The organism is Stenotrophomonas sp. RG-453 (assembly GCF_033843685.1).
Lineage (GTDB): Bacteria > Pseudomonadota > Gammaproteobacteria > Xanthomonadales > Xanthomonadaceae > Stenotrophomonas > Stenotrophomonas bentonitica_A.
In genome coordinates, this window is the sequence record NZ_JAMYED010000001.1 from 343196 (window position 1) to 400866 (window position 57671).

At 67.7% G+C, this 57671-nt stretch carries 43 protein-coding genes and 1 riboswitch (2 of these 44 running past the window's edge); of the genes, 20 read left to right on the top strand and 23 right to left on the bottom strand.

Annotation, left to right across the window (positions count from 1 at the left end; genetic code table 11):
• A protein-coding gene (locus tag NJD74_RS01465) for a choline dehydrogenase (RefSeq protein ID WP_070471325.1) crosses the window boundary here: on the bottom strand, window positions 1–717 show its beginning. 873 nt of this gene lie to the left of the window's left edge; 717 of the gene's 1590 nt are visible here — the first part of the coding sequence; the start codon lies at window positions 715–717; its stop codon lies off the left edge, out of view.
• Between the two features lie 200 nt (window positions 718–917).
• Between NJD74_RS01465 and NJD74_RS01470 the strand changes: the two genes are divergently transcribed.
• Both NJD74_RS01470 and NJD74_RS01475 read left to right on the top strand, forming a co-directional pair.
• Window positions 918–2252 (top strand): MFS transporter, encoded by a 1335-nt coding sequence (locus tag NJD74_RS01470; RefSeq protein ID WP_070471327.1) that lies wholly within the window; start codon window positions 918–920, stop codon window positions 2250–2252.
• 31 nt (window positions 2253–2283) lie between these two features.
• Complete coding sequence (locus tag NJD74_RS01475) at window positions 2284–2640, top strand: DUF1304 domain-containing protein (protein WP_102788141.1); 357 nt, start codon at window positions 2284–2286, stop codon at window positions 2638–2640.
• Window positions 2641–2725: 85 nt separating this feature from the next.
• On the opposite strand, the gene NJD74_RS01480 is transcribed toward NJD74_RS01475, so the two are convergent.
• From NJD74_RS01480 to NJD74_RS01490, 3 genes are all read right to left on the bottom strand, one after another.
• On the bottom strand, window positions 2726–3196 hold the full coding sequence (locus tag NJD74_RS01480) for a hotdog fold domain-containing protein (protein ID WP_319623510.1): 471 nt from the start codon (window positions 3194–3196) through the stop codon (window positions 2726–2728).
• A gap of 63 nt (window positions 3197–3259) precedes the next feature.
• Entirely contained in the window at window positions 3260–5737 is a 2478-nt protein-coding gene (locus NJD74_RS01485) for an acyl-CoA dehydrogenase (protein ID WP_019185115.1), read from the bottom strand.
• The gene (locus NJD74_RS01490; protein ID WP_319623511.1) at window positions 5734–6657 is read right to left on the bottom strand and encodes an alpha/beta hydrolase; all 924 of its coding nucleotides are present in this window, start codon (window positions 6655–6657) and stop codon (window positions 5734–5736) included. Before NJD74_RS01490 ends, NJD74_RS01485 begins: the two co-directional genes overlap by 4 nt.
• A gap of 139 nt (window positions 6658–6796) precedes the next feature.
• On the opposite strand from NJD74_RS01490, the gene NJD74_RS01495 reads away from it, so the two are divergent.
• Entirely contained in the window at window positions 6797–7399 is a 603-nt protein-coding gene (locus NJD74_RS01495; RefSeq protein WP_019185113.1) for a TetR/AcrR family transcriptional regulator, read from the top strand.
• Between the two features lie 139 nt (window positions 7400–7538).
• On the opposite strand, the gene NJD74_RS01500 is transcribed toward NJD74_RS01495, so the two are convergent.
• From NJD74_RS01500 to NJD74_RS01510, 3 genes are all read right to left on the bottom strand, one after another.
• Window positions 7539–10364, bottom strand: a complete 2826-nt coding sequence (locus NJD74_RS01500) for a TonB-dependent receptor (protein WP_319623512.1) — start codon at window positions 10362–10364, stop codon at window positions 7539–7541.
• Window positions 10365–10715: 351 nt separating this feature from the next.
• Window positions 10716–11540: a hypothetical protein gene (locus tag NJD74_RS01505; protein WP_172838071.1), complete on the bottom strand. Its 825-nt coding sequence runs from the start codon at window positions 11538–11540 to the stop codon at window positions 10716–10718.
• Window positions 11541–11692: 152 nt separating this feature from the next.
• A complete protein-coding gene (locus NJD74_RS01510; protein ID WP_070425730.1) occupies window positions 11693–12589 on the bottom strand; it encodes an Hsp33 family molecular chaperone HslO in 897 nt (298 codons plus the stop codon).
• Window positions 12590–12668: 79 nt separating this feature from the next.
• On the opposite strand from NJD74_RS01510, the gene mtgA reads away from it, so the two are divergent.
• From mtgA to NJD74_RS01525, 3 genes are read left to right on the top strand one after another with little or no spacing between them, the layout of a single operon-like run.
• Window positions 12669–13418 carry a monofunctional biosynthetic peptidoglycan transglycosylase gene (gene mtgA, locus NJD74_RS01515; RefSeq protein WP_019185108.1) on the top strand — a complete coding sequence of 250 codons (750 nt, stop codon included), beginning with the start codon at window positions 12669–12671 and terminating at the stop codon, window positions 13416–13418.
• Between the two features lie 39 nt (window positions 13419–13457).
• On the top strand, window positions 13458–14477 hold the full coding sequence (locus NJD74_RS01520; protein WP_319623513.1) for a glycosyltransferase family 2 protein: 1020 nt from the start codon (window positions 13458–13460) through the stop codon (window positions 14475–14477).
• Complete coding sequence (locus NJD74_RS01525; protein ID WP_019185106.1) at window positions 14437–14868, top strand: CBS domain-containing protein; 432 nt, start codon at window positions 14437–14439, stop codon at window positions 14866–14868. The genes NJD74_RS01520 and NJD74_RS01525 overlap by 41 nt, the downstream gene beginning before the upstream one ends.
• A 63-nt stretch (window positions 14869–14931) precedes the next feature.
• On the opposite strand, the gene NJD74_RS01530 is transcribed toward NJD74_RS01525, so the two are convergent.
• The 4 genes from NJD74_RS01530 to NJD74_RS01545 form a co-directional block, all read right to left on the bottom strand.
• Window positions 14932–16812, bottom strand: a complete 1881-nt coding sequence (locus NJD74_RS01530; RefSeq protein WP_319623514.1) for an AsmA family protein — start codon at window positions 16810–16812, stop codon at window positions 14932–14934.
• Window positions 16813–17351: 539 nt separating this feature from the next.
• Window positions 17352–17990, bottom strand: coding sequence for a hemolysin III family protein (locus NJD74_RS01535; RefSeq protein ID WP_026070085.1), 639 nt, complete (start codon window positions 17988–17990; stop codon window positions 17352–17354).
• A 100-nt stretch (window positions 17991–18090) separates the two neighbouring features.
• Window positions 18091–19695, bottom strand: coding sequence for a peptide chain release factor 3 (locus NJD74_RS01540; RefSeq protein ID WP_070471339.1), 1605 nt, complete (start codon window positions 19693–19695; stop codon window positions 18091–18093).
• A 75-nt stretch (window positions 19696–19770) separates the two neighbouring features.
• A complete protein-coding gene (locus NJD74_RS01545) occupies window positions 19771–20673 on the bottom strand; it encodes a M23 family metallopeptidase (RefSeq protein WP_319623515.1) in 903 nt (300 codons plus the stop codon).
• Between the two features lie 117 nt (window positions 20674–20790).
• Window positions 20791–20911, top strand: a riboswitch (SAM riboswitch).
• 78 nt (window positions 20912–20989) lie between these two features.
• Here NJD74_RS01545 and NJD74_RS01550 point away from each other — a divergent pair.
• The 3 genes from NJD74_RS01550 to NJD74_RS01560 are packed head-to-tail and all read left to right on the top strand — an operon-like array spanning window position 20990 to window position 24326.
• Window positions 20990–22021 (top strand): homoserine O-succinyltransferase, encoded by a 1032-nt coding sequence (locus NJD74_RS01550; protein WP_319623516.1) that lies wholly within the window; start codon window positions 20990–20992, stop codon window positions 22019–22021.
• Window positions 22018–23262 carry an O-succinylhomoserine (thiol)-lyase gene (locus NJD74_RS01555; protein ID WP_319623517.1) on the top strand — a complete coding sequence of 415 codons (1245 nt, stop codon included), beginning with the start codon at window positions 22018–22020 and terminating at the stop codon, window positions 23260–23262. Before NJD74_RS01550 ends, NJD74_RS01555 begins: the two co-directional genes overlap by 4 nt.
• Complete coding sequence (locus NJD74_RS01560) at window positions 23259–24326, top strand: homoserine dehydrogenase (protein ID WP_319623518.1); 1068 nt, start codon at window positions 23259–23261, stop codon at window positions 24324–24326. The genes NJD74_RS01555 and NJD74_RS01560 overlap by 4 nt, the downstream gene beginning before the upstream one ends.
• Window positions 24327–24444: 118 nt before the next feature.
• On the opposite strand, the gene NJD74_RS01565 is transcribed toward NJD74_RS01560, so the two are convergent.
• Together NJD74_RS01565 and NJD74_RS01570 are read right to left on the bottom strand one after the other, a co-directional pair.
• Window positions 24445–25446, bottom strand: a complete 1002-nt coding sequence (locus NJD74_RS01565; protein ID WP_070471414.1) for an alpha/beta hydrolase — start codon at window positions 25444–25446, stop codon at window positions 24445–24447.
• A 206-nt stretch (window positions 25447–25652) separates the two neighbouring features.
• Window positions 25653–27035, bottom strand: a complete 1383-nt coding sequence (locus NJD74_RS01570; RefSeq protein ID WP_019185097.1) for an L-serine ammonia-lyase — start codon at window positions 27033–27035, stop codon at window positions 25653–25655.
• A 97-nt stretch (window positions 27036–27132) separates the two neighbouring features.
• On the opposite strand from NJD74_RS01570, the gene NJD74_RS01575 reads away from it, so the two are divergent.
• Entirely contained in the window at window positions 27133–27351 is a 219-nt protein-coding gene (locus NJD74_RS01575; protein ID WP_319623617.1) for a glutaredoxin family protein, read from the top strand.
• Window positions 27352–27500: 149 nt separating this feature from the next.
• Here NJD74_RS01575 and NJD74_RS01580 read toward each other — a convergent pair whose 3' ends face one another.
• Genes NJD74_RS01580 through NJD74_RS01590 form a run of 3 tightly spaced genes read right to left on the bottom strand, consistent with a single transcriptional unit; the run spans window position 27501 to window position 29352 of the window.
• Window positions 27501–28067, bottom strand: coding sequence for a YceI family protein (locus tag NJD74_RS01580; protein WP_019186059.1), 567 nt, complete (start codon window positions 28065–28067; stop codon window positions 27501–27503).
• A 2-nt stretch (window positions 28068–28069) separates the two neighbouring features.
• On the bottom strand, window positions 28070–28642 hold the full coding sequence (locus NJD74_RS01585; RefSeq protein ID WP_019186060.1) for a cytochrome b: 573 nt from the start codon (window positions 28640–28642) through the stop codon (window positions 28070–28072).
• Complete coding sequence (locus tag NJD74_RS01590) at window positions 28639–29352, bottom strand: YceI family protein (RefSeq protein WP_070471349.1); 714 nt, start codon at window positions 29350–29352, stop codon at window positions 28639–28641. The genes NJD74_RS01585 and NJD74_RS01590 overlap by 4 nt, the downstream gene beginning before the upstream one ends.
• A 195-nt stretch (window positions 29353–29547) precedes the next feature.
• On the opposite strand from NJD74_RS01590, the gene NJD74_RS01595 reads away from it, so the two are divergent.
• The 4 genes from NJD74_RS01595 (at window position 29548) to NJD74_RS01610 (ending at window position 43908) form a co-directional block, all read left to right on the top strand.
• Window positions 29548–33096, top strand: coding sequence for an ATP-binding protein (locus NJD74_RS01595; RefSeq protein WP_319623519.1), 3549 nt, complete (start codon window positions 29548–29550; stop codon window positions 33094–33096).
• A gap of 194 nt (window positions 33097–33290) precedes the next feature.
• The gene (locus NJD74_RS01600; RefSeq protein ID WP_319623520.1) at window positions 33291–36797 is read left to right on the top strand and encodes an ATP-binding protein; all 3507 of its coding nucleotides are present in this window, start codon (window positions 33291–33293) and stop codon (window positions 36795–36797) included.
• Window positions 36779–40303: a response regulator gene (locus tag NJD74_RS01605; protein ID WP_319623521.1), complete on the top strand. Its 3525-nt coding sequence runs from the start codon at window positions 36779–36781 to the stop codon at window positions 40301–40303. Before NJD74_RS01600 ends, NJD74_RS01605 begins: the two co-directional genes overlap by 19 nt.
• A 53-nt stretch (window positions 40304–40356) precedes the next feature.
• On the top strand, window positions 40357–43908 hold the full coding sequence (locus NJD74_RS01610; protein ID WP_319623522.1) for an ATP-binding protein: 3552 nt from the start codon (window positions 40357–40359) through the stop codon (window positions 43906–43908).
• A gap of 51 nt (window positions 43909–43959) precedes the next feature.
• On the opposite strand, the gene mdtD is transcribed toward NJD74_RS01610, so the two are convergent.
• From mdtD to NJD74_RS01635, 5 genes are all read right to left on the bottom strand, one after another.
• A complete protein-coding gene (gene mdtD / locus NJD74_RS01615) occupies window positions 43960–45363 on the bottom strand; it encodes a multidrug transporter subunit MdtD (protein WP_070425714.1) in 1404 nt (467 codons plus the stop codon).
• Between the two features lie 184 nt (window positions 45364–45547).
• Window positions 45548–46621, bottom strand: coding sequence for a uroporphyrinogen decarboxylase (gene hemE, locus NJD74_RS01620; RefSeq protein WP_319623523.1), 1074 nt, complete (start codon window positions 46619–46621; stop codon window positions 45548–45550).
• Between the two features lie 61 nt (window positions 46622–46682).
• Complete coding sequence (locus tag NJD74_RS01625; RefSeq protein WP_319623524.1) at window positions 46683–46934, bottom strand: WGR domain-containing protein; 252 nt, start codon at window positions 46932–46934, stop codon at window positions 46683–46685.
• Window positions 46935–47005: 71 nt separating this feature from the next.
• Window positions 47006–48115 carry a 3-dehydroquinate synthase gene (gene aroB, locus NJD74_RS01630; protein ID WP_319623525.1) on the bottom strand — a complete coding sequence of 370 codons (1110 nt, stop codon included), beginning with the start codon at window positions 48113–48115 and terminating at the stop codon, window positions 47006–47008.
• Window positions 48112–48654 (bottom strand): shikimate kinase, encoded by a 543-nt coding sequence (locus NJD74_RS01635; protein WP_313210952.1) that lies wholly within the window; start codon window positions 48652–48654, stop codon window positions 48112–48114. Before NJD74_RS01635 ends, aroB begins: the two co-directional genes overlap by 4 nt.
• A gap of 95 nt (window positions 48655–48749) precedes the next feature.
• Here NJD74_RS01635 and NJD74_RS01640 point away from each other — a divergent pair, with 95 nt between their 5' ends.
• Window positions 48750–48953 (top strand): dodecin family protein, encoded by a 204-nt coding sequence (locus tag NJD74_RS01640; RefSeq protein ID WP_019186071.1) that lies wholly within the window; start codon window positions 48750–48752, stop codon window positions 48951–48953.
• A 27-nt stretch (window positions 48954–48980) separates the two neighbouring features.
• Here the strand turns inward: NJD74_RS01640 and NJD74_RS01645 are convergent, their stop codons facing one another.
• Window positions 48981–49808: a kinase gene (locus tag NJD74_RS01645; protein ID WP_319623526.1), complete on the bottom strand. Its 828-nt coding sequence runs from the start codon at window positions 49806–49808 to the stop codon at window positions 48981–48983.
• A gap of 41 nt (window positions 49809–49849) precedes the next feature.
• Here NJD74_RS01645 and pdxH point away from each other — a divergent pair, with 41 nt between their 5' ends.
• Window positions 49850–50449: a pyridoxamine 5'-phosphate oxidase gene (gene pdxH / locus NJD74_RS01650; RefSeq protein ID WP_046272701.1), complete on the top strand. Its 600-nt coding sequence runs from the start codon at window positions 49850–49852 to the stop codon at window positions 50447–50449.
• On the opposite strand, the gene prpR is transcribed toward pdxH, so the two are convergent.
• The gene (gene prpR, locus NJD74_RS01655; RefSeq protein WP_319623527.1) at window positions 50450–52072 is read right to left on the bottom strand and encodes a propionate catabolism operon regulatory protein PrpR; all 1623 of its coding nucleotides are present in this window, start codon (window positions 52070–52072) and stop codon (window positions 50450–50452) included.
• Between the two features lie 157 nt (window positions 52073–52229).
• Here prpR and prpB point away from each other — a divergent pair, with 157 nt between their 5' ends.
• The 4 genes from prpB to NJD74_RS01675 all read left to right on the top strand — a co-directional run.
• Entirely contained in the window at window positions 52230–53120 is an 891-nt protein-coding gene (gene prpB / locus NJD74_RS01660; protein WP_070425708.1) for a methylisocitrate lyase, read from the top strand.
• 28 nt (window positions 53121–53148) lie between these two features.
• Window positions 53149–54306: a 2-methylcitrate synthase gene (gene prpC, locus NJD74_RS01665; RefSeq protein WP_319623528.1), complete on the top strand. Its 1158-nt coding sequence runs from the start codon at window positions 53149–53151 to the stop codon at window positions 54304–54306.
• Between the two features lie 139 nt (window positions 54307–54445).
• Entirely contained in the window at window positions 54446–57061 is a 2616-nt protein-coding gene (gene acnD / locus NJD74_RS01670) for a Fe/S-dependent 2-methylisocitrate dehydratase AcnD (RefSeq protein WP_319623529.1), read from the top strand.
• A 97-nt stretch (window positions 57062–57158) separates the two neighbouring features.
• Window positions 57159–57671, top strand: partial view of a hypothetical protein gene (locus NJD74_RS01675; RefSeq protein ID WP_319623530.1) — the 5' portion only. The gene runs 204 nt beyond the window's last position; 513 of the gene's 717 nt are visible here — the first part of the coding sequence; the start codon lies at window positions 57159–57161; its stop codon lies beyond the right edge, outside the window.

Sequence of the window (57671 nt, forward strand, 5' to 3'; positions counted from 1 at the left end):
ATGCAGGTGCTGCCCGCCACGCCGATAGTGCACGCCGGTGGCGGTGGTGCCGTCGAAGCTCAGCGCGACGGCGTGGGCGCCGGTCAGCACCGTCAGGTTGCGCCGGTGGCGCGCCGGGCGCAGGTAGGCGTCCGCGCTCGAGCAGCGCGCGCCTTCGCGCTGGGTGACCTGGTACAGCCCCACACCGAGCTGCTGGTGGCCATTGAAGTCGGGGTTATGGGCGTGGCCGGCCTGCTGCGCGGCCGCGATGAAGGCAGCCGAGAGAGGGTTGTGGTGGCGCAGGTCGGACACCGACAGCGGACCGGCATCGCCGTGCAGCGCGCTGGCACCGCGGCTGTTGCGCTCGCCCTGCACGAACCAGGGCAGCACCTGCTCCCAGCCCCAGCCGGTGGCACCGGCGGCCTCCCAGCCATCGTAGTCGGCTGGTACGCCACGCACGTAGCACATCGCATTGATCGAGCTGGAGCCGCCCAGCACCTTGCCGCGTGGCCACCACAGGCGACGGCCGCCGAGCGCGGGCTCGGCCTCGGTGTCCAGGTTCCAGTTGATGCGGCGGTTGTTGACCAGCCGCGCCAACCCGGCCGGCATGTGGATGAACGGGTTGGTGTCGCGCGGGCCGGCTTCCAGCAGCAGCACCCGGCAGGCAGGGTCTACGCTGAGCCGGTTGGCCAGCACGCAGCCGGCCGAGCCGGCACCAATGACGATGTAGTCGTACATGCCGCTCCTGGACGGGGTGCCCGCCGAGCATAAGGCAGGTTGCCCCGCGCAGGGGCTGCAGCATCGGCCACGCAGCGTTGCGCAGGTGGCCGCGCCCAACGCTGGCGATGTTGCGGTGCATCGTTTACCTTGCGCGCTTCCCTGCCCGGAGTTTCCACGATGCCGCCGTTGTCACGCCGCCCAAGCCGGGAGTGGGTGCGATGAGTGCTGTCGCAACAGCACCGGTGCAATCGGGCCTGCGCGGGGCGCTGCGCCAGTCGCCGCCCCTGATCTGGGCGTGCCTGTACTTCTTCTGCCTGCTGAGCGGCTACTACGTACTGCGCCCGGTGCGCGAGGCAATGGCTGCCTCGGCCGACGCCAAGGCGGTGTTCCCGCCCGTGCTGATCGACTGGTTCAGCGCGCATGGCATTGCGGTGCAGGACTTCGTGCTGCAGTTTCTGTTCACCGGGGTGTTCTTCATCATGCTGGTGTTGCAGCCGCTGTACGGCGCGCTGGTCAGCCGCTATGCGCGGCGGGTATTCCTGCCCGCGGTGTATGTCTTCTTCATCATCTCCCTGCTGGGTTTCTACCTGCTGTTCGACAGTGGCGTGCCTGGGCGCGGCATGGCGTTCTTCTTCTGGGCCGCCGTGTTCAACCTCTTTGCGGTGGCGGTGTTCTGGAGCTTCATGGCGGACGTGTTCTCCAACGCCCAGGCACGCGAGGTATACGGCTACATCGGCGCGGCAGGCACGCTCGGTGCGTTCCTGGGGCCGATCATCACGGCGGCGCTGGTGGAGCGGGTGGGTATTGCCAACCTGATGCTGGTCTCGGCCGGCTTTCTGAGTGCCTGCCTGGTCTGCATCTGGCGGCTGCGGTTGTGGGCGGTGGCACGGGAGCAGGAGCAGAAGTTGGTGTCGGGTGAAACCCCGATGGGCGGCAGCGTGCTCGACGGCCTGAAGCTGATCGTGCGTGAGCCGCTGTTGCGCTGGCTGGCTGTGCTGGTGCTGTTCGGCGTGGGCGTGGGCACGATGCTCTACAACGAGCAGGCCTCGATCGTGCGCCGCCTGTATCCCGACGCCGCGGCCAGCACGGCCTTCTTCTCGCGGGTGGACCTGGCGGTGAACACGCTGACCCTGATCGTGCAGCTCGGCTTCACCCGCTGGTTGCTGTCGCGGTACGGCATCGCCCCGGCGCTGCTGATCCCGGGTGTTGCCATCATCATCGGGTTTTCGATACTGGCCGCATCGCCGCTGCCGCTGATGGTGGCGATGGTGCAGGTGATGACCCGCGCCAGCGAATTCTCGCTGGCCAAGCCCGCGCGCGAGACCATCTACACCCGTGTGGACCGCCAGTGGCGCTACAAGGCCGGCGCGGCGATCGACACCGTGGTCTACCGTGGCGGCGACCTGACGTTCGCCTGGGTGCACAAGGGGCTGTCCCTGTTCGGTTCGCACATTGTCTTCGTCGGTGGGCTGGTGGTGGCCGGGGCGATGACGATTGCCGCGCTGGGCCTGCTGCGCGAAGAAAAGAAGCTGCCCGGCGAGCGACCGGAGTAAGCTCTCCGGAGTCTTCCAGGAACCTTGGCCCATGTATTGGATCGCGCTGTCATTGACCTTGCTGGTCGCCCTGCTGCACGTGTACTTCCTGGTCCTGGAAATGTTCCTGTGGACCCGGCCGCTGGGCCTGAAGACCTTCCGCAACACGCCGGAGAAGGCCGAGACCACGCGCGTGCTGGCGGCCAACCAGGGCCTGTACAACGGCTTCCTCGCTGCCGGCCTGTTGTGGGGGCTGTTCGACCACCTGCCGATGCTGGTGAACTTCATGCTCGGCTGCGTGATCGTGGCCGGCTGCTACGGCGCCTACAGCGTCAACAAGCGGATCTTCTTCATCCAGGCCGTGCCGGCGATCCTGGCCGTGGCCGCGTGGTGGAGTGTTCCCGCCTGATCTGCGGCAGCCACGCACGGCGTGGCGCTACCCTGCGACAGACGGATCGAACGTAGAGCCACCCCGTGGGTGGCTGCGCCAATGCTCATCGCCTGACCGGCGACACCCACATCGCGATCCGCGCCTGGAACACCACCGTGCCGGCGTCATCGCGAACCTGCACCTTCACCGGGAGCGCGTAACCCGCCTCGGCCGCCACGATCGGCTGCTCCGGGGTGGCGATGGCGTGCTGGGTGCCGGTCGCCTTGGCCAGGTACTGCACCTCCATGCCCTTCGGGATCCAGCGCATGCCCTTGGGCAGCGAAGCGTCCACCATCAGCCCCGCAGTGAGTTCGGCCAGGTTGCACAGCGCGATCGCATGCACCGTGCCGAGGTGGTTGGTGACCTTGCGCCGGTGCGCGATGCGCCCTTCGCAGCGGCCCGGCTCGAGCGCGGTGATGCGCGGGGCGATGCTGGCGAAGTAGGGCGCCTTGACGCACACCGCGCGCGAGAACAGCCAGCCGCCGGCGGGCCAGCGCTGCATGCGGCGGTAAAGCGTGAGCAGGGGAGCGGACATCGGGAGTCTCCTGAAAAAACGGCGGACCGAAGTCCGCCGTTGTCGTTTACCTGGTGGCCGGGATCACGCGGCCTGGGACTGTGCGTCCGTCTGCTGGCGCTTGTAGTAGCCCGCCGAGCGCAGTTCTTCCGGATCGAAGTCGTCCACCGTGATGGTTTCCAGGGTGAGCGTGCGCAGCTCTTCGAGCAGGGTGCGCTCATCCTGGGTGATCACGCCTTCGGCCACGGCCTCGTCCAGCTGGGTGGCGAAGTCCAGCGCTTCGATGCCCTTGGTCTTGAGCGCCTTGATGAACTTGCGCTCGACCGGCTCGGCCATGATCGCCTTGGACAGGTAGCTGTTGATGCGGCCACCCGGGTTGTTCTCGCACGGCGTCAGGAACACGCCACTGGCCAGGCGGTCACGGGCTTCGTTGGGCGCCATCAGCAGCGCGGCCACGCGGTGGCCCAGGCGGTCGCCCGGCGCCTCGGCACGGCGGCCGAACGGGAAGATCAGCGCCCACATCAGCCAACCGATCGGACGGATCGGGAAGTTGCGCAGCGCCGCCGACAGCGATTCTTCGATCTTGTGCACGCTGTCATGGAAAGCCCAGGCCAGCAGCGGCTGGTCGGCCGCCGGCGCGCCCTCGTCGTGGTAACGCTTGAGCATGGCGCTGGTCATGTAGATGTGGCTCAGCACATCGCCCAGGCGGCCGGACAGCGATTCCTTGAACTTCAGCTTGCCGCCGAGGGTCATCATCGAGATGTCGGCCATCAGCGCCAGGTTGGCCGAGTAGCGGTCCAGCTTGCGGAAGTAGCGGCGGGTGTAGGCATCGCCCGGGGCGGCACCGAAACGGGCACCGGTCAGGCCGAACCAGAACGAACGCACGGCGTTGGAGATGCCGTAGCGGATGTGGCCGAACAGGCTGCGATCGAATTCCTGCAGGCCGGCGCGGGTGTCCGGATCCTGCGCGGCCTTCATTTCCTTCAGCACCCACGGGTGGCACAGGATCGCACCTTGGCCGAAGATCAGCAGGCTGCGGGTCATGATGTTGGCGCCTTCCACCGTGATCGCGATCGGCGCGGCCTGCCAGCTGCGGCCGGCGAAGTTGCGCGGCCCCAGGATGATGCCCTTGCCGCCGATCACATCCATCACGTCCGAGATCACTTCACGGCTCATGGTGGTGCAGTGGTACTTGGCGATGGCCGACGGCACCGACGGCACGTCGCCGCGGTCCACCGCCGCCGCCGTGGCCTGGCACAGCGCGCTGATCGCGTACGCCTTGCCACCGATGCGGGCCAGCGCTTCTTCCACGCCCTCGAAGCGGCCGACCGACAGGCCGAACTGCTTGCGGATGCGGGCATAGGCACCGGTCACCACCGCACCGGCCTTGGCACCGCCACTGGCGGTGGAGGGCAGGGTGATGGAGCGGCCGACGGCCAGGCACTCGTTGAGCATGTTCCAGCCCTTGCCGGCCTTCTCGGCGCCGCCGATCAGCTGGGTCAGCGGGATGAAGACATCCTTGCCGCGGATCGGGCCGTTCTGGAAGGTCGAGTTGAGCGGGAAGTGGCGACGGCCGATTTCCACGCCGGCGGTATCACGCGGCAGCAGCGCCAAGGTGATGCCGATGTCGCGGGTGCTGCCGATCAGGCCATCCGGGTCGTACATGCGGAAGGCCAGGCCGATCAGCGTGGCCACCGGGGCCAGGGTGATGTAGCGCTTGTCGAAGGTGAGCTTGACGCCGAGCACCTGCTCGCCGTTCCACTCGCCCTTGCACACGATGCCGTAATCAGGAATCGAGGTGGCGTCCGAGCCGGCGAACGGACCGGTCAGGCCGAAGCAGGGCACTTCACGGCCATCGGCCAGGCGCGGCAGGTACTGGTCCTTCTGTTCCTGGGTGCCGTAATGGTTGAGCAGTTCACCCGGGCCCAGCGAGTTGGGCACGCCGACGGTGGAGCTGACCACGCTCGACACCGAGGCCAGCTTCTGGATCACCTTGTGGTGGGCCAGCGCGCTGAAGCCCAGGCCGCCGTATTCCTTCGGAATGATCATGCCGAAGAACTTGTTCTTCTTGATGAAGCTCCACAGTTCCGGCGGCAGGTCGGCGTAGACGTGGGTGATTTCCCAGTCGTTGACCATCCTGCACAGCTCTTCGACCGGGCCGTCCAGGAACGCCTGTTCCTCGGCGGTGAGCTGCGGCTTGGGGTAGTTGAGCAGGATGTTCCAGTCCGGGTCACCGGTGAACAGCTCCCCTTCGAAACCGACCGAGCCGGTTTCCAGCGCGATGCGCTCGGTCTGCGACAGCGGCGGCAGCACCTTGCGGAACACTTTCATCATCGGTGCGGTCAGCAGCGGCTTGCGGATGAAAGGCAGCAGCAGCGGCACGGCGATCACGGCGACGATGGCCGCAGCCACGATCGTGGCGGTCTGGTTGACGTACGGGATGAACCAGCAGGCGGCCAGCAGCACCACACTGATGATCGTCCAGGTGATCAGGCGCATCCGGTGGTAGGCGACGAACGCACCTGCCAACAGGACGACGAGGAAGGGAACGACAATGCTCATGAGCGTGCTCCGGTGACGTGCTCGGTAATGGCGGACGATGCGACGGCGGAGGCCGAGGGCAACACGTCCAGATAGTCCAACACAGTAGCGGTAAAGGCGTTGTTGTCATCACCGGCGACCATATGCGTGGCCTCCGGCAGCTGCACGTGGCGTGCATGTGGCACCAACGCCAGGAACTCGGCCACCGTCTGCGGGGTGACCAGGGTGCTGCGGCCACCGCTGACCAGCAGCAGGGGGCATTTCACCTGGCGCGCCGCATCGGCAAGCGCGTCCTGGTGTTGTTCGCTGTCACGCGCCAGCTCGGCGACCAGGCGCGGATCCCAGTGCCAGCGCCAACGGCCGTGGCCATCCTCGCGCAGCAATGCGCGCAGGGAATCTTCGGACTTGCGCGGACGGTGCGGCACGTAGGCGGAAATCACATCGGCCGCCTGCGACAGCGAGGCGAAGCCGTCCGGGTGCGCGGTCATGAACATCAGGATCTTGTCGACCCCGGCGGTATCCCAGCGCGGGGTGATATCGACCAGCACCATCGCCGAGAACAGGCCGGGCCAGCGCGACTCGGCGAGCAGGCCGAACAGGCCGCCCATCGACGCGGCGATCAGGATCGGCGGCTGTGGCTGTTCGCCGGCCAGCACGATCAGATCATCGGCGAACTGTTCGCCGTGGTAGGCAAGGTCGGCCGGGTTCCAGTCCGAATCGCCGTGGCCGCGTGCGTCGTAGGCCAGGGTCTGGTAACCGGCCTCGACCAGAGCGCTCGCGGTGGCATTCCAGGCGTGCCGGGTCTGGCCGAAGCCGTGGGCGAACATCACGGTGCCGCGACGTCCCGGGGGTGAGCGGGTCGCGGCGAGCACGGTGTCATGTGCGCCGGTCAGTCGCTCATCGTCAAAACGCGGCAGGGTAGAAGAAGAAGGAGTGACCATACTCGCTAGTATGGACCTGCCCTGTGCGATGTCAATACTTAGGAGTATGGTGTGTGTATCCCTTGTGCCAGCAGGCGTGAAGCGGCGTTTAACCGATTCACATACTGCAACCAACCCCGGCGTATGGTTAAATCCACCTATGAATGAACCCGAAGCTTCCGCCGGCGAGCCACGTGCCGGCCGCAACAGCCGCCTCAGTGCCGAAGACTGGGCCCAGGCCGCACTGGATCTGATTGCCGAACAAGGCGTGGGCGCGGTCGCGGTGGAGCCGCTGGCGCGGCGTCTCGGCGTCACCAAGGGCAGCTTTTACTGGCACTTCCCCTCGCGCGACGCGTTGCTGCAGGCGGCGCTGGAGCGCTGGGAGCTGTTCGAGCAGGAGCAGGTCTTCGGCAGCCTGGCCGATGTCACCGATCCGCGCGTGCGCCTGCGCCAGCTGTTCCAGGTGGTCGCGCATGAAGTGCAGCCGCACATCATCTACAGCGAACTGCTCAAGGCGCTCGATCACCCGATGGTGCGCCCGGTCATCGACCGTGTTTCGCACCGGCGCCTGGAGTATCTGGTCGCCTCGTTCCGCCAGGCGGGCCTGAGCCGTACCGATGCGCAGCACCGTGCGCGGTTGGCCTACGCGGCCTATGTGGGTTTCCTGCAGCTGTCGCTGCAGCTGCAGCAGCCCAAGCAGGCCCGCGAGGATTTCGAAGCCTATGTGGAGCACGTGATCGAGACGTTGATTCCGCTCGGTTGACCGGTCCGTGACAGGCATGCAGAAGGCCGCGGAAACGCGGCCTTTTCTGTGCGCGCCGTTTGCCGGACGCGGGCACCACCACAAAAACAACGGCCCCTTTCGGGGCCGTTGGATCAGACGTTGTTGATCAGTGGATCGATCAGAACTTCTGCGAGTACTTCATGTACAGGAAGCGACCGATGTCGTAGCCGCCGTAGTACGAGAAGTTCGAGCTCGGCTGCGAGGTCATCATCGGGCCGACCTTGTTGAACACGTTGTTGGCACCCACGGCGACGGTGGCGTTCCACGGGGTGGCATAGGACACCTGCACGTCGTGGAAGGTCACTGCGCCCAGCTCGGTCTGCGGCGAGATCACGCCCAGGGTGTCCGGTGCGCTGTAGTTGGGCAGCGTGCAACGGGTGGTGAAGCGGCAGCTTTCCTTGGTGCCGGAGTAGTAACGCAGGTTCCAGTTCACCGACAGGTCGTTCATGCTCCAGCCCAGGCCCAGGTTCGAGCGCACGCGGAAGTACGCGCCGAAGCCATTGTTCTGGGACGGCACGGCGTCGGCATCGTCCGTGGACTTCTCTTCGTACTTGCCCACGTACGTGGTCGACGACTTGGCCGAGAAGCGGCCGAAATCGGTATCACGGCTGTAGCTGATGTCGAAGTCGAAGCCTTCGGTTTCGGTGTAGCCGGCGTTGCGGTTGCCGTAGTTCAGCGTGCCCACGATGTTGCCGTTGGCCGGGTCACGGGTGAACATCGAGCAGCGCGATTCGATCAGGCGGACATAGCAGTCTTCCATGATCAGGTTCGGGCTGTCGGTGACGATCGTGTTGTCGATGCGGATGCTCCACCAATCCACACCCACGCTCAGGCCGGTGACGTAGCTCGGGCTGTACACGAAGCCGACCGTCTTGGACTCGGAGGTTTCCGGGGTCAGGTTCGGGTTCGAGCCGGAGTTGAACGGCACCGGGCTCTGCGCGGCACGGCCGGTGGTCGGGACGAAGCCCTGCTGCAGCTGACGGTAGCCCTGGCCGACATCCTGGACGCAGCGTGCGCTGCCGCGGACGTCGCCGTAGACGCTGTCGCACGGATCGACGAAGTTGGTCGGGAAGGTCTGCGAGGTGCCGCCGTACAGGTCACCGATGGTCGGGGCGCGGAAGCCCTCGGCATAGGTGGCACGCACCAGCAGGTCGTCGATCGGACGCCACTTCAGGCCGAACTTGTTGTTGGTGGTATCACCGAAGCTGGTGAAGTCCGAGTAACGGGTGGCCAGGTCCAGGGTCAGTTCCTTGGCGAACGCCAGATCCGCCAGGATCGGGATGTTCAATTCCAGGTAGAACTCATCCAGGGCGTAGGAACCCTTGGTCGGGCCGGACGCCAGGTTGGTCGAGTCACCCGACTGGGCGATCGCATCCGGGTTGAAGGCGCCGCTTTCCTTGCGGTATTCGTAACCGATCGCGAAGCCCAGGTCGCCGGCCGGCAGCGGCACGATGGTGCCCGACAGGTTGGCGAAGTAGTTGTGGGTGCTGGTCTTGCCGGTGGCGTGCTCTTCGCGGAACAGGTAGTTGCGCACGTTCGGGTCATCGAGCGAGTTGGCAACCGCGCCGGTACCGAAACCTGCGAACGGATTCCAGGGCACGCAGCCGGCGATTTCATTGCCCGGAGTGCCGCAGACGATCTGGCCGGCAGCATTCTGGAACGACGGACCCACGGCATCGGCCACGGCCGGGATGTAGAAGTTGCCGTTGTTGATCAGCAGGCTGTCATTTTCGTTGTACAGCGAGCCGACGTCCCAGCTGAAGAACCGGTCGCCGATTTCGAAGGAACCTTCCAGGGCCGCTGCGAAACGCCAGGTGGTCAGGGTGCTGTCGGTGGTGCGCGGCACTTCCCAGCCACGACGACGCCAGTTGACGTCGGCGACGCCGCCGGTCGGGTTGAAGTAGCTGTCAGCCGACATCGGCACGCCGAATGCAGTGGACTGCAGCGGGTAACCGGCGATCTGGCGCTGCGACTCACGCTTGGTGTAGGACAGGTCCGTGGTGAAGCGGACGTTGTCGGTGATGTCGTAGTTGCCGCTGACGAACAGCGAACGACGTTCCAGCGGGGTCAGCAGGTGCATCTGGTCGGACGAGCGGCTGGTATCGGCCGACGTCTGGCTGTGGAACTGACCCGGGCCCAGGGCGGTGCCGCCACGGTTGGGAGCCTGCCAGTTGCCTGCGTTGCCGACGCGCCAGTTGCCCCACTGGCCAACGGTCGTCAGCGATGCTGCCGGATCCCAATCCGGGTAGGTGTCGGCCGTGAACGGACGATCCTTGGCCCACACGCCTTCTTCCTTGTGGTACTCGGCGCCGACGGTCAGCGAGCCGCGGTCACCAGAGAAGCCCATGACGAAGTCGTAGGTTTCCTTCTCGCCGTCGCCCTGGCTGTACTGGCCCTTGTAGACGTTGGCTTCCAGACCATCGAAGTTCTTGCGGGTGATGATGTTGATCACGCCGGCCATTGCGTCCGAGCCGTAGATCGACGAGGCGCCGTCCTTCAGCACGTCGATGCGCTCGACCATCGAGGTCGGGATGATCGAGATGTCCTGGTAACCATCCGGGCTGATGCCCAGGCGCTTGCCATTGACCAGCACCAGCGTGCGCTGTGCGCCGAGGTTGCGCAGGTCGATGTACTGACCACCGGCTTCCTGGTTGGAGGTCAGCGGCGAGGCGCGGCTGAAGTTCGGGCTACCGGCGGCGGAGATGTTCTGCAGGATATCGCCGACCGAGCTGAAGCCCTGGTTCTGGATATCCGCACGCGAGATGGTCAGCACCGGCTGGGCGGTTTCCACGTCAACCTGGCGGATGCGCGAACCGGTGACCGAGATGCGGTCCAGATTGGTGGTGCCAGTGGCTTCCTGAGCGACGGCGCTGCCGGTGCCGGCAGCGCTGGCGATCAGCGCGAGGACGACGGCGTCGCGCAGTTTGTTGCTGTTGCGGTTCATTGGGCTCTCTCTCCAAGTTGACTTGGGTGCAACGTGTTGGGATGGGCTTCAGCGCGGGGACGAAAGGCGTTCCCAATCCGTGAAGCTGACTCGATAGTAACCACGTGCAACTAAAAATTAAAGAGCCGTTAATGTTCCATGTGATTTAGGTGAAATTCGGCAAAGCCTTTGCGATACAAGGCTTTAAGCGATACCTGCAGTCTAAAACGTCTCATTTGTTAAGATCTTTGTTAAAAAAAATTCACCCTGAATGGGCTGTGCGCGCCCTTGACACCCAGCCCAAACGAAAAAGGGCGCCTCATGGAGGCGCCCTTCGGGTGACGTGTATTGACGGGTCGTCGCAAAGACAGGTCAGAGATCCTGCTCGTACCGGACGTAGGGCACGGTGCCCTCGTCAGTGCTCTCGTTGCGGGGGGCGAACGGGTTCTTGCCGCGGGTGACCACGTTCTCGGCGCCCACGGTGAGCTGACCGCTCCACGGCGTGCGCCAGGTCAGGCCCACCCCCAGGCCTTCCCACTTGCCCGGCTGGCCGGGAACATCGACCACGCGGCCAATGATGTTGCCGCTGAAGTTGCCATAGCCGGCACCGATGGTGAGGCTCTTGCTGTCCCAGCGGTCGACGATCGCCGGCGAAGCGTCCGCGATGGGCACCAGACGCGCCTTGGCATAGGTGCCACCGATGGAGACGAAGCCTTCGCGGCCGATGTTCTTCTGCCCGAAGACGGTCAGATCGTTCTGTTCGGCGCGCAGCGAGGGCGATTTGTTCGGGCCGGCCAGCCAGGCCGGCAGGGTGTCACGGCCGCTGCCGGCGGTGATGCCCACGCGGCCGCCGGGGCGGTTGAACGCGGCGGTGCCGCTGACCCGACGGCTGAGCGTGTTGTCTTCTTCATCGCCCAAGGTGGCCAGCATGCAATGGCTGGCCAATCCGCTGATGCTGGTGCCGCGGCTGCTGTTGCACAGCAGGCCCAGCGAGTCACCCGAGGACAGGCCGAAGGCCGCGTCCAGCGAACTGCGGCCGAAATGCCAGCGGGCCCCTGCGGCCTGCTCGCCGGTCGGTTCCAGGTAGAGCAACGCTTCGACCTTGCCACTGCCTTTGTTCCAGACCGGCAGCACCGTGCCGTCCTGCTTGCCCTTGGCCTGCGCATGCGCGCCCGGGATCGCGCCTAGGGCGATCATCAGGGCCAGCGGTAGACGCAGAAGGGGATGCATGGGAACTCTCAGACAAGCGCAGTGAACACAAGTTCCCGCCGAAGCGGGACATTGATCCTAGGGCGTTTATGATTTCTTAACAAGTCTTGGTTCTCCCCAGAACAAAACGCTTGCCAAGTTTACTGAAGCCGTTCAGGTGCCGGCGAGGATACATCCATCTCGCGGAACAGTATGTCGAATTCCGTCAACGGGAAGTGATACTCCTGCCCACAGAATTCGCAACGCACTTCCACCGCGCCAGTGGGCTCGGCGGCGGCGCGGGCCTCCTCTTCGCCAATGGACTGCAGCATGCCTGCCACCCGCTCACGCGAGCAGGAGCACGCAAAGCGCAGGGCCTTGTCGCCCAGCAGTTCCGGCGTCTCTTCGTGGAAGAGGCGGTGCAGCAGATCGTGGCCGGGCACCTCGAGCAGTTCCTGCTTGCCCAGGGTCTCGAACAGTGCGCTGGCCCGCGACCAGCCGTCCTGGTCGCCTTCATCGCCGGGCAGCTTCTGCAGCAGCAGGCCGGCGGCGCGGGTGCCATCGGCGGCCAGCAGCAGACGGGTCGGCAACTGCTCGGACTGGCGGAAATAGTCTTCGAAGGCTTCGTCCAGGCCGGCTGCGGTCAAGCCGACCAGGCTCTGGTAGCGCTGCGGTTCGCGCGGATCCAGGCCGGGGTTTTCGATGGTGATCGCCAGCAGCGCATCCTCGCCCAGCGCGGTCAGATCACGCGGGGCATCGCCACCGCCCTCGGCCAGCTGGACGATGCCGCGCAGGGTGCCGGCCGCGGTGCACTCGGCGAACAGCGTGCGCATCGCGGTGTTGCTGCGCAGCTGGATCGACAGGCGGCCATCGACCTTGGTGTGGCCGGTGAACAGCGCCGAGGCCACGCTGGCCTCGCCGAGCAGCTCGGCGGCGCCCGGCGGGTAGACCGCATGCGAGAGGATCTCCCGCCAGGTGTCATCGAGGTGCACATGCACGCCGCGGACGCCGGCATCGGGGAGCAGGAAACGGACAAGGGAGTCGGATTGGGCGGTCATCGGTTCGGTGGCTGCGCGAAAGGAGTGCCGGTTGCCGGATAATGCGCCGACAACCGTGCAAGTAAAGGATGCACCAGTAATGGGGGCAGAGCGCAGCAACCTCAAGGTCGAACCGGATCTGGAACCGTCACCGCGGCGCCGCTGGCGCTGGCGCCGCCTGCTGTGGCTGCCGGTGCTGTTCGTCGGGTTCAGTGTGCTGCAGGTGCTGGTCCTGCGTTTCATCGACCCGCCCGTTTCCAGCGTGATGCTGTGGCGCTACGGCGAGGCGCTGGGGGAGGGTGACTGGAGCTATCGGTTGCATTACCACTGGCGCGATCTGGACCAGATGGCGCCAAGCCTGCCGATTTCGCTGGTGGCTGCCGAGGATCAGCGTTTCCCGGAGCACAATGGTTTCGACCTGCAGGCCATCGAAAAGGCGCGTGACCACAACGCGCGCGGCGGGCGGCTGCGCGGGGCCAGCACGATCAGCCAGCAGGTCGCCAAGAATCTGTTCCTGTGGCAGGGCCGCAGCTGGATCCGCAAGGGGCTGGAGGTCTGGTACACGGTCCTGATCGAAGCGCTGTGGCCGAAGTCGCGGATCCTGGAGATGTACGCCAACATCGCCGAGTTCGGCGATGGGATCTATGGCGCGCAGGCCGCGTCGCAGCAGTATTGGAACAAGGACGCGTCCCGGCTGAGCCCCGCCGAAAGTGCGCGGCTCGCGGCGGTGCTGCCGTCGCCCCGCCGTTACAGCGCGGCCAAGCCCGGCCCGTACGTGCAGCGCCGCGCCGCCTGGATCCAGCGGCAGGCCCGGCAGCTCGGGGGAGGGGCGTACCTCGGCGAGGAGTGAGCATTCATGCATGTAATTGGCTGACGCTACAATCGCCGCATGACCAGCCCTCTCCTGACCGTCGTCGTCGCCGCCCACAACGAAGCGCTCGCCTTGCCGATGCTGCACCCGCGCCTGCGCGCAGTGCTGGCTGGGCTGGAGGGCATCGACGGCCGCGTGCTGTATGTGGATGACGGCAGCACGGACACCACCTGGGCCGTCATGCAGGCATTGGCCGCCGCGGATTCGTGCGTCGGCGTACTGCGGTTGTCGCGCAACTTCGGCAAAGAGGCCGCGCTGACGGCGGGGCTGGATTTCGTCGACGACGGCGCGGTGATGATCCTCGACGCCGATGGCCAGGATCCGCCGGAACTGATTCCCGAGTTCGTCGCGCTGTGGCAGCAGGGCTATGACAACGTCTATGGCACGCGCCTGGCGCGCGATGGCGAGAGCTGGCTCAAGCGCTCCACTGCCAAGGCGTTCTATCGGGTGATCGGGCGGTTGTCCAAAACGCCGATCCCGGCCGACACCGGTGATTTCCGGCTGCTGTCGCCGCGCGCTGTGCAGGCACTGGGCCAGCTGCGTGAGCGCCACCGGTTCATGAAAGGGCTGTTCGGCTGGGTGGGTTTCCGCCGCAAGGCCTTGCCCTACCATCGGCATGCGCGGCTGGTGGGCGAGAGCAAATTCGGGTTCTGGCGGCTATGGAATTTCGCCCTGGAAGGGATCACCGGATTCTCCACCGCGCCGCTGCGGGTGACCACCTATCTGGGCCTGGCCGCAGCGACGTTCGCGTTCGTGTTCGCGCTGGTGGTGGTGTCCAAGGCAGCGCTGTACGGCGACCGCGTTGCGGGCTGGCCGACCATGATGGCGGTGATCCTGTTCCTGGGCGGCATACAGCTGATCGCCCTGGGCCTGATTGGTGAATACCTGGGCCGGCTGTACGAGGAATCCAAGCAGCGCCCGCTGTACCTGATTGACACCTGGCAGGCCCCGTTCGTGGCAGACTCGGCCGTGCATCCCATCGGTGGAGAGCAGCGAGATGACCACGGTACGGCAGCTGTTGGAAGGCAAGTCCCCTGAGGTATTCGCCGTCACCCCGAGCTCGGCGGTGATCGACGCCATCCGGTTGATGGCCCAGAAGGGCATCGGCGCGGTGCTGGTGATGGAGGGCCGGCAACTGGTCGGCATCCTTTCCGAGCGCGACTACGCACGCAAGATCGTGCTGCACGAACGCTCGTCCCGGACGACCGAAGTCCGCGAGATCATGACCCCCAAGGTGGTGACCGTCGCCCCTGGCGAGCAGGTCGAGCACTGCCTGCAGCTGGTGACCGATTACCGCATCCGCCACCTTCCGGTGGTCGATGGCACGGGTGTGCTCGGGGTGATCTCGATCGGTGATCTGGTCAAGGCGGTCATCGACGAGCAGGCGCAGAAACTGGATCAACTGCAGCAGTACATCGTTGCCGGTTGAGCGTGGCCGCGCGCGGCGGGGCAGGCCGACGCAGCGTCGGTCCCTGCCCGGATGGCCCCGCGCTTACTTGGCGTAACGGCCGCCGCAGTTGCTGTCCTCGCCCGGGCCGGTCTCGATGGTGGCCAGCAGCGCGGCGGGCGGGGCGATGCTGCCCAGCGCCAGCGCGATCGCCCCGCGGATGCCCAGCGCCTTGAAGTCCGGGCGGAACGAGGGATCCTTGAAGGTGCCGCCGATGCGCAGCGGCGAGCGCAGCGCCAGGATGCTCATGTCCTTCGGGCGCGGGCGCAGCAGCAGGTCCAGCTGCTCCTGTTTCAGATCGACCTTGCCTTCGCCGAGGATCAACGTATCGGTGGTATCGAAGGCCAGCGAGCGCGACTGCATCACGCCGTTGTCGACACCGAAGTCGCCCCACGCGCAGCGCAGCGGAATCTGCTTGTCGCCGGTGAACAGGAACTTCAGTGATTCGGCGACATCCAGGCCGGCCAGTTCCATGATCAGATTGCCGACATGGCCGCGGCCGATCCCGACCGCCACGGTGCCATCGGAGCTGCCCAGCATCGCCGCGACGGAGTTGCCCTGGCCGGTCAGTTTGACGTCGCCACTGATGCCGCCGGAGGCTTGTTCGGCCAGCTTCGCATCAGGGAACAGCTTGCCCAGCTGCACCTTGCGGATGGTGGCCTGCAACTGCGTGGAGATCGCCTGCTTGCGCGCATCCATGCGGATCGTACTGCGGATGTCGCCGCCGGCCACGCCGAAGTTCAACGGCTCCAGCCGCAGCAGCCCGTCATTGAGCTTGAGGTGGGCATCCATGTCATCCAGCGGCAGCGTCGGCGAATTGATGCGCTGCGCCTTCCAGCGCACGTCGGCGTCCATCGCACGCAGCTTGGACAGGTTGTACGGCGTGTCCGGCAGCACCTTGGCACTGGCCGCCAGCGCGGCCGCCTTGGCCTTCTGCTCGGCATTGGCCGACTCGCCGGCACCGGTCTTCGGCGGTGCCCCGATGAAGCCGGCCAGATCGTCGAAGTCCAGCCGCTTGGAGACCAGATCCGCGGTCAGGAATGGGCGCTCGCCACTGACATCGATCTGCGCGGTCCCGCCCAGGTCGCTGTCGCCGGCGGTGCCGGTGAACGACTCATAGCGCCAGACCGCGTTGTTGCGCTTCAAGCGGCCCTTGAGCTTGTACGGCGGCGTGGACGGCATTGCCACGCCGATCAGCGGGAACAGATCCTCCATGTCCTGCCCGCTCAGCATCAGCTCCAGATCGAATACCCGCAGCTGGAAGGGATTGGTGAGCGTGCCGCTGGCGATCGCATGCGTGTTCCCCGCGCGCCCATCCAGATGGATGCGGAACGGATGCCCCGTATTGGTCAGCTCCAGCGGCGACTCGGTATTGCCATTCAGCGAGAACGGATTGCCCTGCCAGCGTCCCTTGCCCTTGACCAGCAATGGCGGACCACTGTCCTTGTCCCGCGGCTTGCCGCTGTTGAGCGAGACCAGCACATCCGTCCTGCCGGCCGTGTCCTGGAACTGCAGGCGCCCATCCTCGATCAGCAACCGTTGCAGCACCGGCGGGTCACCGTCGCTCGGGCCCAGGAAATCCCAGTTGCCCGGCTGATTCTTCTCCGGCGCGGTTTCCAGCAGCAGATCCGGTCGCGTCAAGCGGATCTCCGGAATCCGCACCTGCCCACGCAGCAGCGGCCACACCCGCAGATCGATCTCCACCCGATCGGCCGTCGCCATCTGCGGCTGCTTGGCCCACGTCGCATTGGCAAAGGTCAGCCCATCACCGCGCACCGTCGTCACCCGACCCAGATCGACATCCAGATTCCCATTGATATGGAACTCACGCCCGGTCTTGGCCTGCACCGCCCGCTCCACCGGTCCCTTGAACCAGTTCCAATCCCACAATGCGATCAGGATCAACAGCGCAGCGAACAGAAACACCAGGATCGCCAACCACCGCTGCCCCCGCTTGCCAGGACGACGCCAGCGCCAGCGGGAACGGGAAGAGGCATCGGACGGAACAGGGGAGGGCACAGTATTCACATCCCCATGGTTGCCCTTGCATCGTGCAGGCAGCGCGAAGCATTGGTAAGGGTACTGTCAGGGTGAGGCGTGTCGACCGTCGGCGCCGCCGTTGTCGATGACTGCTCCAAGCGCGGTGCGTCGGCCATGCTTGGCATCCGGTCCAACCAGGATTCTGACCTTCTCAGGCCACCGGCCAAGGGTGAGCGGGGCGGTGCGGGTGGGTTGGCGGGACCATGAGCGCCATGGATGGCGCGACATGAGCCTCCAGGGACGGATTCACGGCGTGTCCCGCCGACCCACCCGTGCCGACCCCGCCTGGCGCATTCCTGACGCCCGAGTCGCTCTTGGTCTTGCTCTTGCCGTTGCTGTTGCCGTTGCCGTTGCCATTGCTAGTCCTAGTGCTAGTGCTCTCGCTGGTCCGGGTGCCGTCGCACTTGCCTGGCAGAAAACAGCACTCAGAGAATCTGCGCCGTCACCGCAACGAAGTGGCACACACTCCCGCCGATCACGAACAGATGCCAGATCGCATGCGAATACGGCACCGACTCCCGGTGATAGAACACCGTCCCCAACGTATAGAACACCCCGCCGGCCAGCAGCCATCCCAGCGTCCACGCATCCAGCGAGTTCCACATCGGCTTGATCGCCACCATCACCATCCAGCCCATCGCGATATAGATGATCGTCGACAGCAGCTTGAACCGCCCCGTATAGAACAACTTGAAGACCACCCCGAACAGCGCCAGCGCCCAGATCGCGGTGAACATTCCCCAGCCCCAGGGGCCGCGCAGGCCGATCAGCGTGAACGGCGTATACGTGCCGGCGATCAGCAGGTAGATCGCACAGTGATCGAACACCTTCAGCCGGCCCTTCGCGATCGGATGCTGGATCGCGTGGTAGAGCGTCGAGGCCGTGTACAACAGCAGCAATGCCACCCCGAACACGATCGCGCTGGCCAACTGCCAGCCGTCGCCATAGATGGCGGCCAGGGTGATCAGCACCGCACTACCGGCCAGTGCAGCGACGGCGCCAAGCCCGTGGGTCAGGGCGCTGGCGATTTCTTCTCGAACGGAAACGACAGAGGTCATGGCGATGATGGGAGATGCGGGGAGGGGGAGCCCGCTCTCCCCTATCATCGCCGCGATGGCGCGCGCATGCACGCGCGCCTGTTCAGCCGGCAGCGCGGTCGCGCGATCAGCCGACCGAGACGCTGTGCGCCGCTTCGCGCGTCGCCGCGAAGCGCACGTCCGGCGCACGTTCCTGCGCCAGCTGCAGATTGACACGGGTCGGTGCCAGGTACACCAGCTGCCCGGCGGCGTCGATGCTGAGGTTGCCCGCGTTCTTCTCGCGGAACTCTTCCAGCTTCTTTTCGTTGCTGCAGGTGACCCAGCGCGCCGTGGTCACGCTGACCGGCTCGAAGGTCGCTTCCACGCCGTACTCATCCTTCAGGCGGTATGCCGCCACATCGAACTGCAGCACACCCACCGCGCCCAGGATCAGGTCGTTGCTCATCAGCGGGCGGAAGAACTGGGTAGCACCCTCTTCGGACAGCTGCGCCAGGCCCTTCTGCAGCTGCTTGAGCTTGAGCGGATCGCGCAGGCGTGCGCGGCGGAACAGTTCCGGCGCGAAGTTCGGGATGCCCGTGAAGCTGACCGCTTCGCCTTCGGTGAAGGTGTCACCGATGGAGATCGTGCCGTGGTTGTGGATGCCGATCACATCGCCCGGCCAGGCCTCGGCGGCGATCTCGCGGTCGCTGGCCATGAAGGTCAGCGCGTTGGCCAGCTTCATTTCCTTGCCGGTGCGCACATGGAAGGTCTTCATGCCGGCCACGAAACGGCCTGAGCACACCCGCATGAACGCGACGCGGTCGCGGTGCTGCGGGTCCATGTTCGCCTGGATCTTGAACACGAAACCGGTCAGCTTGTTTTCCTCCGGCGCGATCACCCGGCCGGTGGTGGCGCGCGGCTGCGGCGAGGGCGCGTGCTCGACGAAGAAGTCCAGCAGCGGCTGCACGCCGAAGTTGTTCACGCCCGAACCGAAGAACACCGGCGTCTGCTTGCCGGCCAGGTAGGCCTCCACGTCGAAGGGATGGCTGGCGCCCTGCACCAGCTCCAGCTCGTCGCGCAGATCGGCCAGCATGCGCTCACCGATCTTCTCGGCCAGCCCGGGCGAATCGATCGAGGGGAAGATCGTCGAATCCTGGCGGGTGAAGTTGCGGCCCTGCTCATACAGGTGCACTTCGCCGCTGATCAGGTGGACCACGCCCTTCAGGCGCTGGCCCATGCCGATCGGCCAGGTCACGGGTGCGCACTGGATGCCCAGCACGCTTTCCACTTCATCCAGCAGATCGATCGGCTCCTTGCCCTCGCGGTCGAGCTTGTTGATGAAGGTCATGATCGGCGTGTCACGCAGCCGGCAGACTTCCATCAGCTTGATGGTGCGCTCTTCCACGCCCTTGGCGACGTCGATCACCATCAGCGCCGAGTCCACCGCGGTGAGCACGCGGTAGGTGTCCTCGCCGAAGTCGGCGTGGCCGGGGGTGTCGAGCAGGTTGACGATCTTGCCTTCGTACGGGAACTGCATCACCGAGGAGGTCACCGAGATGCCGCGCTCTTTTTCCAGCGCCATCCAGTCGGAGGTCGCATGGCGCGCGGCCTTGCGTCCCTTGACCGAACCGGCCATCTGGATCGCACCGCCGAACAGCAGCAGCTTTTCGGTCAGCGTGGTCTTGCCGGCGTCAGGGTGGGAAATGATGGCGAAGGTGCGGCGGCGCGCAGCTTCGGTAGCGACTTCGGACATGGCGTGACGCGCCCGCCCGGGGCGCTTTTCATGGAGATGAGCCGCCCAGTATAGCGGGGGCGGGCGTGGCCGGGGTCAGGGCAGGGCGGACGCCCCGGTCTCATCGGCGGTGCGGGCGAAGTGCAGCTCGCCCTGCGGGCTGACAATCCGGGCGGGAATCGAGCGCAGCCGCATCCCCGCATTGACCTGGACCGCGAAGTGCAGGTGCGGCGCGGCGCTGAAGCCGGTGTTGCCCGAGAGGCCGATGCGCTGCCCGGCCTGGACCTGCTGGCCCTGGCGGACCAGCGCGCCGTTGTGCTGCAGGTGGGCGTACACGGCCATGCTGCCGTCCTCGTGCAGCACCCGCACCAGGTTGGCCCGGCCCAGATCGTGGTCGCGGTCCTGCCCATTGCCCTGGAAACCGGCCTGGACCTGCATGACGGTTCCCGCCCGCGCCGCAAGCACGGCCGTGCCCTCGGGCAGCGCGAAGTCGATGGCGTCGCGGTTTTCCGCGTCGCCGTGGCTGAAACGGCCCTGCGGCGCCTGGCTGACTTTGATGCGGGCGGCGTCAAACGGCAGTTGGTAGGCCACGTCCTGCGGGCGGGCGGTGGGATCGCCGGGAACGGCGGTCAGCGCCAGCCGGATCGTCGTCGTGCCGGCCGGCGGCTGCACGTGGACCACCACGACGCTGGCCGAACCGGCCACCACGGTCTGCAGGGGGAGCCCGGGCAGGGCGGGGGCACCGGGTGAGGACGCCAGTGCCACCTGGACCGGCCCCGCCAGGCGGTTGTCGACGCGTGCCTGCCAACGGTCGCCTTCCCCCTCCAGGGTCAGCACCGCCAAGGCCGACGCATCTGCCTGGCCGGCCGGTTGGGCGGCGGTGGCGGGCGTCGGCCGGTCGATCCGCCAGCCGTCCCGCCAGTTCGCGCCCGGCCCGGCCCAGGCGTTCAGCGCCGGCAGGATCAACGCGGTCAGTACGGGCAGACGCAGGCAGCGCAAGGCATTCGCCGGTAAGCAGGGGAGTTGGAGTATGCGTGACTGATGATGATCTGGAATATATATCTCTTCATGCCGATGAAGGGATTGACATCAGCCAAAAGCGCTGGCATCGTGGCTGCACCATCGAGACCGGCAGAGGGACAGGCCCTTTGAAGCCGGGGCAGCCCGCAGACGCGAAAGCGACCTGCGTAGGTGCCAAATCCTGCGGAGACCGTTGGTGTCTTCCGAAAGATGGTTCGAACCGTGCACCGTGCGTGCGCTTCGAACGCGAGCTCCGCGAAAGCTCGATGGCCGTTTTCCTCCTTTGGATACCGCCATGAGCTTCGCCACCGCCGCCCCTGCCGCCACCGAAACTTTCGCCCCGCTCAGCGTCCCCGTCGACGCCGGGCTGAACGCCGTGCGCGGCGATATCGCGGCGGTGCTGTCGATGCGTCACGGTGGACCGCGACCGGTACGCCTGCGCTACGAAATCGTGGGCCGCGCCGAGGCGCCGGTGGTGGTGCTGGCCGGTGGCATCTCCGCCCACCGCCACGTGGCGGCCAATGCCGAATTCCCGGAGAAGGGCTGGGCCGAGGGCCTGGTGGCCGCAGGTCGCGCGCTGGATCCGGCCTCGCTGCGCATCCTGGCGTTCGATTTCATTGGTGCCGACGGCGCGCTGGACCTGCCGATCGATACTGCCGACCAGGCCGACGCGCTGGCCTTGCTGCTCGATCATCTCGGCATCGCCCGCCTGCAGTGCTTCGTCGGTTACTCCTACGGTGCGCTGGTTGGCCAGCAGTTCGCGCTCCGTCACCGCCAGCGCCTGCAGAAGCTGATCGCGGTGAGCGGCGCGCACCGCCCGCATCCGTATGCTGCCGCCTGGCGCGCGCTGCAGCGTCGCGCGGTCGCGCTGGGCCAGCTGCAGTGCGCCGAAAGCCACGGGCTGTCGCTGGCGCGCCAGTTCGCCATGCTCAGCTACCGCACGCCGGAAGAATTCGGCGAACGCTTCGACGCCGCGCCGGAAGTGGTCAACGGCCGCGTGCGCGTTGCCGCCGAAGACTATCTGGATGCCGCCGGTGCGCAGTACGTCGCCCGTACCCCGGTCGATGCCTACCTGCGCCTGTCCGAATCGATCGACCTGCACCGCATCGACCCGGCCGCCATCCAGGTGCCGACCGTCGTGGTTGCCGTGGAAGGCGATCGCCTGGTCCCGCTGGCCGACTGCGTCGGTCTGGTGGAAGGGCTGGGCCCGCGCGGCAGCCTGCGCGTGCTGCGCTCGCCGTATGGCCACGACGCCTTCCTGAAAGAAACCGATCGCATCGACGCGATCCTCGCCACCGCTTTTCGATCCCCCGGAGAAACCGCATGAGCCGTTCCGCTGGTACCGAGCCGTCCTGTAGCCGCGTCACCGCCGCCGTGCGTGCCGGCATCGACCGTGACACCGCCCATGGCGCGGTGACCCCGCCGATCGTGCTGTCCTCGAACTTCAGCTTCGATGGCTTCGGCAACAAGCGCCAGTACGACTACACGCGCAGCGGCAACCCCACCCGTGATCTGCTGGGTGAGGCGCTGGCCGAGCTGGAGGGGGGCGCCGGTGGCGTGATCACGTCCACCGGCATGGGCGCGATCAACCTGGTGCTCAATGCGCTGCTGCAGCCCGGCGATACCCTGGTGGTGCCGCATGATGCGTACGGCGGCAGCTGGCGCCTGTTCAACGCGCTGGCGAAGAAGGGCCATTTCGGCCTGATCACCGCCGACCTGACTGATCCGCGTTCGCTGGCCGATGCGCTGGCGCAGTCGCCGACGCTGGTGCTGATCGAAACCCCGTCCAACCCGCTGCTGCGCATCACCGACCTGCGCTTCGTCATCGATGCCGCGCACAAGGCCGGTGCCAAGGTCGTCGTCGACAACACCTTCCTGTCGCCGGCGCTGCAGCAGCCGATCAGCTTCGGTGCCGACCTGGTGCTGCACTCCACCACCAAGTACATCAACGGGCACAGCGATGTGGTCGGCGGCGCGGTGGTCGCGCGCGATCCGGCGGTGCACGAGCAGCTGGTGTGGTGGGCCAACGCACTGGGCCTGACCGGCTCGCCGTTCGATGCGTTCCTGACCCTGCGTGGCCTGCGCACGCTGGGTGCACGGCTGCGCGCGCACCAGGAAAACACGGTGGCCGTGGTCGATCTGCTCACCGCCAGCGATGCGGTGGCCAGCGTGTACTACCCCGGCCTGGCCGATCATCCCGGCCATGCCATCGCGGCGCGCCAGCAGAGCGGCTTCGGTGCGATGCTGTCCTTCGAACTGGCCTCGTGCCCGGGCGATGATCCGCACGCGGCGGTGCGCGCCTTCGTCGATGGCCTGCGCTGTTTCACCCTAGCCGAATCGCTGGGCGGCGTGGAAAGCCTGATCGCGCACCCGGCGACCATGACCCACGCGGCCATGACCCCGGAAGCGCGCGCGCATGCCGGCATCAGCGAAGGGCTGCTGCGCCTGTCGGTCGGCATTGAGTCGCCGGAAGACCTGGTGGCCGATCTGCAGGCCGGGCTGGAACGCGCCCAGGTCGTGATCGATCAGCACCGCGACGTGCAGCGCCGTAAACAGGTGGATGCATGAGCGCGGTGCTGAATCTGCCGCTGGTTGCCAACCGGAAACTGGCGCTGCTCGGCACCGGCACGGTCGGCACCGCTTTCGTGGAACGGTATGCCTCGTTGCAGCACCGTGGCGTCACGCTGCCGTCGTTTTCCTGGCTGGCCAATTCACGCACGGCGCGCACCTGCGAACAGGCCCCCGCGCACGAACTTGCCCAGGCCAACCTGGCCGCACGCGGTGCGGTGACACTGCAGCCCTGGGCGGAAGCCGAGGGCCTGCAGCGCGGTGACGTGGTGGTCGATGCGACGGCCAGTGACGAGGTCGCCAACTGGCACGAGCAGTGGCTGGCGCGTGGCGTGCACGTGGTGACCGCCAACAAGCTTGGCCAGGGGGCCCAGCTGGCCCGTGCCCAGGCCATCGCCGACAGCGGCCAGCAGGGCGACGCGCGCTACGGCGACAGTGCGACGGTCGGTGCTGGCCTGCCGTTGCTGAGCAGCCTGCGCGCACTGGTTGCCGGTGGCGACCGCATCCACCGCGTGGAAGGCGTGCTGTCCGGTTCGCTGGCGTGGCTGTTCCATCACTACGATGGCCAACGTCCGTTCTCCGCGTATGTGCGTGAGGCCGCCGACGCCGGTTACACCGAGCCGGACCCGCGCGTGGATCTCTCCGGTGAAGATGTCCGTCGCAAGCTGCTGATCCTGGCGCGCGCCAGCGGCATCGCACTGCGCGCCGAGCAGGTACAGGTCGCCTCGCTGGTACCGGATGCGCTCGCCGCGCTCCCGGCGGCGGATGCGGTGACCCGCCTGTCGCTGTTGGATGCGCCGCTGCAGCACTACTGGCAGCAGGCCAACGAGCAGGGTGGATGCCTGCGCTTCGTCGGTGGCTTCGATCACGACGGTGCGTCGGTCGGGCTGCGTGTACTGCCGCGCGACCATCCGCTGGCGGGCGGCGCGCAGACCGACAACCGGGTGGCGATTCATAGCGATCGGTATCACGCCCAGCCGCTGTTGATCCAGGGGCCGGGCGCCGGCGCGGAAGTCACCGCCGCCGCATTGCTGGACGACGTGCTGGCGATCGTGCGGGGCTGATTGCCGCGCGATCCCCCCAAGGCACGCGGTAGCGCCAGGGTGGTTGGCTGCGTCGGCGGATAATGGTGAGGACGGCTGCTGCCACGCATGGCGTGGCAGTACCGGGGTGGTGGGCAGGTCAGTCGTGTGGTGAGATTGCCTTCAGCAGTGCCGCATTGAATCGCGCAGGGTCCTGCACCTGCGGCGAGTGGCCCAGGTCCTCGAAGCTCACCAGGGTGGCGCCGGGAATCGCCGCGGCCGCCGCCTTGCCCAGCGCAGGGTAGTTGCCCAGCGTCGCTTTCAGGGCGGGCGGCGCCAGGTCACGGCCGATCGCGGTGCGGTCGGTCTGGCCGATGAACAAGGTGGTCGGGACCGTGAGTTTCGGCAGTTCATAGACGACGGGCTGGTTGAACACCATGTCCGAGGTCAGCGCCTGGCTCCACGCCACTGCCTGTTTGCCGGGGCCGTCGTACATGCGCGACTGCATGCGCACCCACTGCTCGTACTCGGGCTTCCACTGCCCGTTGTAATAAACGTCGAGCTGGTACTTCCTGATGCTGTCGAAGCTGGTCTTCAGCTCGCCTGCGTACCAGGCATCGATACTGCGCCACGGCACGCCCTTGGCCTTCCAGTCTTCCAGTCCGATCGGGTTGACCAGTGACAGGCTGAGCGCGCGCTGGGGATACATCAACGCGAAGCGTGCCGCCAACATGCCGCCCATTGAATGGCCGACGATGTGCAGCTTGCCCTCGCCGTAGCCCAGATGCTCCAGCAGCGCTTCGGTATTGGCGGCCAGCTGGCCGAACGAGTACTGGTAGCGTTCGGGCTTACTCGATTTGCAGAAGCCGATCTGGTCCGGGGCGATCACCCGGTAGCCGGCCGCGCTCAGTGCGGCGATGGTGTCCTTCCAGGTGGCCGCGCAGAAGTTCTTCCCATGCAGCAGCACGACCGTACCGGCGAACCCTTTGCCGCCGGCGGGCACGTCGATGTACGCCATCTCCAGCGGCTGGCGCTGGGACTCGAACCGGAAGATCTTGACCGGATAGGGGTAGTCGAAGCCTTCCAGCCGCGGGCCGTAGGTATCGGCGGCGAGGGTGGTCAGCGGCAGGCAGGCGAGCAGGGCGGCGGCCAGGATGCGCATGGCGGTCTCCATCGGGGGAAGTCCTGACTGTACCGGAGTGGCCGTGCAGGGGTGCCGACGATGCCACCGGGAGCAGCCGACCAACGGTCGGCTCTACATCCGAGCGATGTGCAGGGGTGCCGAACATCCGGGCGGTATGCGGGCGTGCCGATGAGGCCACCGGGAGCAGCCGACCAACGGTCGGCTCTACAGCCGGGGGCGGTGGATCAGCACTCGATGACGTTGACCGCCAGCCCGCCGCGGCTGGTTTCCTTGTACTTGTCCTGCATGTCGCGGCCGGTGTCGCGCATGGTCTTGATGACCTTGTCCAGCGAGACCTTGTGCTTGCCATCGCCGCGCATCGCCATGCGCGAGGCGTTGATCGCCTTGACCGCGCCCATCGCGTTGCGTTCGATGCAGGGGATCTGCACCAGGCCACCGATTGGATCGCAGGTCAGGCCGAGGTTGTGTTCCATGCCGATCTCGGCGGCATTCTCGATCTGGCTCGGGTTGCCGCCGAGCGCGGCGACCAAGCCGCCGGCGGCCATCGAGCAGGCCACGCCCACTTCACCCTGGCAGCCCACTTCGGCACCGGAGATCGAGGCATTTTCCTTGTACAGGATGCCGATCGCCGCCGAGGTCAGCAGGAAATCGAACACGCGCTGTTCGTTGGCACCGGGGCAGAAGCGGTCGAAGTAATGCAGCACGGCCGGCAGCACGCCGGCGGCGCCGTTGGTCGGGGCGGTGACCACGCGGCCACCGGCGGCGTTTTCTTCGTTCACCGCCAGCGCGTACAGGTTGACCCAGTCCAGCGTGGTCAGCGGATCGCGCATCGCCGCTTCGGGCTTGGAGGACAGCTCGCGGTACAGCGCCGGTGCGCGGCGGGAGACATGCAGGCCGCCGGGCAGGGTGCCTTCCTGGCGGATGCCGCGTGCCACGCAGGCCTGCATGGCGCTCCAGATTTCACGCAGGCTCTCGCGGATCTCGTCCTCGGTACGCCAGCACTTCTCGTTCTCGAACATCATCTGGGCGATGCTCAAGCCACTGCGTGCGGTCTGCGCAAGCAGCTCGTCGCCGCTCTTGAACGGATAGGGCAGCGGGGTTTCATCGGGCACGATCCGGTCATCGGCCGCATCGTCCTGGTTGACCACGAAGCCACCACCGACGGAGTAGTAGTCGCGCGTGGCGATCACCTGCTCATCGGCGCCGTAGGCGGTGAAGCGCATGCCGTTGGTGTGGTACGGCAGTTTCTGGCGCTTGTTCAGGCCCAGGTCGCGCTTCTCGTCGAAGGCGATCTCGTGCTGGCCCATCAGGCGGATCCGCTTGCTGCTGCGGATGCGCTCCAGGGTCTCCGGGATGATGTCCGGATCGATCAGGTTCGGGCGCTGGCCTTCCAGCCCGAGCAGCACGGCCTTGTCGGTGCCATGGCCACGGCCGGTCAGGGCCAGCGAACCGTAGACGTCGGCGCGGATGCGCACCACGTCCTGCAGATGGCCCGGATCGAGCAGCCAGCGGTGCACGAAACGTTCGGCAGCCTTCATCGGTCCCACGGTGTGGGAAGAACTCGGGCCAATGCCGATCTTGAAAACGTCGAACGTGCTGACAGCCATGATTGCCAAACTGCGGGTATCGGATGGAGCGCTATTCTATGCTGTCGCAGGCGCCAGCCTTGAGTGCGGCGCAACATTTTCCAAGGCGGGTGGGCCGGTGTTTACCTTGTTCCAGCGTGATGACTGCCATTTGTGCGACCAGGCCCTGGCGGTGCTGGCCCAGGCCCGGGTGGCCGATCTGGACAGTGTGTTCATCGATGACGATGCCGCGCTGGAGGCCCGCTACGGGCTCCGGGTGCCGGTGTTGCGCGATGCACGGGGCCGCGAGCTGGACTGGCCGTTCGATCTGCCCGCGGTAGAAGCTTGGATTCGGTAGAGCCGACCGTTGGTCGGCCGCCCTGGCGGCGATGACGTCCTGGCAGCCGACCAACGGTCGGCTCTACCGCGGGCGTCGTTGCTCTGGAGGCCGACCAACGGTCGGCTCTACCCGGTTTGGGCGAGCCGGCCGGCACCCGTCCGGTCGGGTTACTTTGCTTTGAGCACGACCTTCGTGCTGATCGCGGTCTCGTTCGGAATGGTCTTGGTATCGGCCCAGTCGCCGCCGCCCACGCCGAAGTCCAGGCGCTTGACCGTGGCCTTGCCGGCCAGCACGGGCTGCGCGCCCGGGGTCCAGGTGAAGGTCAGGGTGACCGGCTTGCTCACGCCGCGCAGTTCCAGCGTGCCGTCGGCGGCGTACTGGTTGTTGCCCAGCGAGCGGAACTTGGTGGCGCTGTACTTGGCCTGGGCGAACTTGCCCACGTTGAAGAAGTCCGCGCCCTGCAGGGTCGAATCGCGGTCGCTGTTGCCGCTCTTGGCGCTGGCCAGCGGAATGGTCACTTCCAGCTTGGCATCGTCCAGCTTGGCCGGATCGAAGCTGATCCTGGTGTCGAAGCCGGGGAAGGTGCCGGTAAACACTTCACCGTCGTACTTGGTGGCAAAGGCCAGCACCGAGCCGGGCGCCTGCACGTAATCGGCGGCCAGCACCGGGGCGGTGGCCAGCAGGCCAGCCAGGGCGGCGGCGACCGCGGCGGGAGAGGTGAGCTTGATGTTCATGGTCAATCCTTCTGGGGGGAGGCAAGCCAGCGCTGCGGGAGCATGCGCGCAAGCGTGGCATCGCGTTGGTAAAAATGGTGGTAAAGCGCAGCACTGGCATGGGCCACGACCACCGCGATCAGCAGCCAGAAGCCCCACTCGTGAATGGCGTGGGAGATCTGGGTGACACGTTCATCGGGCGGGCTGAGTTTGGGCACATCGACCAGGCCGAACCAACGGAACGGGCGCAGGCCGCTGGCGGAGTCGTACAGCCAGCCTGACAGCGGAATGGCGAACATCAGCACGTACAGCAGCCAGTGCGTGGCCGAGGCGATGCGTTCCTGCCAGGTTGGCGTGCCCGGCACCGGTTGCGGGGCGCCGGCGTACAGCCGCCACAGCAGCCGGGTCACCACCAGCGCCAGCACGGTGATGCCGATCGATTTGTGCATGGTGTAGACCCAGAAGTACTTCGGGGTTTTGGGCAGCTCGCCCATGGTCAGCCCGACGATGCCCAGGGCGAGGATCAGTACGGCGATGAGCCAGTGCAGGGTCTGGCTGACGCCGCCCCAGCGGGTCGGGGTGTTCTTGGCGGTCATGGCGTGGTCTCCTGGACCGGCTGTGGGGTATCTGAGTCGATCGGCGGGGCCGGAGTTCCCGGCACATCGGCAGGGGCAGGATCGCCCGGGTCGCTCGCGCTGCGATCGCGCACGGCCTCCGCTTCGATCCGCAGCAGCACCTCATCGCCGATCATCGAGGCCCAGCCATCCACGCCGAAGGCACTGCGGCTGAGTGTGGCGGTGGCCGAGAAGCCGGCGGTGCGGCGGAACGGCGGCAGCGGATGACGCTTGAGCGCGTTGAGGGTGACCGCCAGCGTGACCTCGCGGGTCACCCCGCGCACGGTGAGCTGGCCGATCACGTTGGCGTGGGTGGGATCGATCGGTTCGACCCGGGTCGAGACGAACCGCGCTTGCGGGAAACGCTCACCGTCGAGCAGATTGCGCGCCAGCGTGGCCTTGTTCCATTTGTCATCGCCCAGGTCCAGGCGCTGGATCGGCACGCTGACCTCCAGGCGTGCCGTGCGCCAGTCGTCCGGGTCGAACAACAGCACGCCTTCGCTGCCGGACACGGTGCCCAGTGCGTGGGAGAAGCCGGCATGCTCCACCGCGAACAGCACGCGGGTATGCACCGGGTCGAGGCGGTAGCTGTCGGGGGCGGCGATGGCGAGCAGCGGCAGGGCCGACAACAGCAGCGAAAGGGTCAGGCGCTTGAGCAAGGCGCTGGCTCCATGAGGGTCTGGGGCGATCATACGCACAGCCGTGTCATGGGATGCAGCGTCATGGCTGCAACAGATCGTGGTGCGGCCGACAACAGCACGGGGCGCCCGTGCCGTGTTCCCTGTGCAGGACGGAAACAGCCCGTTCCATCCACGGCCGTCGGCCCGGAATGCGGACACCGTCCTGATCGCTGTGTGACAATCCGCACCAACAGGGAGACCGGATCGATGAGCACGCGCCGCTGGGGTGCAGGCATCGTGCTGTTGGGGCTGTGGTTGTGCGCAGTGCCGTCAGTGTTGGAAGCCGCAGGGATATCGGCGGAAACGCCACGCTTGCGCCGCCTGGGCGCGGCCGAGGGCATGCCGTCGCGCATGGTGCTGGCCCTGGCCCAGGATCGCCAGGGCTACATCTGGGCCGGGACCGATGACGGCCTGGCCCGCGTGGACGGCGTCGGCCTGCGGGTCTGGCGCAATGATCCGGCCGACCCCGGCTCGCTTCCCGGCAACGAGGTGGAAACGCTGCTGATCGATCCGCTGGACCGCGTCTGGGTGGGCAGCAATGGCGCTGGCTTGGGCATGCTGGGTCCGGACAGGACGGCGTTCACCCGCTTTACCGCCCTGAGCGAGGCGTGCGAGGGCCAGTTCTGGTCGCTGGCCTATGCCGCGCAGTCGCTGTGGATCGGCACCAACCAGCACGGCATATGCCGGCGCAGCGAAGACGGGGCGCTGGTCAGGTACCAAGCCGACCCGAGCGATCCGCGCAGTCTGCCCGACAACACCATCTACACCCTGTTGGCCGATCCGCAGGGGCGGGTCTGGGTGGGGACCTCCAACGGTGTCGCCCGCTGGGATGGCGACGGTTTCACCCGGATCGCGCCGGCCCTGCTGGGCGGCAAGAGCGTGTTCCGCCTGACCCGCGAGCCCGATGGCACGGTCTGGGCGGGCACCGAAGGCGGGCTGTTCGAGATCGGTGCCGATGACCAGGCCCGTCCGGCGCCCTGGAAGCTCAGCGCCGATGTACGTGCGGCCACGGTGATCCACGACCGCAACGGCGGCTATTGGCTGGGCACGGCCGATGGTCTGTACCGCGGCGATGCCAGCACCGCGCGGCTGCTCGCCGGTGATGCCGGCAGTGGCTTCCTGACCGCGCGCAGTGGCGTGCTGGACATGCTGCAGGATCATGAAGGCGGCCTGTGGGTGGCGATGCTGACCCAGGGACTGGCCTACCTCCCACCGGACTGGAAGCGTTTCTCCAGCTGGTACCAGCTTGACGGCAAGCCGTTGGACAGTGTGTACCTGCTGGGCGCGGCAGCTGCGGGGGACGACTTCTACATTTCCGGCGCGCACGGGCTCTACCGTCTCGATGTGCAGGGGCAGCTGCGCCAGATCGCCGACGACAAACAGATCGGGGTGGGCGCGGCGTGGTCGCTGTTGCCCCGCGAGGACGGCGCCGTGTGGATCGGTCGCGCGGGCCGTCTGAATCTGTACCAGCCGGCCACCGGCACACTGCGCGAATGGAAGATCGGCGGTGGCGCCGATGTACGCCAGCGCATCGATCTGATCCGGCAGGCGCCGGATGGCGAGCTGTGGCTGTCGATCATGAACTTCGGCATCCAGCGCCGCGACGCCCGCGGCAACGTGCTCGATACGATCCGCAACGACCAGAACCGCGGGCTGACCGAAAATCCGGTCGAGCAGATGGTGTTCGATCCGCGCGGGCAGCTCTGGGTGATGGGCGACCAGATGGGGCTGATGCGGTGGCGCAACGACCGTTTCGAACAGGTGCCCGGGATTTCCCGCGGCAGCATCTACGATGCCGCCTGGACCGGCCCGGATGAACTCTGGCTGGCGCGCCAAGGCGCGCTGGAACGGTACCGCTGGGACGGGCTCAGCATGAGCCTGCGCGAACGCGTCGGCGCGGCCGAAGGGATGCCGGCGGTGTCGATGGGCGGGCTCGCGCTGGGCAGCCACGGGCAGGTATGGGCGACCACGCCACGCGGCCTGGTGTGCTGGCAGGGCAGCGAACGTCGATTGCGGCTGTATGGCGAACGCGACGGCTTGCCCGATGTGGAGTTCAGCAATCGCCCGCCCGTGCAGACACGCGACGGCCGGGTGCTGGCAGTGACCGCGACCGGGCTGGTTGGTTTCGATCCGGACGCGGCGGACATGCTGCTGCCGCCATCGCAGTTGGTGATCGACAGCGTGCAGGTGCGTCGTGACGATGCCGAGGGCCAGCAGATGCTGCCTCCGCAGGCACCGATCGTGCTGGGCCCGCAGGACCGCGACCTGATCGTGTCCGCGCGCCTGCTGTCGTTCGCCAACCCGCATGGCAACCGCTACCGCTACCGGGTGTCCGGCTATGACCAGAACTGGGTGATGCAGGCGGCCGATGGCGAGCGCCTGCTGTCGCGCCTGCCCGCCGGGCACTATCGCATCGAGGTGCAGGCCGCGACGCCGCAGGGCGCGTGGACGCCGCCCAGCACGCTGGACCTGGAGGTGCGCCCGCCATGGTGGCGCAGTGGCTGGGCGATCGTGGGCTATGTGCTGCTGGGCCTGATCGGGATCGCCGCGCTGGCGTACGTCGCACGTGCGCGCCTGCGCCGTCGCCAGCAATGGCAGCTGACGGTGCACAAACAACAGTTGGCCGAGCAGGCGTCACAGGCCAAGAGCCGGTTCCTCGCCACGCTGGGGCATGAAGTGCGCACGCCGATGACCGGTGTGCTGGGCATGAGCGAACTGCTGCTGTCCACCTCGCTGGATGACGTGCAGCGCGGCTACGCCGGCTCGATCCAGCATGCCGGCAAACACCTGCTGCGGCTGGTCAACGACGCGCTGGATCTGGCCCGCATCGAGGCTGGGCGACTGGAACTGGATCTGCGGCCGTTCGATCTGATGTCGTTGCTGGACCAGGTCGAGGCCTTGATGGAACCGATGGCCCATCACCGTGGCCTGGCCTTCGAGCGCAGCTTCAACCTGCCCGGTCCGGTGCAGGTCAGTGGCGACGAGATGCGCGTGCGCCAGATCCTGATGAACCTGCTCGGCAACGCGATCAAGTTCACCGAGCATGGCCATGTGGGCCTTGGCGTCGAGCTGCTCGACGGCGGGCGCGCGATCATCTTCGAGGTCTCCGATACGGGGCCGGGCATCAACCAGGACCAGCAGGAGCGGTTGTTCCACCGCTTCGAACAGGCCGATGGCCCTCGCACCGCATCGCGTTATGGCGGCAGCGGCCTGGGCCTGGCGATCTGCCAGGAACTGGCGGTGGCGATGGGCGGCCACATCCGGATCGACAGCCGGCTGGGCGATGGCGCCCGCTTCTCCGTTGAACTGCCGCTGCCGTGGACCGTGCAGTCGGCTGCGGCGTCGGGTGAAACCGGCCTGGAGACGCGCACGCAGCTGCCGCCCCTGCGCATCCTGCTGGTGGAGGACGATGCCACCGTGGCCGATGTGATCGCCGGGCTGCTGCGCACCCGTGGGCATGACGTGGTGCATGTGCTGCACGGCTTGGCGGCATTGTCCGAAGTCGCTGCGGGGAGCTTCGATGTCGGGTTGCTCGATCTGGATCTGCCGGCGCTGGATGGTATTGCCATTGCCGGACAGCTGCGCGCAATGGGCTATGAGCTTCCTTTGATCGCGGTGACCGCACGCTCGGATGCCTACGCCGAGCAGCAGGTGCGGGCGGCCGGATTCAACGGTTTCCTGCGCAAGCCGGTGACCGGTGACATGCTGATCGATGCGATCGTGCACGCCCGCGCCGGGAAGTCGCCGCGACACTGATCAGCCGAGGCCCTGTGCGCATCGGTGCGATCAATGCCATTCCTCGAAGTTTCTTTTTTGATCTGAAATTTCATTGATCGGACTGTGACCGGGTCCAGATCCTGCCAGCCCTCTTCGCGTGGCTTCGACATACCGTGCTGTTCATGCAGGAGAGGACGGTCGGGGTACGCGTGGGGGGAGGCCGATCCGCATCAATGGGCCATCGCTGGGCTGCGGTGATGCTGGGTCTCGCGCTCTGGCTGCCGGTCCCTGTTCTGGCCGGCGATCCCGTCACGGCACCCTGGCCCCGGCCGCTGGGCCCTGCCGATGCGCTGCCGACCGCAGCGCTGCGTGCGGTCGTGGAAGACCGCGACGGTTATCTTTGGTTCGCCAGCGACGATGGACTGCTGCGCTTTGATGGTCACCGTTTCCGCGCGTGGCGAAGGGAGCAGGGGCTGCCGGATGTGGACGTGCGCGCGCTGCATCTGGATGCGCAGGACCAGCTCTGGCTGGCGACCGCCTCGCAGGGCCTGCTGACGCTGTCTGCTGATCGCCGCGTGATCCAGAGCATGCCGGGCAATGGCGCGGTGGTCCTGCCCCGCATCGGCGTCGAGCAGATCACCAGCACCCCCGACGGTGTGGTGTGGGTGGGTACCCTCGACGATGGCCTGTTCGCACGGCATCCGGACGGCCGCTGGCAACGCGTGCCGTTGCAGCTGCACGGTGGCCCGGTGCGCCGGGTGACTGCCCTGGTCACCGACCACCAGGGACGGCTCTGGATCGGGACGCCGGCGGGGGCACTGCGGCGTGAGGAACATCGTTTCATCCAGGTACCGCTGCACGATGACCAGCACGTTGACGTGCACGTGCTCTGGCCCGATCCGGACGGCGGGGTGTGGGTGCACACACCGCAGGGCGTGCACCGGTGGCGCGATGGCGAGCTGCATCGGATGCCGGAGGGCACGGCGATGCCGGTGCTGCGCAGTACCGCGGGCGACCTCTGGAGCGCCGGCGCAAGCGGACTGCGACTTCACGCGCGCGGGCAGGCGCCGCAGCCGGTGCCGCTGCGTGGATACGCCGGCGCCGTGATGAGCACGGCTGCGGTCAGCCATGCCCTGGAGGACCGGGTCGGCGGCCTGTGGTGGGTCGGCCGCGGCGAGGGCCTGTGGCACCTGCCCGCGCGGTGGCGCCAGTTCACGCTGCTGGCGGCCGCCCGTGATGGTTGGCCCGGACTCGATGGCGACCACGTGCTGGCCCTGGCGCCCTCCCATGGCAGGCGGGTGTGGATCGCCGGCGATCGCGGGCGCCTGCAGCGCGTTGACACGGTGAGCGGGCGCAGCGACCTGGGCGTCGACTACCGCCCCGATCACCTGCGTGCGGGCACCGTGGCCATCGCCGAAGACCGTCGCGGCCAGGTATGGGTGGCCAGTGGCAATACGTTGTCGCGCTACCTGCCGGGCAGCGGTGGCCGCCGTCACTGGTTGCTGGGCGTGGGCGGCGACGCGGGGAGGGTCGATCTGCAGGCCTGCAGCGATGGATCGTTGTGGCTCGGGCGTGCCGACCGCATCCAGCGACGCGATGCCGACGGTGTGCTGCAGTTGTCCGCCGCGCCGCACACCCTCGGGCTGGTGCCGCCGAGCCATGGCCCCCAGTTGCTGTGCAATGACGATGGCCGGCTGTGGGCAACCGACCGCAGCGGCGTCAAACGCTGGCTGCCGGCGCAGGAACGCTTCGCGGTCGTGGAGGGAGCGCCGCGCGGCGAAGTGGGGGCGATCGCCCGCGGCGAGGATGGCCACTACTGGATCAGCAGCCTCGGGGTACTGCGGCGCTACCGCTGGGATGGCCAGCAGCTGCGCAAGACGCACAGCTTCGGCCCTGCGCACGGGTATCCGCGTCTGCTGGCACGCGCACTGGTGGTCGACGCAGCGGGCGTTGCGTGGGCAGGCGATGCACGTGGCCTGGTCCGGGTCGACCCGCACGGCGGCGGCGTGCGCCACTTCGGCGGCGATGAGGGGCTGCCGGCGCAGGGCGTGCTGCCGCACGGGCTGGTGCGCACCGCCGACGATCGGCTCGCCGCTGCGGTCAGCGAAGGCGGGCTGTTGCTGATTGATCCGGCCGGTGTCGCGGGCCCTGAGCGCGCCCCGGGCCTGGTCATCCATGCGATCACTGCTCGCCGTGGCAAGGCGCAGATCACGCTGCCGGTCGGCGCCGGCCCGGTGCCGCTCTCGGGTGCTGATCGGCATGTGCGCGTTGCCGCGCGGCTGCTCAGCAGCGGTGCGCCGTCGCACGTGCAGTATCGCTTCCGGCTGCAGGATCACGAGGCCCAGTGGGAGGAAAGTGATGCCACCGGCCTGCGCGTGTTCGAGCGACTTCCGGTGGGGCTGCAGACGCTTGAGGTGCAGGCCCGGCAGGGAAACGGCCGGTGGTCGCCGGTGCGCCGGGTGACATTGCAGGTGGTCCCGGCATGGTGGCAGGCGCCGCCGGCCCGGTGGGCCGCCGCGGCCGCGGGGCTGGGTGCGGTGTGGCTCTGGGGATGGCGCTTCCACGTACGCCGCGGTCGGCAGCGCCGCTGGCGCTGGCTGCGTGCCCGGCAGGGGCATGCCGAGCGCGCATCCGTGCAGCGCACCCGTTTCCTGACCACGCTGGGGACCCGCATCCGGGTACCGATGACCGCGGTGCTGGGATGGAGCGAACTGCTGCTGCGCTCACCGCTTCCGCCCTCCCAGCGCAGCCGGGTCAACAGCCTGCACCATGCCGGTGAGCACCTGCTGCGGCTGATGGATGACGCACTGGATCTGGCCAGCATCGAATCAGGGGAACTGCAGTTGCAGCCGGCACCATTCGTGCTGCAGCGGATGATCGAAGCACTGCACGCGCTGCTGCTGCCGGTGGCGCAGGGCAAGGCGCTTGCGTTGGAGTGGCACAGCACGCTGCCGGCCTCGGCGTGCGTCATCGGCGATGCGCGTCGCCTGCGCCAGATCCTGCTCAACCTGCTCGGCAACGCGCTGAAGTTCACCGCGCAGGGAACGGTGCGGCTGGAAGCGCACGGCGGACACGATGGCCAAGGGATCGTGCTGCGGGTGTGCGATACCGGGCCGGGCATGACGCCGGCGCAGTGCCAGCGCCTGTTCCAGCGCTTTGAACAGGCCGATGGCGCGCAGACCGCGGCCCGTTACGGCGGCAGTGGGCTGGGATTGTCGATCTCACGCGATCTGGCAGTGGCCATGGGCGGTGATATCACCGTGACCAGCGTTCCCGGCCAGGGCACCTGTTTCCAGGTGGCGCTGCCCTTGCCGCGCGGTGAGCTCCCCACCGGCATCGTTGCAGCGTGTGCGCTGCCGGGGCCGGCTGCGGCCGGCGCACTGCGGGTGCTGGTGGTGTATCCCTCAGCGGTCGTTGCCGAGGTGCTGCTGGCCATGCTGGCCTCCCTGGGCCATCTGCCCACCCACTTTCCCGGCGCGGATGCACTGCCGCCCACCGCCGCGGACGGTGCGGGTTGGGACGTCATCGTGGTCGATCCCGCCCTTAGGGTGGATGGCGAACGCGTGGGGGCACGGCTGTCGCGGCGGTGGCCGGGGGTGCCACGGGTAGCACTGACTGCGCGTGCGGATGCCGCTGCGCAGCGCGAGGCGATCGCGGCCGGCTTCGAGCTGTTCCTGCGCCTGCCCGTGAGCCGGGCGGCGTTGGGCGATGGACTGGCCAGATGCCGGCGCAGCGCATGAGCGGCACGCCGCACCGCGGGTGCCGATGGGGGCGGTGGGGGCTGCTGGTCTGGCTGCTGCAGGCGTTTCCGGTGCTGGCGCTGCCCAGCCATGGCGTACGGATGACGACCGTCGACGGATTGCCGTCCAACGTGGTGCATCAGATCGTGGAGGACCGTAAGGGCTATCTCTGGTTCGCGACGGGCGACGGCCTGGCGCGCTATGACGGCAGCGGGTTCCGGATCTGGCGCATGGAACACGGCCTGGCCGACAACGTGGTGCGCAGCCTGGCCCTCGATGCTCGTGACCAGCTATGGATCGGCACCGGCAACGGTTATCTGCAGCGTCTTTCCGCTGACCGCCAGCAGTTCGCCCGGTGGGCGGGGCCGGCGGTACCCACGGTGGCGGCCAGCCCGATCCTGGCGATCCAACCCATGGACGATGGCAGCGTCTGGTTTGGTACCCGCGATGCCGGTCTGTTCCGGCTCGACCGCGATCACTTCCTGCGTCAGCACCTGCCGGCCGCTGGCGGTGGTGGTTTGCCGTCGGCACGGGTGGAGCGGCTCGTGTCCGATCCGCACGGCGGCCTGTGGATCGGCAGTGCCGCCGGGCTGGCGAGGTGGCAGCACGACCGGTTCCAGACGCCTGCGATGCTCGGCGCTTCCGCTCGGCCGGTGACCGCGCTCGGCCTGGATTCGCAGGGGCGGTTGCATTCCAGCACGGCCGAGGGTTCGCGGGTGCGGCAGCTGCCGTCCTTGCAACCCGTTTCCGGGCATCGCACACCGGCCCGTTGGCTCGGCGCGGCGCGGCGTGGCGGGGACTGGTTCGGCGATGGCGACCAGGTGTGGTGGCAGGATCAGCACGGCCGGAACCACCACGCACTCCAACTGCCCCGGCCGCACGGGCGCGAGGTGTCGCGCATCGGGCAGGCGTTCGAGGACCGGCGGGGGCGGGTCTGGTTGTCGGGAAGCCGCCAGGGCGTATGGCGACTCGGCGCCCAGTGGCGGCACTTCGAGCGTTTCGCCGCACCGGCCGGACCCATCGCCGGTGCGGCAGGCAGCCTGGCCCCGGCGGCAGACGCACACGCATGGTGGGCACGCGGCGGCACGCTCGCCCGTCTCTCGCCGGAGCAGGGCTTCTCCCCCGCGCGGTGGTCCTATGCACAGGATCCAGCACGTGCCGATCGCCACGTGGTGGTTGAAGATCCGCAGGGCGTGGTGTGGGTCTTCGCGGCGCCGTGGCTGACCCGGATCGATCCGCTGCGCCGGCGTCGGCAGCGCTGGCAGGTGGGGGCGGCCAGTGTGTCGCCGGGCACGTCGCCGCAGGCCGCGTTGCTGGCCTGTGGCGATCGCGTGTGGCTGGCCGGCAATGGTCGCGTGGAGCAGCGTGCGGGCGATGGCAGCGTTCTGGCCAGTGCTGCCTACGCGGCGGCGGGCCTGCGCCCGGGCGTGGCGGAGTTCGCGCTCCAGTGCAGCCCTGGCGGAGAGGTATGGTTGGGGGACGGCGAGGGTCTCAAACAGTGGCACGTGGCGGCCAGCCGTTTTCTCCCGGTGCCGGGCAGCGGCCGGCGGGAGATCGGCGCGCTGCATCTGGCCTCCGATGGGTGGCTGTGGGCAGCCGATGCGGAGGGCTGGTCGGCCTACCAGCATGCGCCCGGCCGCCCGCCTCACAGCCAACGGGTTGACGCGGCGCAGGGAGTACCGGCCGCGTTGCCACGCGGATTGAGCGGCGCCCCGGATGGTGCTTTATGGGCCACCACGGCGCGCGGGGTGGTGCGCCTGGCCCCGGAGCGCGGCAGTGCGCGGCTGTACACCGCCGATGATGGCCTGCCGCTGATGGTGTTCGATACTGGCCTGGTTGCTGCCGGAGCGCATCTGCTCGCCCTGGAGGCCAACGGCGATGTGCTCGCATTGCATCCGGCGGGCATGGTCGACGCCACGACGCCGGCATCGCTGGTGATCGACCGGGTGAAGGTGCGTCGACAACGGCGCTGGGTCGAGCTGCCTTCCACCGATCCACTGCAGCTCAACGCCGATGATCGCGACATCCAGTTGTCGGCGCGCCTATTGAGCGGCCGGCCCGACGGTGTGAGCGGGTATCGATTCCGGCTGCGGGGCGAAGACCCCGAATGGGTCCGCGCCGGGCGACGCGGTGCGCGCGGCTTCCCCCGCCTGCCGGCCGGCGAGCATGTACTGGAATTCCAGGCACGTGACGTGGATGGGCAATGGTCGGCCCTGCAGCAGGTGCACCTGCACGTGGCCTACAACGGTTGGGCACATCCCGGGGCGTGGGCGTTGCTGTGGCTGCTCGCCGCCAGTGCAGGCACGTTGCTGGTGTGGACGCTGAGGCAGCGGCGGCAGCGCGCGCTCGCCTGGCGGGCCGCCACGCGTCGCCAGGCACGGGCCGAGCAGGCCGCGCAGGCCAAGGCGCTTTACATGGCCACGCTTGGGCATGAAGTCCGGACACCGCTCACCGGCGTGCTTGGCATGAGCGAACTGCTGTTGGCCACGCCGTTACCCGCAGGCGCGCGCGAACAGGTGCTGCATATCCAGCGGGGCGGGCGTGCATTGCTGCAGGTGGTGGACGAGGCGTTGGAGATGGCCAGGCTGCAGGCCGGCAAGGTGATGCTGCATCCACGGGGCTTTGCCATCGGTCCGTGGTGGGACGAGGTACATGCCGCCGTGGCCGGGGGTCTGGAGGCGGGTGGCTGCCGCCTCGTGTTGGCCCCGCCATTGCAACCCGGTGCCAGCGCCGTGGGCGACCCGGACCGGTTGCGACAAGCCGTGGAACTGCTCGCGTGCGGGTTGGCAGAGCAGACCGGGGCTGTCCGGTTGACCCTGCGCATCGCTTGGCGGCCGGGCTGCAGTGGCCTGCTGCTGGATGTGCTCGCCGAACCGGGGGCCTGTCCGTCCCCAGCGCCGTTGCAGGTACGCGAGGCCTTGGCCGATGTCGACGTGCTGATCGGCGCGATGCACGGGCACCTGCGCGTGTCGCGGTTGCCTGACCATCGTTGGCAGGGGATGCTGAGTGTCCCGCTGGAAGGCTGCCAGGCGATCGGGCCCCACGCGACCGCACCGCAGGGCGATGCGCTCGATGCCCTTCAGGTCATGCTGGTGGAAGATGATCCGCTGGTGGCCGAGGTGGTCGGCGCACTGCTGCGGCTGCGCGGTCACACCGTCGTGCATGCCGCGCACGCGCTGGCGGCACTGACCGCGCTGGCCCGCCCCGGCACCCAGCTGATGCTGTTGGACCTGGACCTGCCGGGCATGGACGGGCTGTCACTGCTGCGCCTGCTGCGTCAGCAGGGCCAACGCCTGCCGATACTGGTGCTGACGGCGCGACGGGAGCTGGACCTGGAGCTGCAGGTCATCGCCGCCGGCGCGGACGGTCTGGTGCCCAAGCCACTGCAGGGCGATGCGCTGCACACAGCGATGCAACGGCTCGCCTTGCCGCGCGTGGATCGTGCCGGCGCGGGGAACGGTTTACTATGCGGGGCGTTGCCCGACGACCGGGGTGGTCAGGGGTGACAGGCCCGTTCCGGGCGACGGCAGTGAATCGAGGGACAGACCCGGGAGAGCCAGTGGTGTTGCGTGTGCTGTGGCCGCTGCTGATCGGCCTGTGTGTGCTCTGGCCGGCGCTTGCGTCGGCCCAGCCGGTACCGCCGACGCCGCGGCAGCTCACCGTGTTCGATGGCCTGCCATCCAACACCGTCAATCGCATGGCCGAGGATCGCTACGGCTATCTGTGGATTGCCACCAATGATGGGCTGGCCCGTTACGACGGTCGCAATTACCGCATCTGGCGCGCCGAGGACGGCCTGCGCGACAACCACGTCTGGAGCGTCCACGTGGATGCGCGTAATCAGCTGTGGATCGGTACAGAGAACGCCGGCCTGGCGATGATGTCGGCCGATCGCCGCGAGATCCGCTTCTACGATCGCGACAGCCATCCGGAGATGGGCAGCAACACGATCTGGAGCGTGGCTTCCACGCCGGACGGTGCGATCTGGTTCGGCACTTACCAGGGCGGCCTGCACCGGCTGGAGCGTGATGGCACGCTGACCCGCTTCATGCCCGAGCCCGGCAACCCGCGCAGCCTGCCGGCGGCATCGGTCGGCAATCTGGCCACCACCCTGGATGGCACCTTGTGGATCGGATCCAAAGCCGGTCTGGCGCGCTGGACCGGACACGATTTCGAACCGGTGCCCAGTGCCCAGTTGTCGGCGCGCGTCATCAACGGCCTCACCGCCGAGGCCGATGGCAGCCTGTGGATCAGCAGCAATGTCGGGGTGGCGGTGCGCCGCCCGGATGGCCGCTTCGAACCGGCGCCCTGGGCCGTTGCCGATGGCGATCAGATCCTGGGCATGATGCTGCGCGACGAGCAGGGCGGGTATTGGTTGGATACCCGCTCGGGCCTGGGCCGTGCGATGGACGGCCAGTTCCAGCAGGTGCCGCTGTACAGCGCGATCGCGCGCGGGCAGGTGCGGCCGAACTGGACCGGCGCCTACGAAGATCGCGAGGGTGGCATCTGGCTGGCCAGCACCAACGGCGGCCTGTGGCATCTGCTGCCGCGATGGTGGCAGTTCTCGGTGCTGTCGCGGTTGGAAGATGACCCGGCCTCGCTGCGCAATGCGTATGTGCTGGGCATGGGCGCGGCCGCCGACGGCGGTGTGTGGACGGTGGGCACGCACGGCGCCCTGGACAAGTTCGACCCGGTCAGCGGGAAAATCGAACAGCACCGGACCTGGGTGGACGGCACGCAATGGCTGCAGTCGGTGCTGGAGGATCCGCGCGGCCAGGTCTGGATCGGCTCCTGGGACGCGCTGCTGCGCTATGACCCCCGGCAGAAGCGGATGCGGCGCTGGGGCAGCGACGCGGCGGTGGACGCCACGATGGAGGGCGCGATCGAATCATTGGCGCTGTGCGACGGGCAGCGCCTGTGGACAGCGTCGGCCACCGGGCTGCAGCAGCGCGATCTCGATGGGCGCGTCCTGCATCGCATCGCGCTGGGCCACGCTGGATTGAGCGCGGGCCAGAACGCGCTCGATATCCGGTGCGGTCCCCAGGACCGCCTGTGGGTGGCCACCGGGCAGGGACTGCTGCAGTGGGTCGCGGCGCGCGCGCGTTTCGAGCCGCTGCCCGGTGGCCCCGCGGCGAGCGTGCATGCGATGGCGCTGGCCGGCGATGACAGTGTCTGGCTTTCCGAGGAAGGCAAGCTCTCGCACTACGGCTGGCAGGGCGATCGGCTGACCCTGCAGGAAGTGATCGGCAGCAGTGCCGGCTACCCCGCGATCACCGCCACCGGTCTGGTGGTGGACCGGCAGGGGGTGGTCTGGGCAGCGAATGCACGCGGCCTGGTGCGTGTCGATCCGGAAGCCGGCAGCGTGCGCCAGTACGGCGTCCATGATGGCCTGCCCAGCCAGGAATTCCGCCGCCGCACGCTGACGCTGACCCCGAGTGGTCGCATCGTGGGTGGCACGCCGGCCGGCGTGGTGGTGTTCGATCCGGCACAGGTCAAGCCGGCGACGCGACGCGCGCCCCTGGTGATCGAGCGGGTCGAGGTGCGCCGTGGCGAGCGTGTCCTGGACCTGACCCATGCGGTGCCGCTGGACATCGCCGACGGCGACCGCGACCTGCGGATCGTCGCGCGGCTGTTGTCCTTCGCCGATTCCACCTCGAACAACTACCGTTACCGGCTGGCCGGCTACGACCCGGATTGGGTGGAAGTGGGACCCGGCGGCGAACGTCTGTTCTCGCGCCTGCCGCCGGGCCGCTACCGGCTGGAAGTGCAGGCCCGCTCGGCCGACCACATCTGGTCGCGGGTGCAGGTGCTGGAGTTCCGGGTGCTGCCGCCGTGGTGGCGGAGCCTGTCGGGCCTGCTGCTGCTGACCTCGGCCGTGTTGCTGCTGCTCAGTCTGTTCGCCTGGTTGTACCGGCGCCGGCTGCAGCGCCGGCATGCGTACCAGCTGGCCCTGCAGAAGCAGGAACTGGCCGAGCAGGCTTCGGCGGCCAAGACCCGTTTCCTCGCGAACTTGGGCCATGAGGTGCGCACGCCGATGACCGGGGTGCTGGGCATGAGCGAGCTGCTCTTGTCCTCGCCATTGAACCCCAAGCAGCGTGGCTATACCGAGTCGATCCGCCACGCCGGCGAGCACCTGCTGCATCTGGTCAACGACGCGCTGGACCTGGCCCGGATCGAGTCGGGGCGCCTGGAACTGCAGGCGCAGCCGTTCCAGCTGCAGCGACCGATCGACGATGTCTGTGCGTTGATGGCCGCGCTGGCCGGGCAGAAGGGGCTGCGGTTCGTGGTCGACAACACCTTGCCGGCCGGCACCCGCACGGTCGGTGACGAGCTGCGCGTGCGCCAGATCCTGCTGAACCTGCTGGGCAACGCCGTCAAGTTCACCAGCCACGGCGAAGTACGGTTGACGTTGCGCGCGATCACGGCCGGCCGCGGGTTGCACATCGAGGTATCCGATACCGGGCCGGGCATCAGCACCGATCAGCAGGAGCGATTGTTCCGCCGCTTCGAGCAGGCCGATGGCGCCCGCACCGCCGCGCAGTACGGGGGCAGCGGGCTGGGCCTGGCGATCTGCCGCGAACTGGCACTGGCGATGCAGGGGCAGATCGGCGTGCAGAGCCAGCTCGGCGTGGGAACGCGTTTCACGGTGACCCTGCCGTTGCCCCTGGAGCAGGGAACCACCGGCGTGCCGGGTGCGGCCGAGGGCGAGCAGTGGGTGTTGCCGCCACTGCGCATCCTGCTGGTGGAGGACGATCTGACCGTGGCCGAGGTGGTCAGCGGCCTGCTGTCGGCGCGTGGCCACCAGGTGGTGCATGCCGAGCACGCGTTGTCGGCGCTGCGCGAGGTCAGCGAGGCGCCGTTCGAAGTGGTGCTGATGGATCTGGATCTGCCCGGGCTGGGCGGCATCGCATTGGCTGAGCATCTGCGCAGCCAAGGGTTCGAGATGCCGCTGATCGCGGTCACGGCGCGCACCGATCCATCGATCGAGCAGCAGGCCCGCGACGCAGGCTTCGATGCCTTCCTGCGCAAGCCGGTCACCGGCGATCTGCTGGTGGAGGCGATCGCGCGGGTGCTGCACGCTCCCGGTAGCAGCGGACCGTTGGTCCGCTGACGGTCCCTATAGCTGATCGCAGATCGCAGACCGCTGGACGTCTGCGCGCGGTTACTCGGCGACTTCCTCGACATCGCGCGGCGAGGGCCGCGTGTCCGGCAGCTGCCAGAAGATCAGCGTGGAGGTCAGGGTAATGGCGCCGACGCAGACGAAGGTGGCGTGCAGCGCGGCCGTTGCGCCATGCGACGCATCGAGATGATTGAACGCGGCCAGCAGGCTGCCGGCCGCGGCCGCACCGAAACCGGTCGCGAGCATCATCACCATCGAAAGAAGGCTGTTGCCAGCACTGGCGAAGTCGCGGTCCAGATCGCGCAGGGTCACGGTGTTCATCACGGTGAACTGCAGTGAATTGACCGCACCGAACAGGGCCAGCTGGATGATGCGGATCCACAGCGGCTGGCCGGGCGTCATGAAGATGAAACTGGCCATCGCCAGGCCGACCAGCACGGTGTTGACCATCAGCACGCGGCGGTAGCCGAAGCGCTCGACGAGCTTGACCGCGTAGCGCTTGGAGACCATGCCCGCCGCGGCGACCGGGATCATCAACAGGCCGGCCTTCATCGGGCTCATGCCCATGCCGACCTGCAGCAGCAGTGGAATCAGCAGCGGCATGGCGCTGCTGCCGATGCGTGAGAACAGGTTGCCGAGGATGCCGATGCGGTAGCTGGGCACGTGGAACAGCGCCAGCGAGAACAGCGGCGCCGTGGAGTTGGCGGCGTGCAGCCAGTAACCGACGAGGGCGGCCAGGCCGGCGACGGTCATGAGCATGACCAGTGCATGCGGGGTGGCCATGCCGGAGATGCCGTCCAGCGCGAGGGACAGTACGACCATGCCGAAGGCAAGCATGAGGTAGCCGGCGATGTCGAAGCGGGTGCGGTGTTCGGCGTAGTGGTCCGGCATGATCTTCATCGCCGCGACGTAGCCGATGATGCCGATCGGGAGGTTGATCAGGAACACCCAGTGCCAGGAGGCGACTTCGACCAGCCAGCCACCCAGGGTCGGGCCGATCAGGGGGCCGATCAGGGCGGGGATGGCGATGAAACTCATCGCGCGGAGGAATTCTTCGCGCGAGACGGAGCGCATGACGGCCAGGCGCCCGACCGGCAGCAGCATGGCGCCGCCGATGCCCTGCAGGACGCGCGCACCGACGAGCTGGTGCAGGGTCTGGGCGAGAGCGCAGGCGAGCGAGCCGAGAGTGAACAGGATGATCGCGACGAGGAAGGTGCGTCGTGTGCCGAAGCGGTCGGCGATCCAGCCGGAGGCGGGGATGAAGGTGGCGACGGCCAGGGCGTAGCTGAAGACGACGGACTGCATCTGCAGCGGGCTTTCGCCGAGGCTGCGGGCCATGGCAGGCAATGCGGTGTTGACGATGGTGGAGTCCAGCATCTGCATGAAGATGGCCAGCGATACGAGCCACAACAGGGGCCGGATCGAGGCGTAGCTGCTGGTCGTCATGGTGCGGGGCCTTCGTCAACGAGGGCGATATGATCGCCGATGTGGGATCAGGGTGTGGTCAAGAGCCGAAGCCGACGCATTGGGGCGTGCAACAACGAAAGCACGCGTCCTGGATGCAGAACGCGTGCTTCGTCGGCCGTACCCGTGTAGTGCCGGCCGCTGGCCGGCTACCTGCCGATGGCGATCAGCGTCGGCTCAAACGATGTACGGCTTCCACCAGCACCTGCACGTGCTCGGGATTCATGTCCGGGGACATGCCGTGGCCGAGGTTGAAGACATGGCCTTCGCGGGAGCCGCCGTTGCCTTGGGCGTAGCTGTCCAGGACCAGACCGGCGGCGCGTTCGATGGCGGCCGGATTGCCGTAGAGCGTGGTCGGGTCGAGGTTGCCCTGCAAGGCGACGCGGCCGCCGGTGCGGGCGACGGCGTCGGCGAGGTCCAGGGTCCAGTCCACGCCGAGCGCGTCGGCGCCGGTGTCGGCCAGGGCGCCGAGGTGCAGGCCGGTGCCTTTGCCGAACAGGATCAGCGGGGTGCGGTCGCTGCCGTCACCGCGTTCGAGTTCCTGCGCGATGCGGGTCAGGTAACGCAGGGAGAATTCGCGGTACATGGTCGGGCTGAGTACCCCGCCCCAGGTGTCGAAGACCTGCAGGACCTGGGCGCCCGCCGCGCGCTGGGCGGCGAGGTAGGCAATCACCGCATCGGTGACGACCGAGAGCAGCTGGTGCAGGGCGGCCGGTTCATTCAGGGCCATCGCCTTGATGCGGGCGAAGTCCTTGCTGCCGCCGCCTTCAACCATGTAGCAGGCCAGCGTCCACGGGCTGCCGGAGAAGCCGATCAGGGGCACGCTGCCGTCCAGTTCGCGGCGGATCACGCGCACGGCGTCCATCACGTAGCGCAGTTCGGTTTCCATGTCCGGCACGCCCAGTCTGGCGATGGCGGCGGCGTCGCGGACGGGGTGGCGGAACTTCGGGCCTTCGCCTTCGACGAAGTACAACTCCAGGCCCATCGCATCGGGGATGGTCAGGATGTCCGAGAACAGGATCGCCGCGTCGAGGTCGAAGCGGCGCAGCGGCTGCAGGGTGACTTCGCAGGCGATGTCCGGGTTCTTGGCCATCGCCAGGAAGCTGCCGGCCTTGGCGCGGGTGGCGCGGTACTCGGGCAGGTAACGACCGGCCTGGCGCATCAGCCAGACGGGGGTGCAGTCCACCGGTTCGCGGCGCAGGGCGCGCAGCAGGCGATCATGGCGGGAGGGGCTGGTCACGGAACGCTTCCTTGGGATCTGGTGGCGCGGGGCCGAATGGGGTCAGTGCGGCGGTGGCCGCTCAGTGCGGCGCGTCGCCGCTGGTGTAGGTCACTTCGTAGCCGCGGTGCAGGTGCGCATCGCGTGCCTTTTCGAACGCGGCCAGCGCCAGGTCTTCCTGCAGGTACAGCTCGCGGCGCAGTTGCCCGCGCCCGCCGATCGGGCCAGATTCGAGCAGCAGCTCCCAGCCGCCGAACAGGTCCGGTTGCAGGGTGAGCTGGAGATAGCGGGCCGGATCGGCACCGCGGGCGTGTTGGTGCAGGAAGACGCGCATGCCCCGATTGTAGCCGTGAACGCCGGAGGTGGCCGTCAGCGTCGGGGCAGGTGCGGCGGAAGGTCGCAGGCTCAGCCGGCGGCGAGCACGCGCAGCACGTCGGCCTCGTCGACATCGGCGACCACTTCGGCCCGGCCGATCCCACGCCACAGCACCAGGCGCAGGCGGCCGGCGACGTTCTTCTTGTCCAGCCGCATCCGGGCCAGCAGCGCCTCAGGCTGCAGGCCGGCAGGAATGGCCACCGGCAGTTCGTAGCGCAGCAGCAGCTCGCGCAGCTGGTCGGTGTCTGCCTCCTCGCTCATGCCCAGCTGGGCCGACAGGCGCGCGGCCAGCACCATGCCGACCGCGACCGCTTCGCCGTGGTTGAGGTTGTCGTTGCCCGGCGCGCCGTAGCCCTGTTCGGTCTCGATCGCGTGGCCGAAGGTATGGCCGAGGTTGAGCAGGGCGCGTTCGCCCTTTTCCAGCGGATCGCGCGCGACGATCTCGGCCTTGTGCTCGCAGCTGCGCGCGATGGCCTGGGCCAGCGCGGTGTCATCGCCGGCCAGCAGCGCGGCATGCTCGTCCTGCAGCCACTGGAAGAACAGCGGATCGCGGATCGCGCCGTACTTGATCACTTCGGCCAGGCCGGCGCGCAGTTCGCGGGGCGGCAGGGTGCGCAGGGCGGCGGTGTCGGCGATGACGGCGCGCGGCGGGTGGAACGCCCCGACCAGGTTCTTGCCTTCAGGGATGTCCACCGCGGTTTTGCCGCCGACCGAGGAGTCGACCATCGCCAGCAGTGACGTCGGCAACTGCACGCAGTCCACGCCGCGCATCCAGCAGGCGGCTGCGAAGCCGGCCAGGTCGCCAGCGACGCCGCCACCGAGGGCCATCACGCAGGCATCTCGGGTGGCGCCGAGGGCGGCCAGTGCGGTGATCGCATCGCCGAAGTGGGCCAAGGTCTTGGAGGCTTCGCCGGCCGGCAGCACCAGCGCGCCGATCAGCAGGTCCGGGCGCGTGGCCAGCAGCGCCGCCTTCACCCCTGCCAGGTAAAGCGGGGCGACCGAGGAGTCGCTGAGCAGCAGCACGTGGCGGCCACGCACATGGCGGGCCAGCAGCTCCCCGTGGCCGAGCAGGCCCGGGCCGATGTGGATGGTGTAGGGGGTGTCGCCGCTGACGGCAACGGTACGCGGGGAGGGGGTCATTCGGGTGTTTCCTGTCGCTGCCACTGCGCGGCCAGGCGCAGCACCAGCTGCGCGGTGGCCTCGGCGGGCGTGTATAGATCGGTATCCAGGGTGAGATCGGCCAGACCCTGGTAGAGCGGGTCGCGGGCAGCGGCCATGTCGTGCAGGACCTGTTCGCGGTCCGGCCGCTGCAGCAGCGGCCGGCCGCGGTCACGGGCCAGCCGCTCCAGCTGGGCCGGCACGCTGACCCGCAGGTAGACCACGAAACCCCGGCGTGCGATTGCGGCGCGGTTGTCCGGATCCAGCACCGCGCCACCGCCGGTGGAGACCAGTTGGCCGTGGCCGTCCAGCAGGGCGTGCAGGACCTGGCGCTCGTGCTGGCGGAAGCCGGCCTCCCCGGAGTGTTCGAAGATCGCCGGAATGCTGGCCCCGGTGCTGTCCACGATGGCCTGGTCGGCATCCACGAAGTCCAGCGTGAAGCGCTCGGCCAGCCGGCGCCCGATGCAGGTTTTGCCGGCGCCCATCGGGCCAATCAGGATCAGGTTCGGAGCGGGATTCATTACCCTCGATCCTAACATCTCCGTGCCATCGCCTTTACGCGGCGGCCCCCATGGTGGGCGGGTGCGGAGTGTCCCGCACGCCACCGGAGCGAACCATGTCTGTCGCCAAGATCATCGAGATCAACGCCTCGTCCAAGACCAGCGTCGAAGACGCCGTGCGCAGCGGCCTGAAGAAGGTCTCCGAGACGGTCAAAGGCATCCAGGGCGCCTGGATCAATGAAACCAAGGTGGTGACCGATGGCGAAGGCAACATCACCGAGTGGCGGGTGAACCTGCGCGTGACCTTCCTGGTCAGCTGATCGCCGTGGGCCCGGCTCCCGCGCCGGTCAACGCGTGGCGACGATCCGGCGCTGCTCGTCCAGCGCGATCACCTTGTCTGCCCGTTCCGGCAGGGTGCGCAGTGCCTGCCGGCTGACCCGTTCGTAGTACTGCACGAAGCGCTCCAGCTGGGCGCGGCTCATGCTGCTGCGGTCGGGTTGGGCGGCCTGCAGGTTCTGCTCCTGCTGCCAGCGCCAGCGCGGGATCACCGAGAAGTCCGGCGGCTGCAGGAACCACAGTCGGTCGCAACGCTGCCACAGCGCGGGGTAGTCCTGCGCGAGCGCGTGATTGCACCAGCGGCGCCAGCGGCCGTCGGCATCGGCGTCGCGCTCGAGTGCGTTGAGCGGTTGATCCAGGTCGGCCTCGTCCTGTGCCGGCGTGCCCAGGAACCAGCCTTCGAACACCAGCAGGTCGAGCGGGCCGTCGAGGCGCGGCCAGTCCTTTTCGGGCAGGCGCTCGTCGGCCAGTTTGTCGAAACGGGGCAGGGCGACCGGGCCGCCGGCCGCGACCGCGTCCAAGGTGGCATGGGCCAGGGCCAGATCGTGGGTGCCCGGCGGGCCGCGGGTCAGCAGCAGCGGGTGCGCCTGCCGCGCCAGACGTTGGCGCTGGGCACGGGTGAGGTACACATCGTCGATGGAAAGCATGGCCGCGCGCAGGCCGCGCGATGCCGCCAATGCGACCACCTGGGCCGCCAGCGTCGATTTGCCGCTCCCCTGCAGGCCGCTGATCGCCAATACTGGAACGGCCGCGCCGCAGTTCAGCGCGTCGTCCAGCGCCTGCGCGACCAGTGCATCCGGAAAACCTTTCGTCGGGGGCATGTACGCAGGTGCAGGCATGCAGCGACAATAAACCCAAACCGCGTGACAAGAAAACCGCCATGACCGATCTGTATGCCGAAGCGTTGTCCACCTTTGCCGGGCTGTTTGAAGAAGCCAAGGCGAGCCGGGAAGTCGAACCCAATGCGATGACCGTGGCCACGGCCGACCAGAACCGCCAGCCTTCGGCGCGCACGGTGCTGCTCAAGGCCTTCGACGAACGCGGTTTCGTGTTCTACACCCACCTGGACAGCCACAAGGGCCGTGAGCTGCAGGCCAATCCGCAGGCCGCGCTGCTGTTTCTGTGGCGCAGCCTGCGCGAGGCCGGCATCCAGGTGCGCATCGAAGGGCGGGTGGAGCAGGTCAGCGATGCCGAGGCTGATGCGTACTTCGCCTCGCGCCCGCGCATGAGCCAGATTGGCGCGTGGGCATCGCTGCAATCGAAGACGCTGGCCTCACGCGAGGAGTTCGATGCACGCGTGGCGACCACCGAGGCCAGCTTCGACGGCCGCGATGTGCCGCGCCCGGACGGCTGGAGCGGCCTGCGCGTGGTGCCGCAGCGGATCGAGTTCTGGTACGGCGCGCAGTTCCGCCTGCACGAGCGCTGGTGCTATGAGGTCGGCGCCGATGGCCAGTGGAGCAAGCGGATGCTGTTCCCGTAATCACCCCGGCGTCGCCTCGCGCATCCATCGCCACAGCGTGGTCCGCGAAACCCCCAGCTGTGCGCAGGCCTGCTCGCGGTTGCCGCCGCAGTCGGCCAGCAGTTGCTGTAGTGCGTCCGCATCCGGCCGCGCCGCCGTTGCAGCGGTGAGTGCCCCGGGTGGGGTGGTGGCTCGGCTCGCGGGCACGGTGTGCACTGCATGCAGCTCCGGCAGCCAGTGCAGCATCTGCGGCAACGACAGCTCACCCGGCTGCTGCTGCCAGTGGATGCGCAGCCGGTCCACCATGTTGCGAAGTTCACGTACATTGCCGGGCCACGGGTAGTCGCGCAGCCGCGCCAGTGCCTCGGCGGACAGCGGCGCGTCCGTACCGGCGAGCTGCCGGAAGAAGTGGCTCACCAGCAAGGGGACATCCTCTCGCCGTTCGTGCAGCATCGGCAGCGCGATGCGCAGTGCGGCCAGGCGGTAGTAGAGATCGCGGCGGAAACGTTGTGTGTCCACCAGCGATTCCAGCGTCTGCAGGGTGGCGGCGACCACGCGTACGTCCACCGGCGTCGGCTCGGTGGCGCCCACGCGCAACACTTCGCGCTCTTCCAGAACGCGCAGCAACCGGGTCTGCAGCGGCAACGGCAGTTCGCCGATTTCATCCAGGAACAGGGTGCCGCCGTCGGCCGCTTCCACCAGGCCCACGCGACCGCCGCGGCGGGCGCCGGTGAACGCCCCTTCGTTGTAACCGAACAGCTCGGCTTCAAGCAGGGATTCGCTGATCGCCCCGCAGTTCAGCGCGACGAAGCGGCCACGCCGGCCGCTGGCGCTGTGCAGTTGCCGGGCCACCAGTTCCTTGCCGGTGCCGGTGGCGCCGGTGATCAGCACCGTGCTGTCGTAGGGCGCATACAGTGCGATGTGCTCGCGCACCTGCTGCATCGCGGCACTGTCGCCGAGCAGGGCATGGTCGGCATCGCGTCGCTTGGGCGGTGCCCGCCGCCGCAACGAGGACGCACCGGAGCGGGCCAGGGTCTGGGTCAGCTCCAGCGCATGTTCGAAGGCCTGTCGTACCGAGTCGGCCGAGTACAGCAGCACGCCGGGCAGCCCGACCTGCTCGGCATGGTCGATCGCCATGCCGGTGCCGACGATGACCTCGATGCCATTGGCGCGCATGTCCGCGATGCAGTCGCGCGCGTCCTCGCGGGTGACGAAGCGGCGATGCTCGATGTCCAGCCCGAAGCTGTGCTGGAAACTGCCGAAGGTCGGCACATCGGTGGCATGGGTGACCAGGCCGATCCTGGGGGCGATCCGGCGTGCGCGCGCCAGCGCTTCCATCAGGTCGAAGCCGTTGGCCTGGATCGGGACCAGCGGCACCTCCAGCCGGCTGCGCAGGTAGGCCGCATTCGAGCCGCCGGCGATCACCACGTCGCAGTGTTCGCGGCGCAGGCGCTGGCCGATCACATCCACCGCCTCCTCGAAGCCGAGGTTGATGGGCACGATGCGGGCGCGGCGGTCGAACTCCGGGATCACATCGCCGAGCAGGCCGGTCAAGCGCGACACGCTGACCGTCCAGATCACCGGCAGCTGGCCGGCCTCCGGATCAGACAGGCGGGAGCGGTGGCGGGGCAGGCTGATCGACATGGGCGTGTTTCAGTGTTTCAGTTCCAGCCATGTTACAGGTGTTTCAATGTTTCAAGGTGAAACATCCTCGTCCCGGTGTTGAATCAATGAAATCAGTTACTTGCGAGCTGGCACGGCCCTTGCGCTTATCCACCGGTCAACCACGATGGAATGCCGCATGAGCACCCCTGTTTCCTCCGCTGGCGCCCGTTTCCGCGCCGCACTGGCCGCCGAATCCCCGTTGCAGGTGATCGGTGCAATCAACGCCAACCACGCGCTGCTGGCCAAGCGTGCCGGTTACCGGGCCATCTACCTGTCCGGCGGCGGCGTCGCGGCCGGCTCGCTGGGCCTGCCGGACCTGGGCATCAACACGCTGGAAGACGTGCTGATCGACGTGCGCCGCATCACCGATGTGTGCGACCTGCCGCTGATGGTGGACATCGACACCGGGTTCGGCCCGAGCGCGTTCAACATCGCGCGCACCGTCAAGTCGCTGATCAAGGCCGGCGCGGCTGCCTGCCATATCGAAGACCAGGTCGGCGCCAAGCGCTGCGGTCACCGGCCGGGCAAGGAGATCGTGTCGCAGGGGGAGATGGTGGACCGGGTCAAGGCCGCCGCCGATGCCAAGACCGATCCGGACTTCTTCCTGATCGCGCGCACCGATGCCATCCAGGTGGACGGTGTGGATGCCGCGATCGAGCGCGCCATCGCCTGCGTCGAGGCCGGTGCCGACGGCATCTTCGCCGAGGCCGCCTACGATCTGGACACCTATCGCCGTTTCGTCGATGCGGTGAAGGTGCCGGTGCTGGCCAACATCACCGAGTTCGGTGCCACGCCGCTGTTCAGCCGCGATGAACTGGCTTCGGCCGGCGTCGCCATCCAGCTGTTCCCGCTGTCCGCGTTCCGTGCTGCCAACAAGGCGGCCGAGAACGTGTATGAGACCATTCGCCGCGAGGGCCACCAGCGTAATGTGGTGGAGGCGATGCAGACCCGCGAGGAACTCTACGACCGTATCGGTTACCACGCCTTCGAGCAGCAGCTCGATGCGTTGTTCGCCGCCAAGAAGTAAGACCGCACACTAGTTTTCTGGAGGGATCATGAGCGACACCACTATCGCCCCCGGCTTCAAGCCGAAGAAATCCGTTGCCCTGTCGGGCACCGCCGCCGGCAACACCGCGCTGTGCACCGTCGGCCGCAGCGGCAATGACCTGCACTACCGCGGGTATGACATCGCCGATCTGGCCAACACCAGCGAGTTCGAGGAAATCGCGCATCTACTGGTTCACGGCAAACTGCCGACCCGCGCCGAGCTGGTGGCCTACAAGACCAAGCTGAAGTCGCTGCGGGGCATCCCGGCCGCGGTCAAGGCCGCGCTGGAAGAACTGCCGCCGTCGGCGCACCCGATGGACGTGATGCGCACCGGCGTCTCCGTGCTGGGCTGCGTGTCGCCGGAGAAGGATGACCACAACCATCCGGGCGCGCGCGACATCGCCGACAAGCTGATGGCCTGCCTGGGCTCGATGCTGCTGTACTGGTACCACTGGAGCCACAACGGTCGTGCGATCGACGTGGAAACCGACGACGACTCCATCGGTGGTCACTTCCTGCACCTGCTGCACGGTGAGAAGCCGCAGGATTCGTGGGTCAAGGCGATGCACACCTCGCTGATCCTGTACGCCGAGCACGAGTTCAACGCCTCCACCTTCGCCTGCCGCGTCATCGCCGGCACCGGCAGCGACATGTACAGTGCGATCACCGGCGGTATCGGTGCCCTGCGCGGTCCCAAGCATGGTGGCGCCAATGAAGTGGCCTTCGAAGTGCAGAAGCGCTACGACAGCCCGGATGATGCCGAGGCCGATATCAAGGCCCGCGTGGAGCGCAAGGAAGTCGTCATCGGTTTCGGCCACCCGGTCTACACCGTCAGCGATCCGCGCAACAACATCATCAAGGAGGTCGCGCGCGACCTGTCCGCCGAGCAGCAGAACGTCAAGATGTACGACATCGCCGAGCGTCTAGAATCGGTGATGTGGGACATCAAGAAGATGTTCCCGAACCTGGATTGGTTCAGCGCGGTCAGCTATCACATGATGGGCGTGCCGACGGCGATGTTCACCCCGCTGTTCGTGATCGCCCGCACCTCCGGTTGGAGCGCGCACATCATCGAGCAGCGCATCGACGGCAAGATCATCCGCCCCAGCGCGAACTACACCGGCCCGGAAGACCAGGCCTTCGTGCCGATCGACCAGCGCAAGTAAGACCGACGTACCGCACCCGTTCGCGGGTGCTTTGCGGAACAGGCCGGCGCGATGCCGGTCTGCTCCGTTGCGGCGTCGCTACTCCTTCTTCGCCGGTGTCACGACGCCCCGGCCCGCCAACAAGCAGCTATCGCCAGCCATGAATACTCAGTACCGCAAGAACCTCCCCGGCACCGCGCTGGACTATTTCGATACCCGTGCCGCGGTCGATGCGATCCAGCCCGGTGCCTATGCCACGCTGCCGTACACCTCGCGCGTGCTGGCCGAAAACCTGGTGCGCCGCTGCGACCCGGCCACGCTGGAGGCCTCGCTGCGCCAGCTGATCGAGCGCCGCCAGGACCTGGATTTCCCGTGGTTCCCTGCGCGCGTGGTGTGCCATGACATTCTCGGCCAGACCGCCCTGGTCGATCTGGCCGGCCTGCGCGATGCCATCGCCGATGCCGGCGGTGATCCGGCGCAGATCAATCCGGTGGTGCCGACCCAGCTGATCGTCGATCACTCGCTGGCGGTGGAATTCCCGGGCTTCGACAAGGCCGCGTTCGAGAAGAACCGCGCCGTCGAAGACCGCCGCAATGAAGACCGGTTCCACTTCATCAACTGGACCAAGAAGGCGTTCAAGAACGTCGACGTGATTCCGCCGGGCAACGGGATCATGCATCAGATCAATCTGGAGAAAATGTCGCCGGTCGTGCAGGTGCGCGACGGGGTGGCCTTCCCCGATACCTGCGTGGGCACCGACAGCCACACCCCGCACGTGGACGCGCTGGGCGTGATCGCGATCGGCGTGGGCGGCCTGGAAGCGGAGAGCGTGATGCTCGGCCGTGCCTCGTGGATGCGCCTGCCCGACATCATCGGCGTGGAACTCACCGGTCGACCGCAGCCGGGCATCACCTGCACCGACGTGGTGCTGGCGCTGACCGAGTTCCTGCGCAAGGAGCGCGTGGTCGGGGCGTGGATCGAGTTCTACGGCGAGGGCGCCAACGCGCTGACCATCGGCGACCGCGCCACCATTTCCAACATGACGCCGGAGTTCGGCGCCACCGCGGCGATGTTCTACATCGACCAGCAGACCCTGGATTACCTGCGCCTGACCGGCCGCGAGGACGATCAGGTCGCACTCGTGGAAACCTACGCCAAGGCCACCGGCCTGTGGGCCGATGATCTGGTCACCGCGCAGTACGAGCGCGTGCTGCAGTTCGACCTGTCCAGCGTGGTGCGCAACATGGCCGGCCCGTCGAACCCGCACAAGCGTGTGGCGACCACCGACCTGGCCGCCCGCGGCATCGCCGACGAAGGCAAGCTCGCCTCGGGCAAGCAGGAACAGGCCGATGGCCTGATGCCCGATGGCGCCGTGATCATCGCCGCGATTACCAGTTGCACCAACACCAGCAACCCGCGCAACGTCATCTCCGCCGCCTTGCTGGCCCGCAATGCCAACCGCGCCGGGCTGACCCGCAAGCCGTGGGTGAAAAGCTCGCTGGCGCCCGGTTCCAAGGCCGTGCAGCTGTACCTGGAAGAAGCCGGCCTGCTGACCGAACTGGAGCAGATGGGCTTTGGCATCGTGGCCTTCGCCTGCACCACCTGCAACGGCATGAGCGGCGCGCTGGACCCGAAGATCCAGCAGGAAGTGATCGACCGCGACCTGTATGCCACCGCCGTGCTTTCGGGCAACCGCAACTTCGACGGCCGCATCCACCCGTACGCCAAGCAGGCGTTCCTGGCCTCGCCGCCGCTGGTGGTGGCGTACGCGATCGCCGGCACGGTGCGCTTCGATATCGAAAAGGATGCGCTCGGCCACGATGCCGATGGCAATCCGATCACGCTGAAGGACCTGTGGCCGAGCGATGCCGAGATCGACGCGGTGGTCAAGGCCTGCGTCAAGCCGGAGCAGTTCCGCAAGGTCTACGACCCGATGTTCACCTTCAAGGTGGAACACGGTGCACCGATCAGCCCGCTGTACGACTGGCGCCCCCAGAGCACCTACATCCGCCGCCCGCCGTATTGGGAAGGCGCGCTGGCCGGTGCCCGCAGCCTCACCGGCATGCGCCCGCTGGCGGTGCTGGGCGACAACATCACGACAGACCATCTGTCGCCGTCCAACGCGATCATGGCCAGCAGCGCGGCCGGTGAGTACCTGGCCAAGATGGGCCTGCCCGAGGAAGACTTCAATTCCTACGCGACCCACCGCGGCGACCATCTCACCGCGCAGCGTGCGACGTTCGCCAACCCGAAGCTGATCAACGAAATGGCCGTGGTTGATGGCCAGGTCAAGCAGGGGTCGCTGGCGCGCGTGGAGCCGGAAGGCGAGGTCACCCGCATGTGGGAAGCGATCGAAACCTACATGGACCGCAAGCAGCCGCTGATCATCATCGCCGGTGCCGACTACGGCCAGGGCAGCTCGCGTGACTGGGCCGCCAAGGGCGTGCGCCTGGCCGGTGTGGAAGCGATCGCGGCCGAAGGCTTCGAGCGCATCCACCGCACCAACCTGATCGGCATGGGCGTGCTGCCGCTGGAGTTCAAGGAAGGCGTGAACCGCAAGACGCTGGGCATCGATGGCACCGAAACCTTTGACGTGCTCGGCGAGCGTGTGCCGCGTGCCGAGCTGACCCTGGTCATCCACCGCCACAACGGTGAACAGCTGCGGGTGCCGGTCACCTGCCGCTTGGATACCGCTGAAGAAGTCTCGATCTACGAGGCCGGCGGCGTGCTGCAGCGGTTCGCCCAGGACTTCCTGGAATCGGCGCAGGTGGCGTGACGGTATGCCAGGCCCGCCCGCGAGGTGCGGGCCTGGCGCGTCGCTGGCATGGGGTCATTGGCGCGTAGGTTCCACAATAACCGGGACAGGCGGCGACATGTTTTACACCGTCGCGGGCGCGATCAATACCGCCTTCATCCTGCTGAGCCTGGTGGGTGTGTGGGCCCAGCTGCGCAAGGTGTGGCAGCGCCGCGCGAGCGCGACGGCAGGCGCCATCGCCACCGATATTCTGTCGCTCAATCAGTTCACGGTCAGTTTCCTCGCCTACCTGTCGTTCTTCGTCTACGGCTACAGCATCCAGCCGTTCAACCACTTCATCGTGTGGCCGCGCCTGCTTGCCTCGGTGCTTGTGCTGCTGATCCTGAGAGAGATCTGGACGGACCGGCGCAGCCGCGCTGCGACCGCCAGCCTTGTCGTGGCGTGCGTGGCGCTGTTGTGCGCACTGCTGGGCCTGGTGTGGGGGCAGCGTCACGTGGATGAGGGCCGCGTGCTCGCCTCGGCGATGATCGTGGCCGTTACCGCGCTGCTGGCCCAGGGCTATGCGCACCAGATCCTGCTGATCTGGCGCTCCGGCCGCACGGGCGCGGTGTCGCTGCGGATGAGCCAGCTG

What these genes read in the sequence shown, in the direction of transcription:
- NJD74_RS01470 (WP_070471327.1), top strand. Translation starts at nt 918, where the DNA reads ATGAGTGCTGTCGCAACAGCACCGGTGCAATCGGGCCTGCGCGGGGCG.
- NJD74_RS01475 (WP_102788141.1), top strand. Translation starts at nt 2,284, where the DNA reads ATGTATTGGATCGCGCTGTCATTGACCTTGCTGGTCGCCCTGCTGCAC.
- NJD74_RS01480 (WP_319623510.1), bottom strand. Translation starts at nt 3,196, where the DNA reads ATGTCCGCTCCCCTGCTCACGCTTTACCGCCGCATGCAGCGCTGGCCC.
- NJD74_RS01485 (WP_019185115.1), bottom strand. Translation starts at nt 5,737, where the DNA reads ATGAGCATTGTCGTTCCCTTCCTCGTCGTCCTGTTGGCAGGTGCGTTC.
- NJD74_RS01490 (WP_319623511.1), bottom strand. Translation starts at nt 6,657, where the DNA reads ATGGTCACTCCTTCTTCTTCTACCCTGCCGCGTTTTGACGATGAGCGA.
- NJD74_RS01495 (WP_019185113.1), top strand. Translation starts at nt 6,797, where the DNA reads ATGAATGAACCCGAAGCTTCCGCCGGCGAGCCACGTGCCGGCCGCAAC.
- NJD74_RS01500 (WP_319623512.1), bottom strand. Translation starts at nt 10,364, where the DNA reads ATGAACCGCAACAGCAACAAACTGCGCGACGCCGTCGTCCTCGCGCTG.
- NJD74_RS01505 (WP_172838071.1), bottom strand. Translation starts at nt 11,540, where the DNA reads ATGATCGCCCTAGGCGCGATCCCGGGCGCGCATGCGCAGGCCAAGGGC.
- NJD74_RS01510 (WP_070425730.1), bottom strand. Translation starts at nt 12,589, where the DNA reads ATGACCGCCCAATCCGACTCCCTTGTCCGTTTCCTGCTCCCCGATGCC.
- mtgA (WP_019185108.1), top strand. Translation starts at nt 12,669, where the DNA reads ATGGGGGCAGAGCGCAGCAACCTCAAGGTCGAACCGGATCTGGAACCG.
- NJD74_RS01520 (WP_319623513.1), top strand. Translation starts at nt 13,458, where the DNA reads ATGACCAGCCCTCTCCTGACCGTCGTCGTCGCCGCCCACAACGAAGCG.
- NJD74_RS01525 (WP_019185106.1), top strand. Translation starts at nt 14,437, where the DNA reads ATGACCACGGTACGGCAGCTGTTGGAAGGCAAGTCCCCTGAGGTATTC.
- NJD74_RS01540 (WP_070471339.1), bottom strand. Translation starts at nt 19,695, where the DNA reads ATGTCCGAAGTCGCTACCGAAGCTGCGCGCCGCCGCACCTTCGCCATC.
- NJD74_RS01550 (WP_319623516.1), top strand. Translation starts at nt 20,990, where the DNA reads ATGAGCTTCGCCACCGCCGCCCCTGCCGCCACCGAAACTTTCGCCCCG.
- NJD74_RS01555 (WP_319623517.1), top strand. Translation starts at nt 22,018, where the DNA reads ATGAGCCGTTCCGCTGGTACCGAGCCGTCCTGTAGCCGCGTCACCGCC.
- NJD74_RS01560 (WP_319623518.1), top strand. Translation starts at nt 23,259, where the DNA reads ATGAGCGCGGTGCTGAATCTGCCGCTGGTTGCCAACCGGAAACTGGCG.
- NJD74_RS01565 (WP_070471414.1), bottom strand. Translation starts at nt 25,446, where the DNA reads ATGCGCATCCTGGCCGCCGCCCTGCTCGCCTGCCTGCCGCTGACCACC.
- NJD74_RS01570 (WP_019185097.1), bottom strand. Translation starts at nt 27,035, where the DNA reads ATGGCTGTCAGCACGTTCGACGTTTTCAAGATCGGCATTGGCCCGAGT.
- NJD74_RS01580 (WP_019186059.1), bottom strand. Translation starts at nt 28,067, where the DNA reads ATGAACATCAAGCTCACCTCTCCCGCCGCGGTCGCCGCCGCCCTGGCT.
- NJD74_RS01585 (WP_019186060.1), bottom strand. Translation starts at nt 28,642, where the DNA reads ATGACCGCCAAGAACACCCCGACCCGCTGGGGCGGCGTCAGCCAGACC.
- NJD74_RS01590 (WP_070471349.1), bottom strand. Translation starts at nt 29,352, where the DNA reads ATGATCGCCCCAGACCCTCATGGAGCCAGCGCCTTGCTCAAGCGCCTG.
- NJD74_RS01595 (WP_319623519.1), top strand. Translation starts at nt 29,548, where the DNA reads ATGAGCACGCGCCGCTGGGGTGCAGGCATCGTGCTGTTGGGGCTGTGG.
- NJD74_RS01600 (WP_319623520.1), top strand. Translation starts at nt 33,291, where the DNA reads ATGGGCCATCGCTGGGCTGCGGTGATGCTGGGTCTCGCGCTCTGGCTG.
- NJD74_RS01605 (WP_319623521.1), top strand. Translation starts at nt 36,779, where the DNA reads ATGCCGGCGCAGCGCATGAGCGGCACGCCGCACCGCGGGTGCCGATGG.
- mdtD (WP_070425714.1), bottom strand. Translation starts at nt 45,363, where the DNA reads ATGACGACCAGCAGCTACGCCTCGATCCGGCCCCTGTTGTGGCTCGTA.
- NJD74_RS01625 (WP_319623524.1), bottom strand. Translation starts at nt 46,934, where the DNA reads ATGCGCGTCTTCCTGCACCAACACGCCCGCGGTGCCGATCCGGCCCGC.
- aroB (WP_319623525.1), bottom strand. Translation starts at nt 48,115, where the DNA reads ATGACCCCCTCCCCGCGTACCGTTGCCGTCAGCGGCGACACCCCCTAC.
- NJD74_RS01635 (WP_313210952.1), bottom strand. Translation starts at nt 48,654, where the DNA reads ATGAATCCCGCTCCGAACCTGATCCTGATTGGCCCGATGGGCGCCGGC.
- NJD74_RS01640 (WP_019186071.1), top strand. Translation starts at nt 48,750, where the DNA reads ATGTCTGTCGCCAAGATCATCGAGATCAACGCCTCGTCCAAGACCAGC.
- NJD74_RS01645 (WP_319623526.1), bottom strand. Translation starts at nt 49,808, where the DNA reads ATGCCTGCACCTGCGTACATGCCCCCGACGAAAGGTTTTCCGGATGCA.
- pdxH (WP_046272701.1), top strand. Translation starts at nt 49,850, where the DNA reads ATGACCGATCTGTATGCCGAAGCGTTGTCCACCTTTGCCGGGCTGTTT.
- prpR (WP_319623527.1), bottom strand. Translation starts at nt 52,072, where the DNA reads ATGTCGATCAGCCTGCCCCGCCACCGCTCCCGCCTGTCTGATCCGGAG.
- prpB (WP_070425708.1), top strand. Translation starts at nt 52,230, where the DNA reads ATGAGCACCCCTGTTTCCTCCGCTGGCGCCCGTTTCCGCGCCGCACTG.
- prpC (WP_319623528.1), top strand. Translation starts at nt 53,149, where the DNA reads ATGAGCGACACCACTATCGCCCCCGGCTTCAAGCCGAAGAAATCCGTT.
- acnD (WP_319623529.1), top strand. Translation starts at nt 54,446, where the DNA reads ATGAATACTCAGTACCGCAAGAACCTCCCCGGCACCGCGCTGGACTAT.